The following is a 57671-nucleotide window of genomic DNA, read 5'->3' as shown; positions in this document are numbered from 1 at the left end:
GAAAAGAACATGTTGATCAATCACAAAATAATAAGAATGAACAAGCTGCACAATCATCATCAAAAGAAGAACCTAAAAAACAAGCAGCTCCACAAAACCCAACAAAACCAGTTATCAGAGAAAAAATGTCTCGTCGTAAGAAAACAGCTTCCAAAAAGTTATTAGAAGTATCTAATAATACAGCAATGCTAACAACATTTAATGAAGTTGATATGACAAATGTGATGAACTTACGTAAACGTAAAAAAGAACAATTTATTAAAGATCATGATGGTACAAAACTAGGTTTCATGTCATTCTTTACAAAAGCATCAGTAGCAGCATTGAAAAAGTACCCTGAAGTAAACGCTGAAATTGATGGTGAAGACATGATTACGAAACAATACTATGACATCGGGGTTGCCGTATCTACAGATGACGGATTACTCGTACCATTTGTAAGAGATTGTGATAAGAAAAACTTTGCCGAAATTGAAGATGAAATAGCTAATTTAGCTATCAAAGCGCGTGATAAAAAATTAGGTTTAGATGATATGGTAAATGGCTCATTTACTATTACCAATGGTGGTATCTTTGGTTCAATGATGTCTACACCAATTATTAATGGTAGCCAAGCTGCGATTCTAGGTATGCATTCTATTATTACACGTCCGATTGCTATCGACGCAGACACAATTGAAAACCGTCCGATGATGTACATTGCATTAAGTTATGATCATAGAATCATCGATGGTAAAGAAGCAGTAGGTTTCTTAAAAACTATTAAAGAATTAATTGAAAATCCAGAAGATTTACTATTAGAATCTTAATCCACAACACAAAATAGTTTATTAACCTTAATACAACGGCGTTCAGCGTCGTTGTATTTTTATGTGCTTATTTCATTTTTGATAACATTCAAATGCACGCTCTAGTATTATTTTACTGTTGAAAGTCATTGTAATGATTTGAATATAAAATAAAAAGCACCTAAATTATTTAAGTGCTTTTGTATTATATGAAAGATATTATTACAAATAATAAAGCACAAGCTAAGCAGATGTAGCCTGTAACTTTAAAATTTTGCTTAAAAAATACATAACTTAAAATGAAAATAGATAGAGTTAGACTTAAGGTGGATAGTAGAACAGATACATGAATGATATTAAAACTTATGAAAATATGAAAAACAAATAACATTGTAGCTATTATTAATAATATTATTTCAAGTGGTTTTAAATCTTTCATTTGAGGATTGACCAAAATATTGTCCTCCCTGAATTTATCTAATTAAGCATATCCATATCATCAAACATGAAAAGCTGTAAAAATATTCATTTCAATCTATTGATATTATTACATATTAATAATGAATAGTCATATGTAAATACACAGGTTCATCATGTTGGTTTAAATATTGGTGAAATATATTTCCATTGAATTTAATAGCTTCATTTTTATGAATAACAAAGGCTTCTCCATCTAATATAAGTGTTAAGGTACCTTCATAGACTGTGATATATTCCATTGTATTTGATCCATGGGGCGACCCGTCCATTTGCCCTTCAACTCCAATAACAACCATATAGCTTTCAAACTTCTTTTCAATATCAAACTTAAATAGAGGATATGCTTTATATTTATTATCTTCTGAAATTAAGGGTTGTATTTCATTCAAACTAACTTTCTGTATAATATTGCTATTTTCTTGTGTTAATTCTGTGAATGATACTTTTAAACCATTTGCTATCTTCCATAATGTTGTGATAGATGGAATGGATATCTTACGTTCTATTTGTCCCAACATTGTTTTACTTACACCTGTGACATCAGATAATTGTTCCAATGAATAACCACTTTGTTTTCTATATAATTTTAAATTTTCAGCTATAATGTCGTTAATTTCTCTCATCAATTTAAGCACCTCTATTTACAATATAACGTATAAACCATATACTTTAAAGACCAAACATTATAACGTAAATTTGGACGTTATAATGTTTTGATACGTGGGGGAGATTAAAATGTTAATAATATCTATGCTTATATATGCTGTTGTTGCAAGCTTTACACCCGGTCCTAATAATATAATGGCTTTGTTTTTTTCTCAAAATTTAAATTTTAAAAGCAGCTTACGATTTTCAATTGGTGTTGGATTTGGTTTTCTTTTGTTGTTACTAATATCCAGTATATTTAATACAACTTTGCATGCCGCTTTTCCTAAAATTGAATTTTTGATGAAAATATTTGCATTTATATATTTACTTTATTTAGCTTTAAAGATTTCTATGAGTTCTATTTATGGGACAAAGCAAACTTTTAGTCACAAGCTCAGTGGTTTAAAATCTGGTGTAATGCTACAATTCATTAATCCTAAAGGAATTATTTATGCTTTAACAGTAATTTCTACTTTTATCACACCTTTTTCTACGGATTGGCAAAAACAATTACCCTTTATTATCTTACTGGCTATTATCGGTTTTTTAGGTACTTTGAGTTGGGGTGTTTTAGGTTCTTTATTTAAATCATTTATATCAACACATGAACGTATATTTAATTTTGTCATGGCTGGTCTATTAGTTTATGTTGCTATAAATATTTTAATACACTAGTTATGAAATGATTGTTATTTAATGATTATCATATTGTTGTGAAAATTCGCGCGGACTACAACCATATGAGGTTTTAAATCTTCTGTAAAAATTCGAATAATCACTAAAACCACAATGAGTTGCTACTTGTTGTGGATTTTCTCCATTTTTTAATAACCTTTGAGCATTTTGCAAACGCAGATTTAATAAATAACGATATGGTGGATAGCCAACTAGTTTTGTAAATTGTTGCGTGATTTTATGTCGACTTACAAAAAATTTATTTTCAAGTTGCTCTAATGATATTTCCTGACTGTAATGTAATTCCATATAGTCTAATACCTGTCTAACTAAGTGACTAGATGGGTCATCACTATAATCAACGATACCTTCATTTTCTATTGCTACTCTATTAAGTATGATTAAAAACTGTGTCAGTAAAGATTTAGCAGCTAAATCTTTACCAAAAGCTTGATTATCTTGTTCATTAATTAAACCTTGTAACAAATAATATAATTCTCTTTTTTGATATTCCGATAACTGCAATAGATATTTAAATTTAGATGAATATTTATCAAAACACACGCTTAGATCACAATTTTCTACAGAAAGTTCATTTATTATTTCAGCATCAAATCGTAAGCCGATACGCTCTGCGTGACCATCCTTTTGTTCATCCAAACGATGGAATTCGTATGGTGGAATAATGAGCATTGAGCCAACCTCTAAATTAAAAGATTGTCCTTCTATGGTATAAAGCAAATTACCAGATAATGAAAAAAATATTTCATAATGATCATGATAATGTAATTCATTTCCAAAATGACCGTCACTTATTTTATGCCATGCGGCGTATTGACCATCAAAGGGTAATGAAATTGTATCAAATTGTTGGGTAAATGTTTCTCTATCTTTCATGAAAATATCCCTCCTGCTCAAAAAACATACTTTTTTCCATGATTTACAATGTTGTTATTTTTCCCTCAAATTATAATTATATTATAACACTAAAATATAAATATTTTTGAAAGGAAGAATGAATATGACATCAACTCAAATTGGCGTTCAAATGATGATGCTCAAACAAAAAGTACAAGAAGAAGGATTATATAACGTACTGAAGAAAGTCAGTGATTTAGGTTATAATGCGGTCGAAATTTCTCAAATCGACATGAACCCACAGAATATTGAAGCAATGCAACAAGCGATTAATGATTTTGGAATGAATATTGCAGCAATGTCCTGTGGTGTAGAGCATATATCTGCTAAACAAAAATATCCTGGAGATACATTAGAAGATGATTTCGATAAAATTGTAGCTGATTGTAAAGCTGTGAACTGTTCTATTTTGAGAATAGGAATGTTACCAATTAACTATATGGGATCCAAAGAAAGCACCTTACAATTTGCTGAAATTTGTGAAACTTATGCCAAAAGACTTAAAGAAGAAGGCATTGATTTATACTATCATGCCCATAATTTAGAATTTGTTCAATACAATGGACAATTTATGCTTGATTTAATGAGAGATCATACAAATCATTTAGGTTTCGAACTAGATATCCATTGGATTTGGAGAGCAGGACTTAATCCAATAGATGTCATTCCAAAATATGCAAATCGTATTCGTGCTATACATTTAAAAGACTATCGAGTAGGTGAAATAGATATGTCACAATACCCTGGCGAAGGACATGAAAAATTATATTATATGTTACATATGATTACTCAATTTGCTGAATTAGGAAAAGGCACTTTACCGCTTAAGGATATTATTGAAATTGGACGTGAAAGTGGCAGTGAATATTTCTTCGTTGAACAAGACGAGCTATACGGCGAAGATCCATATAATTGTTTAACAATTAGCCGGGACCACTTATATGATCTGGGTTATAAATCTTGGTTTTAATGTTTACTCTAAAATAAATATTCTGTGCTTATTTACATTTAATTAAGTAAGCGCTATCAAAATGATAAGGATGTAGATACGATGTTTAAAAATATTGAGATCTCTGGATTTTCTGATGAAATCGCTTCAGATTTTCAAACACAGTTAAAAACGGTAAATGAGCTAGGCATGAGCTATATTTCCTTACGTGGAATTGATGATAAAAATATTGGTGATTACTCAGTAGAAATGATTAAGAAAGATGTAATTCCTCGCTTAAAGCAATGGAATATCGGAGTATCATCTATAGGTTCACCAATTGGCAAAATTTATATAGATGATGAAGCAGCGTTTGAAAGACAATTAGTAATGCTTAAATCATTATGTGAAATAAGTCAATTGCTCAATTGTCAGTATATTAGAATATTTAGTTTTTATATTCCTAAAAAAGACAATTTTGATGATTATAAAAATGTAGTGATTTCAAAATTAAAGGAATTTGCAAAAATAGCTGAGCAATACAATATTATACTGTTACATGAAAATGAAAAAGATATTTTTGGTGATATTGCTCGTCGATGTAAACTTATTCTTGATGAAGTAAACTCTCCAAATTTCAAGGCGATATTTGATTTTGCGAACTTTGTCCAATGTGGAGAAGATACACAGGACTGTTACGACTTACTTTCAGATGACATAGCGTATATCCATATTAAAGATGCAGTATACAAAGATAATGTTAATGTGCTATGTGGTACAGGTGATGGTCAGATTGAAAGTATCTTAGTACAATTTTTTGAATCAGGTTATCAAGGATTCTTAACACTTGAACCGCATCTTGTCGTTTTTGATGCTATTAAAGACTTAGAATTAGAACATTCAACTGAAACAATTCAAAATTCTGCTGCAAAAGATGGTGCAGAAGGATATAAAATGCAATATGAAGCACTTTTGAAAATATTATCGAATATAAACAATAAGGAGAATACACAATGAAAAAAATTCGTTTAGGCATTATTGGTTTGGGCGCTCAAGGTAGTACGTATGCTGAATTTATTAAAGCTGGTAAAATTCCACAAATTGAAATTGGAGCGATTTGCGACATCAATACTGAAAAGAAAAATGAAGTAAAAAATCATTATCCTAATGTACCATTTTATAATGACTATATCGCTATGCTAGAAAGTGGGGATGTTGATGCAATTGTTACAACCGTTCCTCATTATCTGCATACTGATATAGGTAAAGAAGCCTTAAAACGGGATATTCACGCTTTACTTGAAAAGCCGGCTGATATTTATGCTGAAAAAGTGAAAGAAATAAGTGAATTAGCAGCATCCAAACCACATTTAACATTTGCGATATTCTTTAATCAACGTACAAATCCACTTTATCAAAAAGTAAAATCTCTTATTGATGACGGTGTAATTGGAAATATTCGTCGTACGAATTGGATCATCACGACTTGGTGGCGTCCTCAAGCATACTATGATCAAAGTTCATGGAGAGCTACATGGTCAGAAGAAGGCGGCGGTGTTTTAGTAAACCAAGCGCCACACCAAATAGATCTATTACAGTGGCTATGTGGGATGCCAAAATCTGTGTTTTCAAATATTAAATATGGCTATCAGCGTGATTTAGCGGTTGATGATGATGTAACAACCATTCTAGATTATGGCAATGGTGCGACAGGTGTATTCATTACATGTACCCACGATATTATTGGTACTGATCGTTTAGAAATCACAGGTGATAATGGCAAAATATTAGTTGAAGATAGTAAGACAATCACATTGACACGTCTAAAAGAATCAGAAACACAAATGAATCGAAATATGTCTTGGGAAGAAGCAGCTAAAATCTTTAAAGGCAACGGATTAGAAAATATTTATGATCAGCAAACATTTGAATTTGAAAGTGTATGGGGTGAGCAACATATAAATGTATTAGAAAATTTTGCCGCTAATATCATTGACGGGACACCTTTAATTGCGCCTGGAAATGACGGCATAAATGGCGTGAATTTAGTAAATGCAATCTATTTATCTAGTTGGACAGGTAAAGAAGTAACAGTTCCAGTAAATCCCTCAGAATTTAAAGATGCATTAAAGCAACAAATTCAAAACGAAGCACATTAAAAATGTTTAAAATCGGAGCTGGTAATATGTTGAAAATTGGAATTATAGGACTAGGTGATATTTCAGCAATACATCTCAATACGATAGAGGCAAATTCCAATGTAGCATTAGTAGCTGCATGTGATATTGATAACGCCATGCAAACTAAAGTACCCAATGCTCAATTTTTTACAAATTTTGAAAATATGTTAAAAGAAGTGGATCTAGATTGTGTACATATTTGTTTGCCTCATCATTTACATGTATCTGCGACAACTGCCTGTGTAGAAAGAGGTATACATGTTTTGCAAGAAAAACCTCTATCAATTAATGCTAAAGAAGGATTAAAATTAATACAATTAGAGCAAAAATATCCAGATACTAAAATATGTGTTTGCTTTCAAAATAGATTTAATGAAACATTTCAAACTTTAAAACAGATAGTACAAAGCAAAAAGTTTGGTGAAATCATTGGTATAAAAGGTATCGTTACTTGGTTCAGACCTGAATCATATTATACTGATAAACCATGGCGTGGAAAATTAGATACTGCTGGAGGTGGTGTATTAATCAACCAAGCCATACACACCTTGGATTTAATGCAATTACTTTGCGGCCCTGTTGATACAATTAAAGGCAATGTATCACAATTGTTAGATTATCATATTGAAGTCGAAGATACCGCTTCTGCACATATTAAATTTAAAAATGGGGCGAATGGAATGTTTTTTGCCACTAACGCTAATTTTGGCAATTCAAGTATCGAACTTCAAGTCATTTTTGAAAATGAAAAATTCACAATTAAAGATAATATACTTACACGTGTTAATAAAGAAGGATACAAAATTCATATTATTGAAGATAAAAAATTGCCAGGTACAAAATCATATTATGGACCAAGTCATGGGACACTCATAAATCAATTCTACGATTCCATTTATAATCACACTAAAAACTATATACACGTTAAAGATGCATTACCATCAATAGCAATCATAGATGCAATACAAAAATCTTCACAAACAAATGAGACAATTCATTTTACGAGTATTTAGCAAACAAATGAAATTTTGGTATTTTAATTTATTGTGGAACATAATCATAGCGATTAAAAGTAAACTCATTCAAGTTAATTAATGAACTGGGCAGAAATCCTTTTTATATCGATTTCTGTCCATTTTTATTATTCTTAGCTTTATTGTAAATAGTAATTTTATAAACTATAATGATAATAACCAAAATAAGGAGTAATCATGATGACCACAAATAAAATTATTTTAGATTTAGCGATTACATTGGATGGATATATAGAAGGGCCGAATGGAGAAGTTGATTGGTGCATCATGGACGAAGAAATGAACTTTAATCATTTTCTAGAACAAATTGATACTATTATATATGGTAGGAAAAGTTATGATTTATGGGGAGAATTTATGCCAAATTTAAAGGATGATCAATTTGGAGATAAAATGATGTGGGACCAAATTCATAGTAAGCAGAAATTTGTGTTTACTAACCAAAATTATAATGATAAAGCGCATACAAAGTTTATTAACGGTGATGATATCAGTAGCAAGGTTTTGAAAATCAAAAAACATAGCAACAAAGACATTTGGCTCTATGGCGGCTCAAATATTATCACAACTTTTATAAATCTTAACCTTATTGACGAATATAGACTTTCAATCCACCCAGTCATTTTAGGATCTGGAAAACCTCTTTTTGAACACAATCAAAATCGCGTCAACATCTCATTATGTAATACACATGTTTATAAAAGTGGTGTAGTGCAAATGATTTATCAAAAAATAGATTAAACATATAAGCAAAAATATCTTATTTTTGCATAAACAACTTTAAATGGGAAGTGGCTTTATCTTATTTGCATTAAAATTAACAAAATGTCAATTTCTATAATTTTTCAATAGAAATTGACATTTATATTATTTCACCAATAATATTAAAATCTTTGGCTAATTTAAAGCGCGTTATTTTAAGCAATAAATACAAAAAGCTCAATAATCGCTAAAATTAAAAACACTAGAAAAACAATGCCATAAATATTATTTTTCTTAATACTTTCTTTGCTTGCATTTTGCTGTTTTGCTTTATTATTTATATTGGAAAAGAAAGTAATACCTGAATAAACTGCAATCAGTACTGTGACACCGAATAAAATCCATGTACCAAACATAAATATAACCTCCTTAAATAACTAAAATAAATTTTTTCATACATATAAAATAATTATTCCTATTATATACCTATATTAATACATTTCTGCTAATCCTCCAATGTTTAAAAATTACAATTTTGTAAATACAATCACAATCAGATACTTCATCATACAAATAACATGTAAAATAAGTTATAATGTATTGAAAGAATATGAATAGAGGGGTTAATATAATGAATGGTCTTAGAAGTGTAACTACAGGGACAAATGATTTAAGTAAAACCAAAGAGTTATTCTCCAGCATACTTGGATTAAATGTGGCAGATAAAGGACAAGCTTTACGTTTTGGTGATGCTGAATTAAATTCAGGTACACGTATACATTTTGTAGAAGTACCAAACTATATTAACAATAACAACCATATTGAAAATATCGGTTTAAGAGTTCCAAGTGATGAAGGACTTGAAGAATATCAATCAATTTTAGAACAGCATCAAATTACTTTCGGTGCGCCTACTGATTTAAACGGTCATAAATATTTCAATTTCCAAGATCAAAATGGGCAGACATTTAATATTTATTCCAATGAACATAATTCTGGTACACCACTCGGTATACCAACCTTCGAAAGTAATGTAAACCCGCTGCATCAAATTCAAGGCCTAGGTCCTGTTATCTTAAAAGTTAACGATATAGTACTTACACAATCTATTTTAACTAGGGTGTTTGGCCTAGAACATTTTGCAGAATATACTCCTAACGACCATGCTAATTTTAAAATACAAGTTTTTCGTATTGGTGATGGTGGTTTAGGCGGCGAGCTGCATGTTCACGCATCAGACGAAGAAATTTTAATGCCGGAACATGGTATATTAGAACAAATTGAATTTGGAATAGAATCTAAATCACAATTCCAAAAGACTATTGAAGAACTTGAATCCATTGGAATCCCTTATCAAACATTAGATCAAGAAGGCGAAAGATCACTAAGAATCACTGAAAAAAGTGGTATTACATTCATTTTAACCTTAGAAACTTCATAATAAAAAAGAGAGGATTTTTAGCTATGCTACATGAAACTTGGAAAGATCATACACCCATTAAAAAAGTAGAAGTTACACATACAGATGCACAAAAATTCACAGTGTCTGACATGTTAACTGTAGGACAACAATATGATGTAATAAATGAAACTGAAGAATATTATCAAATCATCGACAACTCTGGACTTGTCGGTGGCTACTTTAAAACCTATTTTAAAGAGGTATAATTTACAATATGAAACATGTGAAATAGAAAACGTGTAATATTAAATATAACTTAAATTAATAAGACTAGGGCTATATAATTTCAAACATTATCCAAGCCCCAGTCTATTTTTAATGATATGAATTTTATAAATTATTTTATTTTTAAAGGAGCAAGGAACAATGACGAATTCGCAATATATTAACAAAGATGAAACTGTGTTTGATGATGCAACATTAATGATGGCATTGAATAAAAATATTTTATTAAAAGGACCAACAGGCTCTGGAAAAACAAAGCTAGCTGAGACTTTGAGCGAAACAATAGATCGTCCAATGCACCAGGTCAATTGTTCAGTAGATTTAGACGCTGAAAGTTTATTAGGTTTTAAAACGATACAGACAAATGAAAATGGCACACAAGAGATTGTATTTATTGATGGACCAGTTATCAAAGCAATGAAAGAAGGCCATATACTTTATATCGACGAAATCAACATGGCAAAACCAGAAACTTTACCCATTTTAAATGGCGTATTAGATTACCGTAGAAAATTAACAAATCCGTTCACTGGTGAAATTATCAATGCTGCCCCTGGATTTAATGTAATCGCTGCAATAAACGAAGGATATATTGGTACATTGCCAATGAACGAAGCACTTAAAAACCGGTTTGTCGTTATTCAAGTAGATTATATTGATGGCGATATTTTAAGTGATGTAATTAAAAATCAAAGCCAATTGTCAGATGATAAAACAATACAAAAAATCATTAATTTTAATGAAGATTTACGAACAATGACCAAACAAGGCCAAATTTCTGAAGAAGCAGCGAGTATACGTGCTTTAATTGATTTAAGTGATTTGGCTACCGTGATGCCTATAGAGCGTGCCATTAAACGTACAATTATCGATAAACTAGAAGACGAACGTGAACAGCAAGCCATATTAAATGCAGTAGAATTAAACTTTTAGTGAGGGATATTTATGAGCGATCGTTTTATATTATTTAATGACGAACAGCTAGATGCAAAGCAAGTAATGATGTTGCAAGATTTGGCTCGATTATTACTAAAAAATGAACAAACACAAGTTAAAATTCAAAAATTCCCATATTACGATCCAATCAATAATATGTTAATAACGAGTGCTTTTTGGTCGCATAGAAGAAATGACATTGAAACAACGGGGCTCAAGACTGATGTCATGCTTGCTGCTTACGGCTACAAATTGATGGATGAAACAGTTGTCAACGAAGTTATTCATAATAATACGTTTAAGCATCCAAAATTTTTCCAACAACTTTTTAAATTATTAGAAGATAAAAGAGTATTAAACGAAATAGTTAAACAACGGCCGTCTACTAAAGATGCCATTCACATGCGCAATGAAATTAGATTAAGTTATACTAGTACACAAATCAATGTATATAAAACCAAAAAGACGTTTACAGATTTACTCTTTTTATATTTGGAATCATCGTTTTTAAGTGAAAACTTTTACGACATACCCCAAATTGGTCCACAAATTGATGATATTCTGACAAATATGTATCAATATTTGCCTAATTTTTTCTATAATGATTCGTCCGAGGATAATATGTACTTAGCTGAACGGATTATGTTCCAAATTGATGATATCTTAAATGAAGATATGTTAAATGAATATTATCATTTACCTAAAAAAGTATATGAAGCCATTCACGAACTCAAATTTGAAGATATAAAACGAACGGATGCAAGTAATACTGATAAATCTTCAAACAATGACCATGACGAAGAAAGTGTTAGTGAAGATATAGAATCTAATCATCAAGATAGTGCTTCACAAGGTGGAGCATATTTAGAAATGGAACTACATGAAGGTGAAAATAGTGAGGTTGTTGGTGATAATGACACTGCTAGAGAAGGCGACAGCGGCGATGATATGACAGATATGCAAACTAAAAAAGGTAAAGGATCTACGAATCAAGTAGAAAGTGAAGAAGCTGGGGCAGTAGGCAATCATTCCGCTTTTGCATTAAAAGGGATAAACGCAAACGTAGACGTTAAATGGAACATACCTGAAATATTACCTGAATATCATAATGCATATCATGGTGTTGAAAAAGAAGTCCAATTTGAAAAAAAAGACTTGATACAAATTATCAAAAAAACAATAGATAGAGAATACCAAGATGAGCGTCGAAATCTAACAAAAGGACGATTACAAAAAAATCTATTAAATTGGTTTATTGATGATCAATATAAATTATTTTATAAAAAACAAGATTTAAGTCAATCGTTTGATGCAACCTTCACTTTATTAGTTGATGCTTCAGCAAGTATGCAAGATAAAATGTCTGAAACAATTAAAGGAGTCGTTTTATTTCATGAAACGTTAAAATCTTTAAACGTAAAACATGAGATACTAGCATTTAATGAAGATGCCTTTGATGCTGATGATACAAAGCAACCTAATATCATTGATGAAATTATTGCTTATGATCAATCAACTATAAAACGAGAAGGACCTAGAATCATGGCTTTACAACCACAAGATGATAATAGAGACGGTGTTGCGATAAGAATTGGCAGCGAACGCTTAATGCGTAGAGCGCATAATCAACGTTTTCTAATTGTGTTCTCTGACGGTGAGCCATCAGCTTATAATTATAGTCAAGATGGTATTCTAGATACTTATGAAGCTGTGGAAACAGCTCGTAAATTGGGTATTGAAGTTTTTAATGTATTTTTAAGTCAAGACCCAATTACAGAAGATATTGAAGAAACAATTCATAACATTTATGGCAACTATGCAATTTTCGTAGAAGGTGTAGAAAATCTACCAAGCCATCTTGCACCATTACTTAAAAAATTATTATTAAAATCTTTTTAGTACGTAATTTATTTATAAAATCACACATAAATTGAAATATTCAGAAATTTATATAGACGCATTCTTATAAATCGTGATAGAATAGTAAATATTATTTTATAGGCAAGAAGGAGAACGATTTATGAATAAAAATACATGGATTATAGGATTCACGCTGTTTGCTATGTTTTTCGGAGCCGGCAATCTTATATTTCCACCAAATTTAGGTTTAGATAGCGGTCAATTCTTTTGGCCTTCCATATTAGCATTTGCTTTAACTGGTATAGGATTGCCCTTATTAGGGGTAATCGTTGGTGCTTTAGATAAACAAGGTTATATTGGTTCTTTAAATAAAATTTCACCAAAATTTTCTGTGATATTCTTAATTGTCATATATTTAACAATTGGACCACTTTTTGCGATACCACGTACTGCATCTACGTCATTTGAAATGACAATTACGCCAATTGCCCATACAAATAGTAGCTTAGCATTGTTTGTATTTACAATCATTTACTTTTTAGTAGTTTTATATTTATGTATTAATCCAAATAAAATGGTAGATCGCATTGGGTCATTGTTAACACCATTATTATTAATTACTATTTTAGCGATGATTATCAAAGGGTTTGTTGATTATGGTGGTAATACACATAGTCAGGCAGCTGAAGCTTTTACTTCTAATTTTGCAGGTTTTTCACAAGGATTTACGAATGGTTATTTGACAATGGATGCGATTGCTGCCATTGCTTTTTCAATGATTGTGGTTAACGCGGTAAAAGCAACTGGCATCACGCACGCCAACAAAATTTTCAGACAAACACTATTAGCTGGAATTATTGCTGCAGTGGCACTTATGTTTATTTATATTTCCTTAGGATTTATTGGTAACCATATGGCTGTCCCGCAAGAGAAAGTTGCCAGTTTAATTGCTAACGATCAAAATATTGGTACATATTTACTAACGACAATGGCAAGCGCTGGATTTGGTGCTTTTGGAAAGTACTTGTTAGGTATCATCGTAGCTCTTGCTTGTTTAACAACTGCTTGTGGATTGATTGTATCTGTTTCAGAGTATTTTAATAGAATATTCCCAAGAATTTCATATAAAACTTACGTTATCATCTTCACGTTAGTGAGTTTTATTTTAGCAAATCAAGGATTAAATTCAGTGATTACGATGTCAGTTCCTGTTTTAAGTATTGTATATCCAGTAGCGATTACTTCAGTATTTTTAATATTACTAGCACGTTTTATTCCAACAAAACCAATTGCACAGCAAATTCCTGTAGCAGTAGTTTCTATTATTTCAATCCTTAGTGTGATTCACACACAAGGTTGGTTCAAGTTAAGTCTTATTGATAACTTACCACTGAAAGATTATTCATTAGAATGGTTCCCAATAGCAGTGATCACTACAATTATTGGTTATATTGTAGCACCGTTATTTAAGAAACAGAAAACTATCGTTTATGAAAAAGAATAATAAAATCAAATAACTCGTAGGGTATAAACATCCCTCATTTACGAAAAAACGTCAATTTCAATAGAAATTGACGTTTTTGTATATTAAGATTACTTGTTCTAGGTGAAAGGAGTACGTAACTGATGGACAGTAACAAGCTCATGATATAACAACCAAGACAAAATATACAATGAAAAAAGAGACCCGTAAATGAATCATTAAAAACATTCATTTGCGGGCTTAATATCTTATAAATTATTTTTGTATCCATTTTATTTTTGCTGTTTCATACCTAATAATTGATTTTTCATTTCTGTTTCTAATTGGTTTAATTCAGTTTCTGCTTGTTTACGTTTATTTCGACCCTGTTCTTGGATTTGGAGGGTCTGTTCAATCGTGTCTATGATATCTTGCTGTGTTGTTTTTAAGGTTTCAATATCGACAACACCACGTTCATTTTCAGTAGCTGTAGCAACAGCATTTTGCTTTAAAAGTTCTGAATTCTTGAGTAACAAATTATTTGTAGTATCTGTTACTGCTTTCTGTGCAGAAACTGCATTACGTTGTCTCATTAATGTCAGTGCAATAGACATTTGGTTTTTCCATAAAGGAATGCTCGTTAAAATTGAACTTTGAATTTTTTCTGCTAATGCATGATTCACATTTTGAATCATTCTAATTTGTGGCGCAGTTTGTATAGCAATTTGTCTGGATAGTTGTAAATCATAAATGCGTTTATCTAATCTATCTATAAATTGTTCCATATCTGATACAGCTTGTACATCCATTTGATTACCTGTGGATTCAGCTTGAGCATTTAATTTCGGCATATCTTCTTGTTGTATCACTTGTTGCTTTCTTTTAGCTGCTTCTATATACAGTGTTAATTCATCAAAATACGTTTTATTTAAATGATACAATTCATCTAGCATTCCAATATCTTTATTTAAATTATTTTTATGTTTATCTAGTTCAATTGAAATGCGATCAATTTGAGATCCTACAGATTGCATTTTTGAAAAAATTTCATTAACTGAAGCTTTTGTTCTTCTAAAAATACGTTTTAATTTTGATTGATTTTCTGGGTTTAACTCATCTGGGTTTACAGATTTAAGTTTGCTCATCAATCCATTTAAAGATTCCCCAACAGGACCAACATCTGTGGTTTTCACCTCATTAAGAATACGATGTGAAAATTGAGACATATCAGATTGTGCAGAAGTACCATAATTTAATAAGCTATCATTATCCATTGGTTTTATTTGTTTAGTTAATTCATCAATCTTCTGTTCATCTTCTTTAGTATATTGTTTTGTGCTGTTAATAATTTCTGATTCATTTGCTGATTGTTCATCAATATATTTATCCAATGGGTGCGAATTTAAAAAGTCTTGTTCTCTTACCATTTAATTTCACTCCACTTCTTTATATAAGTTACTTTTGTCTTTTTTGTTCAATTTTATTTAATTCCATTTCTATATCTAATTGGCTATAATCTTCTTCATTAATTCTCTTTAAATCTGCTACTAAAGTTCGTTTAACTTCATCTAAAGTGATGCGAGTTTGTGCTAACTTTTGCTTTTCTTCTTCTGATTTTTTTGGTGATTTTGCTAATCTCGTATAAGATTCAATGAGATTTAATGCATTATCAATATGAGAGTAGAAAAAACTTTCTACTTTAAAAAACATTCTGGGTTGTTGCTTTACTGCATAGTATATTGCTCGAGATATCCTATATATTTCGTTTACTTGTCTAAAATCTTTGATTGATCTTACGTTAACAAAAGTTTTTAAAATTCTTCTTATCTTGTCTTGTGCATTATTTAATTGACTATTTACAAAATGATAATCTCTTCGTGTTAAACCAATCTCATTTAAATATTTTCTAGAAGTTAAACGCTGAGTAGGGAAGTAGAATGCTATAAACGCTACTGCAGAAATAAGAAAATCAAAAATAAAATTTAACTCTAATGCAAATACACTAGAAATCCACGCAATAACAGCTATTGGAAAAGCAATAATGGTCCCATAAATTCGCGAAATATTATATCTCAAACTTCATCTTCCTTTATATTGTACTAAAATTTTCCCATGATTCATTCGTTTCTATCTCTTCAATTTCATAATCTTCAACTTGAGAAGCAGGTGAAGCCCCCTCAGTGATAGCATTAATAAATGATGTTAGTGATGATTCATCTCCTTGAGCATAAATCTCTACATAATCAGATATATTTTGAACAGTACCTACAACATTATATTTTTTTGCTATCTTCTCAGTATAATAGCGAAAACCAACGCCTTGTACTATACCAAATACTTTAATATGTTTGCATTGCATATAATCACCTCTTATTATCATTATACGAAATTTTATCATACAAAACTAATATTTTTGTCTGAATAACAAGTGTCTATCCGTCAAAAGTATGAAACAGATAACTTGATTTTATATATGATACAGTTAAAATATTACACATAGCTATTTAGCAATATCTTTTGCGTATGGATGAATAAATTTTTTAAAATACGTTACATAACATATAGACAATATATAAAATTATATACAAATAATTCAAAATAAACGTAATAAATCATGATTAATATAATGATGATCATTACAATGATTTATTTGATAAGAGCAAGTATGAAGTTGAAAGTGAAAGGGTGTAATTTACATGTGGACAGTTGCAAAAATTCGGGCTGATTACGAAGGCTGGTGGTTATTTAGTGACTGGACTGATCATATCGTGGAACAATATCATTTTGAAAACTATGAAAAGATGCTAAATTACTATCAATCTATCATTGAAAATAGTAAAAAGCACTATGACAATTTTCTGGTTGGTAAATACAATATTCATGCATTTTATAATAATTGTGAATTAGGATTTTGTGAAGATTGTGATGAAGATTTACAGATTTTTTATAGTTATATTGTTTTAAATAATAATGAAGTTTATTATAAATTACCGATTGTTTAAGAAATTGTTTTTTCACAATTGCATTGCATTTTCAGCTATTATGGCTTATAATATGAGTCAAGCAATTGTTTTATTCCATATTGCAAAGAATATTGTAAGACAGATTTACACTGTGAAATTGTATTTTTTGTAATATGCGAATAATGCATATTGAATGAATATTAGTCTTGGAGGTTTCACATTTATGAAACAAGGTACAGTAAAATGGTTTAACGCTGAAAAAGGATTTGGTTTTATCGAAGTAGAAGGAGAAAACGATGTATTCGTACACTTCTCAGCGATTAACCAAGAAGGTTACAAATCATTAGAAGAAGGTCAATCAGTTGAATTTGAAGTAGTTGAAGGCGATCGCGGTCCTCAAGCTGCAAACGTTGTAAAACTATAATATAGATTGCAATATTGACTATAAAAAGAACCTTGTTAAAGGTTCTTTTTTAATATATAAATTTTTAAAATGTAATTTAAAAAGCTCTTTTTAAAGTGAATACTCGTTAATCGAGTACTTTAAAAAGAGCTTTAATTATGATTGATTCTTTATATTATTAACAAGTTATTTTGTATCATTTATGATTAATTGTCGCAATGATTGTCTTTTTATAACTTCTCTAGCTTTACTATCTTTTAGAAAGAATACTGACGGTTTTTGCATTTGGTTGTAATTAGATGCCATGGAATAATGATAAGCACCTGTTGATAAAACAGCTAGATAATCACCGCGTTTAACGGTACTAGGTAACTTAGCATCTTTAATTATAATATCTCCAGACTCACAAAGTTTTCCAGCTATTGTTACAGTTTCATCTTTTGGTTCATTTCTATTAACTAATAATGCTTCATACTGAGCATCATATAATGCAGTACGAATATGATCACTCATCCCACCATCAACTGATACATATTTGTTAACATTGGGAATCTCTTTGATTGTACCAACTTCATATAATGTTATACCGGCTTCTCCAACTATAGATCTACCAGGTTCTATTCCAATTTCTGGAAGAGGGTAGTTAAATTCAGTTGAAAATTCTTTTATCGCATCAGTAATTTCTGAAATCCCAGTTTCGATAGGGAAACTTACATCACCTTCAACATATTTAATACTGAAACCACCGCCTAAGTTAATCAGTTCAACCTCTATAGCATTTTCTTTTAACCATTGAATTACTATTTTTGCTGTTTCAATCATCGCTTCTGTGCCTTCAATTTGCGATCCTACATGAAAGTGAACACCTTTTAAATTTAAATGTTTCGTGTTTTTTACTTTTTCAACTGCTTGATTTGCCAATCCATGTTTAATTGACAAACCAAATTTACTATCTTCCTGACCAGTTTGAATAAATTCATGTGTATGGGCTTCAACACCAGGATTTAAACGTAATACGACATTTACCGTTTCACTCGCATATTTATCGATGAGTTCTATTTCTTCTAATGCATCAATAACGATATAGCCAACTTTGCTTTCTAAAGCATACTGTAACTCATGCTTTGTCTTGTTGTTACCATGAAAATGTATATGCTGTGGGTCAAAACCTGCTTCCAATGCCGTATACAATTCTCCTTCAGATACTACATCTAGTTCAAGACCTTCTTCTTGTACTAATTTCACCATTTGTAGACAAGTAAATGCTTTAGAAGCATATGAAATGTTATAGTTTAATCCACTTTTCTGAAAAGCAGTGTGAAATCGTTGCATTTGTGATCTGATTTGATGTTCATCGTAAACAATAGTAGGGGTTCCAAAACTTTGAGCTATTGTTTTAAGACTTGTACCTCCCATTGTTAACTCGCCACGATCATTATATTCTACTACCATAATTTATCTATACTCCTTTATTAGTGAATCGTGATTCATTGCACTTAATTGTTCAGAATTCGCGCCAACACCTTTAAATGTAAACTCGTCAACACGAATATCATTATTATATAATATTACTTCATCTTGTGCATGCACGTTGTTATCAACTTCAACAAACATATGGCTCATCATCAACGCACGAATAGGGTAACGCTTGCCGTTGATAAGTGCCTCATGTTTTGCTCTTGATTTAAGAATACCATCTCCATAGCCAATATCAACTACTGCTAATTTTGTGTGATTATGCGTAGCTTCGAATGCAAAACTATAGCCACAATAATCACCCTCATTTACTTCACGAACTTGGATAACATTACCTTTAACGGTCAGTGATTGTTCAATCTCATTTACATCAATCGTTTGATAAGGTCTAGAACCGTAAAGCGCAATGCCAACGCGCGCATGTGTATGGTTATCAAACACACCGTTTTCCCTATAATAACTTGCACTGTTTTGTGCATGTATCATTTCAAAGTGATAACCTTCGTCTAATAATGCGTCAACAATCTCTAACCAAGCTTTACGCTCTTCATGATATTCTGATACACCAAATTCATCTGCATATCCAAAGTGAGTCCATAAACCTGTAATACACATTTTATCTTTACTTTCATCTTTCATATGATGGTGCAACACTTCTTTTATTTCATCTATATTCTTCAAACCTGAGCGATGCAGTAAATTTTCAAATTCTAAATGAACTTGAATACCTTGTAAATCTTCAATATGTTCATAATAGAAATTTAACGAGGGTAGGGTCATTTGAATTTGATAATCTCGCACTTTATCAAATTCATATACTGCATTCATTAAGAAAATCGTTGCATTAGGGGCTAATTGTCTTATGCGAACTGCTTCTCTTAGGGATGTCGTACTAAAAGTATTAATACCAGCTTCTAAAAATTGCTGTACTGCAAACTCCAACCCATAATGATAGGCATTATTTTTAACTACTGCCATAATTTGATTGTTTTGGATTACTTTAAGCACATTATTGTAAAATCGTTGAGTGTCAACAAACCAAACTGCGGTCATTGTGATTCCACCTCACTATAGGATTTTAAAATCGCTTCATAATAATCTGCAATTTTAATCAACATATGTTCATTAAAATTTAAAAGGGCAGTATGCAAACCTGTGACAAAACCTTTTGTCTCGTCTCGTACACCGACAAAAATAAAATAACTAGGTGCAAGTTGACTATAAAAGCTGAAATCCTCGCCAAATAAGTAAGGTGTAGGTTTATCAACTATTTTTAAGTTAGCAATGTTGAGACCATTTTCAATATGTTTACGTAATTCAGGTGAATTATATGTTGGTGGATAGCCTTCTTCAAATTTCACTTCACAATCAACGTCAAATAACAATTTTACACTTTCAGCAATTTTGTGCATTTGCAGTTTCACAGTTTCCAAATCATGGACATCATAAGTTCTAATAGTGCCTTCTAAATAGCCATTGCTTGGTACTGTGTTTATGGCTTCTCCGGCTTCAAAATGACCCATATGTACAATATTTCTCTTTAAGCCATTTAAATGGAATTGTTGTATCTGACCCACTTGACTTAAAACATGCTGCAGCGCTTCTCCAGCAGAATGTCCTTGTTCTTTATCCGCAACATGACTTGATAGACCAGTTAAATAAAAACGATACTCTGTAGCACTTGCTGTAATTTCTTCATCACGAATTACAACTCGACCTTCATCTTCAAAAGGCATCACGTGGATACCAAATATAGCTTCGATAGGGTATTTATCAAAAGCGCCTGCACGGATTAAACGGTTTGCGCCACCTCCTGTTTCTTCAGCTGGTTGAAAGATAAATACAATATTTTGAGGCAATGTGCCTTGATCAGCCATAGACTTACAACGTTTAACAAATAACATTAATGCAGTTGTATGCCCATCATGTCCACATGCGTGCATGACATGATCTGTTTCACTTCGATAAGAGACATCATTTTCTTCATAGATAGGCAAAGCATCTATGTCTGCGCGATAAGCAATCGTATGATTACCATTACCTGGTAGATAAGCAATCAAACCTGTTTCCAATGGACGATCGTATTGGACACCAAGTTCATCTAAAAATGCAGCAATATATTTAGTGGTTTCAAATTCATGGAGGCTTAATTCTGGATGTTGATGCAAATGACGTCTATGCGTTGTAACAAATTCTAACTCATTCATTAAAATCAAATCCTTTTAGTTATTTTAATATGTATTAATATAAAAAATGCTTATTTATGTATAAAAAGGAGGTTAGACGATTTTATAGTTACAAATTAATATATACATTAATAATAAATGAATACATTAGTAATAAAATGTTATATCGTCTAAAACCTCCTACAAATATTAAAAATTCAGTTTTTATGATCTATCTTCTTAATTCAGTATTAATCGTTTAATTTTCTTAGTGCTGAAACGATTTCTCTTTTTGAATCTTCAACTTCACTTGTTTGCTTAATTACTTTTGCTGGTGTTCCAGCAACCACAGAGCCGGCAGGGACATCTTGCGTAACGATTGCACCAGCTGCAACAATAGAGCCTTCGCCAACGCGAACACCTTCAAGTATTACAGCATTTGCACCAATGAGTACGTCATCTTCAATGATCACAGGTGATGCACTAGGCGGTTCAATTACGCCAGCTAATACTGCACCAGCTCCAACGTGAACGTTTTTACCTGTAGTAGCACGACCACCAAGTGTTGCGTTCATGTCAACCATCGTTCCTTCGCCGACTACAGCACCAATATTGATCGTAGCACCCATCATAATCACTGCACCATCTTCAATCGTAGCTTGTTCACGAATAAATGCACCAGGTTCTATACGTGCATTCGTATTGGTTAAATCTTTTAATGGAATTGCTGAATTACGACGATCCATCTCAACTTCTAATTCATCAATCGCTGATTGATTTTTTTCATAAAATTGTTTCCAATCATCCGCTTCACAAAAGATTACTTTAGAGTCAGGTCCGCCAAATACTTTAAAGTTATCAGGAAATATTACTTTATCGAACTTACCATTCACATAAACTTTAAGAGGTGTAGATTTCTTCGCATCACTTATATATTGAATAATTTCTTCTGCCGTTAAATGTTGTACCATAATTTTTTCGCTCCTTAAAAGTTATAAATTATCAAATGTATAAAAATCATTTGATTTATTAATTAATTTTTCTGCTGCACCAATCGCTCCATTGGCAAAAATATCTTTTGATTGAGCACGATGGGTGATTTCTATTGTTTCATCAGTACCTGCAAATAACACATCATGTTCACCAACAATCGTACCACCACGAATTGAATGGATACCAATTTCATCTTGTGTACGTTTTTCATCTAACTCATGTCTGTCGTATACTGGCGTTGTTTTTTCACGTAATGACTCAATGACATCATAAAGCTTTACTAATGTACCACTAGGTGCGTCCACTTTTTTATTATGATGTGCTTCAGTTAGTTCAATGTCAAAATCTTGAAGTAGGGGAACTGCAGCTTCCAAAATTTTAGTTAAAGCATGAACTCCATAACTCATATTTGCACTGAAAAATACTGGCATTTTACTACTTAATTCTTTTAATTTTGCAATAATTTTTTCTTTTTCTCCAGTTGTTGCGATAACTAATGGCAAATTAAATTCATCATCTAATAAAGGCAACAATAACTCTGGATTTGAAAAATCAATTGCAACATCGGCATCTTTAACGTCTGAAATACGTTGGAACGTTGGATAAGGGTATGATTTAGATGAATTAGGTACAATCACACCTTCAATTTGATGTCCTTTTGCTTCAGCTAATCTTGCTACACGTTGATTCATGGCACCATAGCCTATTAAAACAATATTCATGTATTGTCACCTGCTTTAAATTGTTCATATGCTTCTTCTAACGTTTGACGTTCTGCATCTTGCAGTTTCACTAGTGGAAGGCGTACTTCATAATTACCAAACCCTTCAACGGCTGTTAATGCTTTGATAGGAATAGGGTTAACATCAACAGCTAATGCATCTAATAGCGTTTGTATAGGTTGAAATTGTGAATTGATATCTTTTCCACTTTGTTTTGCATCGAATAATGACTGGAATGCATTAGGAATTACATTTGCAGCGACAGAAATGACACCGTTACCACCTTTTTCAAAATAATCTACCACATTATCATCATTACCGCTATACAAAGCAAAATGATTTAAATCTAAACGTTTTTTCAATTCATCCATATATTCAAAATCATTAGTAGCATCTTTTATCGCTACAATATATTCATTATCACTTAATGTTTCAACCGTTTCTGGATTAATAGTCATATTCGTACGTGAAGGTACATTATACAAAATGACAGGTAATTTTACTGCATTAGCTATGGTTGTAAAGTGTTCAATCAATCCACGTTGATTTGTTTTATTGTAGTAAGGCGTGATTAACATAATACCATCTGCGCCAATTTCTCTCGCACGTACTGAAGCTTGAATAGATTTTTGAGTATTATTCGTACCTGTGCCAGCAATCACTGGTACTTTGCCATCTACATAATTAACAACTGTCTCTAATACTTGATCTTTTTCTTCATCAGTTAATGTAGGGTTTTCGGCTGTTGTACCATTAACCACGATACATTTCGCATTATTTTCTAATAAATATTTTACATGTCTTCTAAGGGCGTTTAAATCAACTTCGTTGTGTGTGAAAGGTGTTGTCAAAGCAACACCTACACCTTCAAAAATATGTCCCATTTTATCTTACTCCTTTCAAACTCATTACTTGTTCTAAAACTTGTACTGCATTTAAAGCTGCACCTTTTAGTAAGTTATCTGAAGTACACCAAACATGGAAAGTATTATCTAACGAATCATCTCGACGAATTCTACCAACAAATATTTCATCCTTACCAGTTGCATTTATCGCTAGTGGATATTCATTTTGTTCTGGATTATCAATCAGTACGACACGTCCGTCATTGTCAAAAAGCTGCTGAATTGCTTGTACTGAACTTTCGCTTTCAAGCGTAACGCTCATATGCACACTGTGACTATCTTGAACAGGCACACGCACACAAGTTGCTGTTACTTTCAAATCTTCATCTTTTAAAATTTTTCTTGTCTCATCAATCATTTTTTGTTCTTCTTTTGTATACCCATTTTCTAAAAAACTATCGATATGTGGTAAAACATTATTATAAATAGGATGTGGATATGCTTCAGGTGCTTTACCATTCGCACCTTCAGATAAATCTTGTCTGCCTTTTACACCAGACCCTGAAACAGCTTGATATGTTGTATAAGCTACACGTTCTAATCCAAATGCTTCTTGCAATACTTTTAAAGGTACAACCGATTGAATAGTAGAGCAATTTGGATTAGCGATGATTTTTCTTTTTAATACAGGTTCATTAACTTCAGGTACAATTAAATCAATGTCATCTGCCATTCTCCATTGACTAGAATTATCAATAACAATGGCACCAGCTTGTTCAAAAATAGGGGAGAAATGGGCGCTGGTACTTCCACCGGCACTCATTAAAACATAGTCATAATGTTCACTTGCAGCTTCTTCAGTTAATTCTTTAACCGTATATGTTTTGCCTTGAAATTCAATTTTTTCTCCTGCTGAACGTGCTGAAGAAAACAATACTAATTCATCAAATGATATGTTTTTACGATCTACTGTTTCTAACATTTTTCTTCCAACTAAACCAGTTGCGCCTGCTATTGCTAATTTTGTCATATATTATACACTCCATTTTCATTTTAATAAGTTTGCTAAAATTAATTATATTTAGAAAATTCAGATATCAAAAGTTTGATACAAGGCATGAACTGCGCGTTCACCATTTTCAGAATCTATTACACATGAAATACTTATTTCGGATGTGGTGGTTTGATAAAATGCAATATCATTTTCAATCAATGTTATAAATGCTTTTGAAGCAACACCAGACATATCTCTCATACCAGAACCAATTAATGAAAGTTTAACGTATCCCTCATTTATCTTGAAGTCTAAAGCATTAAACCTTTCTTTTAAGTCATCTAAGATGTTTGTTATTTGAACAGCATCTGTATCTTTTATCGTGAAAGACATTTGTAACCCTTCCAAATTAACGATTTGAGAAATCATATCGACATTGACTGATCCTTCTTCTAAATGGTTGAATAAATCTGTCAGTAATCTATTATCCGGTAGGGGATAACTAATTGTAACATGTTGCATATGTTTATCTAATGCAACACCAGTAACTGCTTTTTTTTCTAATAATTCTGCTTGTGACATAATCCATGTTCCTTTCACATTTGATAAAGTTCTTCCTAAATACAAGGGGATGTTATAATTTTTCGCTAATTCAACGCTTCTCGTTTCAAGTACGCCTGCACCTAAAGCGCTCATTTCCATCATTTCTTCATACGAAACATACGACAGACGTTTCGCATCTTTGTAAACCCGTGGGTCAGTCGCATATACACCATCTACATCAGTGTATATCTCACAAGTCGTTTGGTTACTTGCAGCTAAAGCTACAGCAGTGGTATCTGAGCCACCACGACCTAAGGTAGTTACTTCTAATTCATCATTTACCCCTTGAAATCCTGCTACCACTAGTACATCGTTACTTTCAAAAGCTTGTTCAAATGTACTTGGGTCGATTTCAGCAATTTTACTTTTTAAATGATGACCAACCGTTTTGATTCCTGCTTGATATCCAGTCATCGCTTTTGCATTTATACCGATGTCATTTAATACCATCGATAAATAGGAAACGGTCTGTTGTTCACCAGTTGTTAATAACAGAGCCAATTCTTGATCTTTTGGTGTCGTAGTAAGTGTTGAAACATTAGCCATCAACTCATCTGTTGTTTTACCCATTGCACTTACAACAACGATAAGTTGCTCACCTTCATCAACTCTTGTTTTTAACATGCCTGCTATATTTTTAATTTTAGTAAAATCACTTACTGAAGAACCTCCAAATTTCAAAACACTTCTTTCCAATTCCATATCCTCCTCATTTGATAGGGGAGAATCACAGTGATATAAAAAAGAACAAGTCCGGAATGCGAACCTGTTCTATAATTTATATACAAGTGATGCACTCCATTATTTTAAAATAATGACAGACTCTTAGCTCTTAACCATAAAGTCCAACTTGTTATAAGCTGCTATTATAACTGTTTCGGCATCTCACCCTTTCAAAATTAGCTGCTAGCAGACAGGTTCTTCTAAAATTTACTAATGATTGATGCGCCTCATCAAAACTTATTTAATTTTTGTTTATGAATCATATTATACATATGCTTATATGTACTGTAAACCGCTTTTACAAAGTTTTTTAAATTTACTGAAAAATTAAACGTTTTTATAAACGTTTTGCTAATTAAGTGTAATTTATATACTTTTAAAAAGAACTAAAATATTAAACTTTTAAAATTTATGAGCTTTCTCTTTAAAATTCTTCATATATGGCTGGATCTTGGTCTTTACGTCTACCATCTACACGTGTTAATGCGTTGATTTTCTCAATGTCATTATTATCAAGGGAAAAGTCAAAAATATCAATATTTTGTAATTGTCTTGATACTGTTGTAGATTTCGGAATAGGTACAACACCATTTTGAACATGCCATTTTAATATAACTTGAGGAATAGTTTTATTATGTTTTGTGGCAATTTCCACAAGGTTTTCATCATTGATAACACTAGAAGCACGACCTAATGGACTCCAAGCTTGAGTAATAATTCCTTTAGAAGTATTGTACTGAACCAATGCTTCTTGATTGAAGTATGGATGTAACTCAATTTGGTTCACAACTGGCAAAACGCCAGTTTCTTGTTGTAGTGTATCGATATGTTCTGGTAAAAAGTTACATACACCAATTGATTTTATTAAGCCAGCTTTTTGTGCTGCAATCATTGCTCGCCAAGCTTCAACATACTTTCCTTGTTTGGGATTAGGCCAGTGAATTAAATATAAATCAAGATAATCTACACCTAGACGATAAATTGATTCCTGAATTGCAGTCAGTGCATCGTCGTAAGTTTGATAACGACCAGGTAATTTTGAAGTAATCATAATTTGTTCGCGTGAAACTCCACTCATCTCGATTGCTTTACCTACAGTACCTTCATTCTCATAATTATAGGCAGTATCTAACAAACGATAACCTTGTTCTAAGGCATTCACAATCGCATGTGTGCCATGCGCGCCATTTAACTTATATGTACCAAAACCAATTTGAGGAATTACTTGTCCATCTAACATATTTAACTGTTTCATTTGCATACCTCCATAACGAAATATGTATTTGATTATATTATGCTTAACCATTTATGCCTAATATTTAGACTCGTAGGGAGGAAGTTACTATAAACAAAAAAGCTAAGATATGTTAATATCTCAGCTTTTAACGTATGATTTCAATCATTGATAATATTTTGCATTTATTTTTAATAACGCGATTTACAATCTAAATTTTTGAAATATACAATACGTATCATCAATTCAATATGATACTTTATATATCGCTTTGTATTTTTAAAGGGTTATTTACTTAATACACCAGTTTCTTGTAAATAAGCTTCATAAGATATTTCTTTTGATAAACCACCAGTAGGGTTTAAGTCAATTACTCGGTTTGCAATTGTATTGATAAATTCAAAGTCATAAGATGTGAAAATCATAGAACCTTTGAAATTTTTCAAACCATCATTTACTGCAGTAATACTTTCTAAGTCTAAGTGGTTTGTTGGTTCATCTAGCAATAGAACATTCGCGCTAGATAACATCATTTTACTTAACATACAGCGTACTTTCTCTCCACCAGATAAAACACTAGCTTTTTTCTTAACTTCTTCGCCACTAAATAACATACGACCTAAGAAACCTCTTAAGAATGTTTCAGTTTGTTCATCTTCAGGTGCATATTGACGTAACCAATCAACTAAATTCATATCTACACCTTCAAAGTAGTCAGAGTTATCTTTAGGGAAGTAACTGCGGGAAGTTGTGACACCCCATTTTACTGATCCTTCGTCTGGATCCATTTCACCTGCAAGTATTTTAAGTAAAGTAGTTTTCGCAATTTCACTATCTCCAATTAAAACCGCTTTATCATTAGGGTTCATTGTGAATGAAATGTTGTCTAACACTTTATTACCATCAATCGTTTTTGATACATTTTCCACAAATAGCAAGTCATTACCAATTTCACGTTCTGGCGTGAATTTTACGTACGGATAACGGCGTGAAGAAGGTTGAATATCGTCTAATTCAATTTTTTCTAGTTGCTTTTTACGACTTGTTGCTTGTTTAGATTTAGATGCATTTGCAGAGAAACGAGCAACGAAATCTTGCAACTCTTTAATTTTTTCTTCTTTTTTCTTATTTTGCTCTTGTGCCATTTTCATTGCTAATTGACTTGATTGATACCAGAAATCATAGTTACCAACATAAACTTTTATTTTTCCATAATCTAAGTCTGCAATATGTGTACATACATTATTTAAAAAGTGTCGGTCATGTGATACCACAATTACTGTATTTTCAAAGTTAATTAAGAAATCTTCTAACCAGCTTATCGCAGGTATATCTAAACCGTTGGTCGGTTCATCAAGTAGAAGTACATCGGGCTTGCCGAATAAACTTTGAGCTAATAATACTTTTACTTTTTGATTATTTTCTAATTCAGCCATTTTTTTATCTTGTAAATCAGCAGATATACCCAATCCAGATAATAAAGAACCTGCATCTGCTTCGGCATTCCAACCGTCCATTTCAGCAAATTCGCCTTCTAATTCTGCAGCCCTGATTCCATCTTCATCACTGAAATCTGGTTTCATATAAATCTCATCTTTTTCTTTCATTACTTCATATAAACGTTCATGACCTTTAATCACAACATCTATCACACGTTCATCTTCATAAGCAAAGTGATCCTGTTTTAAGATTGCTAAACGTTCGTCTTTTCCCATAGATACATGACCTGATTGTGCATCCAACTCACCAGATAAAATCTTTAAAAATGTTGATTTTCCAGCACCGTTGGCTCCAATCAAACCATAACAATTTCCTTCTGTAAATTTAATATTTACATCCTCGAATAATTTACGATCACCAAACCGTAAACTTACATCAGTAACTTGTAACATGCATTTGCTCCTTTACGTTAATCTACCGGACAAATTATAACACACTTAAGAAGGAGTTTCGACCATTCACAATGAGGTGATGCTTGTTTCTTTATAGCATGTTATAATAGTTAAGAATAAATTTAAGTACGAAGGAGAACAGTATGGCCCAAGAAGAGAAAAATATTGTAGGTTCCATTGAATTTCTTGAAGTCGTTGGATTAGAAGGATCTACTTACAAGTTACAAGGACCAAACGGAGAAGAAGTTAAACTCAATCAATCCGAAGTTAATGAAGAAGACGAGTTAACGATAGGCGAGGAATATAGTTTCTTCATTTATCCTAATAGATCAGGTGCATTGTTTGCGACACAAAACATGCCAGACATTACTACTAGCAAATATGATTTTGTGAAAGTATTAAAAACCGACCGAGATGGTGCACATGTCGATGTAGGTCTTCCAAGAGAAGTTTTAATTCCATGGATAGATTTACCAAAAGTCAAAGATGTATGGCCGACACAAGGTGATGAATTATTAGTTACTTTGCGTATTGATAGTGAGAATAATATGTATGCTCGACTAGCAACTGAGACAATTGTTGATTCAATGTACACGCCAGTACACGATGATACATTACAAAATAAAGTTATTGAAGCAAGACCATACAGAGTTTTAAGAGTCGGAAGCTTTATGCTATCCAAAGATGGCCATAAAATATTCGTACATGAATCTGAACGTAAATCTGAACCTCGTTTAGGTGAAAAACTAGAAGTTCGTATCATCGGACATAATGAAAAAGGGGAGCTTAATGGTTCATTTTTACCATTTGCACATGAAAGACTTGACGAAGATGGTCAACATATTTTTAATTTACTCGTAGAATATGATGGTGAGCTTCCATTTTGGGATAAATCAAGTCCTGAAGCGATTAAAGAAGTATTCAATATGAGTAAGGGTGCATTTAAGCGCGCAATTGGCCATTTATATAAAAACAAAATTATAACTATTGAAACTGGTAAAATTGCATTAACTAATAAAGGTTGGAGTAGAGTCGAAGATTAGTTTCTACTGTATAAAATAGTGTTTAGATACTTATAAATTTATCCTGTACTACATAAATCGTTGTGTAGTACAGGATTTTTTTGTTTTTATATTACAAAACAAACGTGTTTTGTAATATTTATATTTTTACAAATACCGTCATATCAACATTTCAAAAATCATAGCATACATAGAATCTCTTATTGTGAATTTTGTAAATGAGGTCAATAAATACTTAACAAAAGATTTACATTATCTATATTTGTATTTAATAAAAGGTGTGTAGTATAGGAACTGTAAGAAATACATATAACTTTTGGGTTATTCACTTATTAGGAGGATGTTTCAATGAAAAAATGGCAATTATTTGGTACTACTGTAATCGGCGCTTCACTTTTATTAGGAGCTTGTGGCGGTGGAAATAGCGATTCTGGTAAAGGAAGTGGAGAAGTTAAAGGTGATGGTTCATCTACTGTAGGTCCAATCATTGAAAAATTAAATGAAAAATTCGCAAAAGATAATTCAGATGTAACTGTATCTAATGGTACAGCTGGAACTGGTGGCGGTTTTGAAAAATTCATTTCAGGCAGCACTGATTTCTCAAATGCATCTAGACCTATAAAAGACGAAGAAAAGAAAAAATTAGATGATAAAGGTATTAAATATGATGAGTTTAAAGTTGCTCAAGATGGTGTGACAATTACTGTAAATAAAGATAACGACTTTGTAGATGAACTTACTAAAGAACAATTAAATGAAATCTACTCAGGCAAAGCAAAAACATGGAAAGACGTTAATTCAAAATGGCCAGACAAAGAAATCAAAGCATTTTCTCCTGACCAATCTCACGGTACTTACGATTTCTTCTCTGAAGAAATTATGGACAAAAAAGATATTAAAGCAGAGAAAAATGCTGATACAAATACAATTGTTCAGTCAGTAGAGAAAAATAAAGATAGTGTCGGCTATTTTGGTTATAACTTCTATAAACAAAATAAAGACAAGCTAAAAGAAGTTAAAATCAAAGATGAAAATGGTCAATTAACTGAACCAACTAAGAAAACAATTCAAGATGGTTCTTACGCATTAAGTAGACCACTTTATATCTACACTAACGAGAAAAAATTAAAAGATAATGAAGGATTCCAAGACTTCATGAAATTTGTCATGAAGGATAAAGGAAAATCAGCTGAAGACGCAGGATTTGTTGCCTTACCTGAAAAAGATTACACTGAACAACAAAGCAAATTAAAAGACATCATTGGTAAAGATAGCGACAAAAAAGACAGCAAAAAAGAAGATAAATAAACATAATAGCAATTTTAAAGTTGGGATTCAGGAAGTAGATAGACAAATAGCATGATTAAGTTATCTATCTACTTCCAAGTTCAATTTATCTAGCGTTTAACAATATAGTGAAAATCGCTATGTTGCTAAACACTAGATGATGAACAATCCCGACTTTTATTTTAAATATTGGGAGTCTATAAGAAAGAAGGGTATTTACATGGCTAATCAGAATACTTCTGTTAGTGAAATGATTGCTAAAAACAATGCTAAGAAAAAAGGTATTAGCGATAAAATTGTACCGATCATTCTGGGAATCATTGCAATTTGCTCAATTTTAGCAACAGTAGGGATAATCGTTACATTATTAACAGAGACCATTACATTTTTTACACGTGTTCCAATTACTGAGTTTTTATTCTCCAAAGATTGGAATCCATTCTCATCAACACCACAATATGGCATTTGGGCATTGATCTTAGGTACGCTTAAAATAACAGTTATTGCAACAATTGTTGCTGTTCCTTTAGGATTAGGCGCTGCTTTATATTTAAGTGAATATGCTTCTACAAGAGTGAGAAAAATAATAAAACCGATTTTAGAAATATTATCTGGGATACCAACAATTGTTTTCGGCTTTTTCGCTTTAACATTTGTTACCCCTGTACTCCGTGCAATATTTCCTGAATTAGGTAGTTTCAATTCAATTAGTCCAGGTATTGTCGTAGGCGTTATGATTATTCCACTAATTTCGAGCATGAGTGAAGACGCGATGTCATCTGTGCCAAATAAAATGCGTGAAGGTGCACTTGGTTTAGGCGCAACAAAATTTGAAGTTGCCACAAAAGTGATATTACCAGCTGCTACTTCAGGTATTATGGCATCTATCGTATTAGCTGTCTCACGTGCAATCGGGGAAACGATGATTGTATCACTTGCAGCAGGTAGTACTCCAAGTTCTTCATTAGATTTAACCGGATCTATCCAAACGATGACTGGATATATTGTACAAGTTGCAACAGGAGATGCGACATTTGGCTCTGATATCTATTACAGTATCTATGCTGTTGGTTTCACACTATTCTTATTCACACTTGTGATGAATTTAATTTCACAATGGATTACGAAACGCTTTAGAGAGGAGTATTAAAATGGCAGAGACAAATACTAAAGCGCTTGTTAATCAACAAAAAGTTGAGAAAAAACTTTCCAGTAGGTTAGCAACAAATAAATTCAATAAATGGGCATTTTTCACATGTACTTTAGTAGCCTTACTTTTTTTAGCTGCTTTAATTATAGATACACTCATTAAAGGTGCAGGGCATTTAACACCGTCGTTCTTCACCAATTTCTCATCTTCTACGCCTTCAATGGCCGGTGTGAAAGGCGGTTTAATCGGTACAATTTGGTTAATGATTACTATTATTCCAATTTCAATTATATTGGGTGTAGGTACAGCAATTTATTTAGAAGAATATGCTAAAGATAATGCATTAACAAGTTTTATTAAAGTTAGTATTTCAAACTTAGCTGGTGTACCTTCAGTCGTTTTTGGTTTACTTGGTCTCACTATTTTTGTAAGAGGTATGGGTATAGAAGCGCTTGCTTTAAGTAACTCTGTACTTGCTGCGGCTTTAACTATGTCGTTACTTATCTTACCAGTCATTATCGTTGCAAGCCAAGAAGCCATCAGATCGGTGCCAAGCTCTGTTAGAGAAGCTTCATATGGCTTAGGTGGAAACAAATGGCAAACGATTCGCCGTGTTGTATTACCAGCAGCGATTCCTGGTATATTAACAGGCTTCATTCTAGCATTATCTCGTGCATTAGGTGAAACTGCACCACTCATACTCATTGGTATACCAACCGTATTATTAAGTTTACCTTCAAGTGTTTTCGACCAATTCCAAGCGTTGCCAATGTCGATTTACAATTGGGCAAAACTACCACAAGATGAATTCCAAAATGTTGCGTCAGCCGGTATCATTGTCTTGCTAGTGATTTTACTGCTAATGAACGCAATCGCAATATTCTTAAGAAACAAATACAGTAAAAAATATTAATGTTATTTCAAAATCAAATTTAATTAAGCGGTTATTTTTGGGAAAAATTATAACTTTATAGTTTATAACATAATCGCAAAAGGAGTTTTAATTATGACTAAAGATACAATTAAAGAAGAAAAATCAAAAATCGCAGAACATACAAATCAAGATTCTGCACCAATTGCATCGATTGATAGAGAAACAAATAAAAATGACAATAAAATTCCTGATAGTGAGAAAAAAATAGTCTATTCTACAAAAAATTTAGATTTATGGTATGGCGATAATCATGCTTTAAAAAACATCAATCTAGATATTTTAGAAAATAATGTCACTGCAATCATAGGACCATCAGGTTGTGGTAAATCTACTTATATTAAAACATTAAATAGAATGGTAGAACTTGTGCCATCTGTTAAAACAGCAGGTAAAATCATTTACCGTGATCAGAATATTTTTGATGAAAAATATTCTGTTGAAAAATTAAGAACAAATGTCGGAATGGTTTTCCAACAACCGAACCCATTCCCAAAATCTATATATGATAACATCACTTACGGACCTAAAATACATGGTATTAAAAATAAAAAGATTCTTGACGAAATTGTCGAAAAATCTTTACGTGGCGCTGCAATATGGGATGAGTTAAAAGACCGCTTAGATACAAATGCATATAGCTTATCAGGTGGTCAACAACAACGTGTTTGTATCGCACGTACATTAGCAATTGAACCAGATGTTATTTTAATGGATGAACCAACATCTGCGTTGGATCCAATTTCAACATTGAAAGTAGAAGAACTCGTACAAGAGTTAAAAGAAAAATATTCAATTATTATTGTTACACATAATATGCAACAAGCTGCGCGTGTTTCTGATAAAACAGCATTTTTCCTTAACGGCTATGTAAATGAATACGACGACACTGATAAAATCTTCTCTAATCCTTCAGACAAACAAACAGAAGATTATATCTCTGGTCGCTTCGGTTAATATATGGTTATTAGAGAAAAATATGAAGGCCAATTAGACGAATTAATGAAAGATTTACGTCGACTTGGCCTTCACGTATATTATAATATTGAATATGCATTAAGATCGTTAAGTGAAGAGGATAGAAATTATGCGCGCCAAACGATTGCGAACGATAAGGATATTAATGCCTTAGAAACAGAAATAAATGAAAAAGTGATTATGTTAATCACCAAACAACAGCCTATTGCTACTGATTTAAGATTAATGATGGCTGCACTAAAAATCGCTTCTGATTTCGAAAGAATAGGTGATAATGCCGCAAATATTGCTGAAATTAGATTACGCGCTAAAATCACCGATGAATATGTGCTTACAAGATTGAATACTATGGGTAAACTCGCATTATTAATGTTAAAAGATTTAGATGATGCAGTAAAAAGAGATGATGTCACTTTAATTAAGGAAATTATCGAACGTGACGAAGATATAGATGATTTATATAAAAATATCGTTAACACAACTTATTTAATAGATAACGACCCTTTTGTTGCAGGACAAGCACATCTAGCAGCTAGACATTTAGAACGTATTGGTGACCACATTAGCAATGTTGCAGAAAGCATTTTTTACTTTGTTACAGGTGAACGTTACGAATCATATGATTAAATACAAATAGCACGATGTCGAATATTAGCTACATCCAGTTGGAAATCCGGATTTGCTTATTTTATCGGCATCGTGCTTTATATTTAAGATAGATCTTTGTTTATATTATAGTTATTGATCTTCAGCCTCGATTTCATCTGTAAGTTGTTCTAACTCATCTACCAAGTTACCTATATATGCAATTGTCGCTTTTAGTGGTTGATCCGTGCTAATATCAATACCAGCTAATTGAGCTAATTCGGCAGGTGATTGGCTACCTCCTGCTTTCAATGTAGTTAACCAATCATTCACAGCAGGTTGTCCCTCTTGTTGAATACGTTGTGACATTACCGTACCAATTGTTAAACCAGCAGAATACGTATACGAATATAATCCCATATAATAATGTGGTTGTCTCATCCATGTAAGTTCTGCACCTTTTGTGAATTTAACACTTTCTCCAAAAAATTGAGAATAAACATCCAACATAATTCGATTCAATAACGGTGCAGTCAATGATTCACCATCATCAACTTTTTTATATACCTCGCGTTGATACGCTGCTTCTAGTAAGTGCGTTACCATATTGTGATAATAAGTTCTAGAAACGATAGAACCAATTACCCAGCGCTTAAATTGAGCATCACTACTGTTTTTGAATAAATAATTTGCCATTAGCATCTCATTCATTGTCGATGGTGCTTCTACAAAATACATGGAGGGTTCTGATTCTAAATAATTTTGATGACTTTGTGCTAAGGTAAAATGACCAGCATGACCTAATTCATGTGCTAAAACAAAGGTTTCAGTCATTTTTCCAGTCCAAGAAATAAATATATATGAATGTGTAGCATATGGACTTGCACAATACGCACCAGTATCTTTACCTTTATTTTGAGCAAAATCTATCCATCTATCTTGATAGGCCGTTTCAACCATATTTAAATAATCTTTACCTAAAACATTTAATGCACCATAAATATACTTTTTAGAATCCTCAATAGAGATATCGGGTTCGTAATTAGGATCTATAGATATTTTTAAATCTTCAAAATGCATGACTTCTAAGCCATGAACACGTTTAATCAATTTTGCATATTTTTGCATAATAGGTGCTAAATCACTCATAATAACATCAATTTGGCGATCAAACATATCTCGATTAATTTCTTGATCTTGTAGTAGGTAATCTATTACAGAATCATAACCGCGTAGATCTGCTTCATTTTTTTCTTGTTGTACTTGCATATTATATGTCGCAGCAGTTGTATGTTGATACTTATTTAATGCATCGCTAAATTTTTTGAAACTAATTCTTCTAAATGCTTCTTCTGGATGATCTTCATATTCATTTTCAAAAGTAGCATAATCTAAAGAGTATGTTTTGCCTTTATATTCAAATGAGTCAAAATCTATATCTAACATCTTCGTGATACCATATAATTCAAAAGGGCGTTCAAACACTGATGATAAACTTGCTAATGTTTTTTCAACTTCAGGACTAAGTTGATAAGGTTTGCGTGCCTTTAATTTTTCCAAAAAATGTGGGTATTTAGATGTTGAGATAAAACGCTTGAACGTTTCATCTGAAAGTGCCAATATTTCGGACTCAACAAATGATAATTCACTGGCAATTTTCCCATAAGTATTTGAAAATTTAGCACTTAATGTTTGTGCATGTTCATTTGTTGTATCCACACTTAATCTCAACTCTGCATAATTTGCCATTTTATCTAATTCAATCAGAATATCAGAATATATAGCCAATGCCTTTTCAATTATAGTAGGATTATCCAATTGATGAACATAGTTTTCATTAAATGTTTTAGCAGCAGCTGTTGTTTTTTCTAAAGTTTGATAAAATGCTTCATCGGAAGAAAACAGAGCTGAAATGTCCCAAGTTATTTCATCAGAAACTTCATTTCTAAGTGGTAAAGTATCCGCCATTTAATCACTCCTAGTTATGTATAATAAATTCAATTTTAATTATACATGAAATCACCTTGTAAGATACAATTGTGCGTTTATATGCTAAATTCGCATCAGAAAACAAACTTTCTACTTGAACAAAACAAATGTTAATTGACGTGATTAATGCAATATTTTAATATATTATTATACGACTCAAGATGGATATGATATATAATTTCGTTTAGTATAATAATATTATTATAATGACAAGTATGTCGATTTTTATAAGGAGCGCTATAAATGACTATTTTTGATTTACCCAATTTTTTATGGATTACAGTGGTAGCTGTTATAATAGTTACATTATTCTGTACACTTGTTTTAAATAAATGGTTTACATCAGCTATTTTAACATTTGTAATTTTAGCTATTGCTGCATTCTTAATACCTAATTTCGAAAATATTACTTACGAGCCATTATTAGGTTTTGCTGCATTTATGGCGGTACTAAGTTTAATCATGAGCTTTTTAATTTGGTATTTCACACGTGACTTTAGACGTAAACGTCGAGAAAAAAAGGCGCTTAAAGAAATGCGAAAACGTGGTATCTCACCTGAAGACGAAGCACATGAGTTTAAAAGAAGAAAATAATTATTTAAATATAACATAGAAAATTAATCCCATAATAATTGCGTCAACTAATATGGTTAAAAGTCCCAGACATATTTTGTCTCAGGGACTTTTTTTATACTGCTATAAATTATGTAAAAAGTTATTATTGACCCTAACGTTCCGTTAAAGATTATAGTTATTATATAAGGAGGTAAATTAAATGCAAATGACAGTTAAACAGATTGCAGATTTAGTAGGTATCAGTGTGCGTACGTTACATTATTATGATGAAATTCATTTATTAAATCCTACCAAACTGTCTAAATCAGGGTATCGGCTATATTCAGAAGCAGACTTAGATAAACTACAACAAATATTATTTTTTAGAGAGCTAGATTTTCCTCTTAAAAAAATTAAATCAATCATTGCTAGCCCATCCTTTGATAGACAAGAAGCCTTAAAAATGCACAAACAATTGCTTATAGATCGAAAAAATCGAACCGATCAAATGATTCAAACAATCGATCAAACGTTACGCTATATGAGGGGAGAAATAACTATGACAAATGAAGAAAAATTCAAGGGTTTTAATTTTGACAATTTACCCAAAAGCTATGATGAAGAAGCACGTAAAAAGTGGGGCGATTCTACCGTTACGAAAGCAAACCAACATATCAACGCGTGGTCAGATAAAGAAAAAGTTGTGAAAACTAAAGAAATGAATGATATCTTTTCAACTTTTGCCAATTTAAAAAGCCAATCGCCAGAATCTGCTGAAGTCCAATCAAATGTGCAAAATTGGTTTGATTATCTAAATTCAAACATAAATTTTGATTACACACTAGACATCTTTGAACGTTTAGGTCATATGTATGTTGAAGACGAACGATTCAAAGTAAATATAGATAAATTTGGAGCTGGCACCGCTCAATTCATTAAAGACTCAATTGAAGTTTATGTAAAGAACAATCAATAATCATATACGCCTTTATTAAATCAAAAAAATTACGATTTGATAAAGGCATATATTTTATATGACATTATCTGTTAATTACGTTAAATAACTACGTCAAAATCAACAATAATAAATTATAGATTTACAGCAAATATTTAACATACAATCTAACTTACTGGCTATAAAAACACATGGTCGTTTGATATTTACAGTCATGAATACAGTATTAATATAACTCATAATCTAATTTAAACAGAAACTAAAATATAAATTAATGCAAAATAGGTGCCCTATATCAAAATATACATAACTTCCTATAATATATATTATGTAAACTAAAATGCTAACTGAAATATGTATGCCGATTTTCTTCTTATTTAAAAGATATTTATCACTTACTTTATTAAAGTCCAAGTATTGCTTAATTCAGCTTTGATAAATCATCAAAAACTTTACGTTTAAAATGAATTGAAAACATACATTAACAACAATTTCAATATGTCTATGTTAGTCATCATCATTATATGTATTTAGTTTCATTCATTTGCTCTTAATTTTTCAACAGCAATGCTCAATATATAATTTTTATAATCTTACTGTAGAGATCTAAATACCGATAACATATTTATAAACAAATTTTTGTTCGCTCATTTGCAATCATATCTACATTGATACACAAAAACAAAGTTCAACGTTCAAAAATCAACTTCTCAGCGTTTCAAAATGATATAGCTTTATTAAAATAATTACAATTTTAAAAAATATAAGCGAGAATGCTATCAAACATTACTCGCAATAATCTATAACTGTATGGTTTTTAATTAAACCTATAATATTTATAGTTTACATAACATAAATAAAGTAAACTATAAATGCCGATTACTTTAAGTACTATATAAATATAAATGGTATTAAAACAGAAAATTAAGTTTCAACACCATTTATCAAAATTTTTGTATTAATTATCACAGTATAAATAATCTCTTGTCATTGGAAGTTCATTATTAACACCTTTTGTGATTAAAAATTGATGCAAATCGGAAACACCACATGTGAAGTTTGCCGCACATGCATTTAAATACAAACGCCACATTCTTATAAATCGCTCATCAAATTGTTCGCGTACTTTATCTATATTTGCTTCAAAATTTTCTGCCCAGTTACGTAAAGTTAAAGTGTAATGCCTTCTTAAGCTTTCTACATCTATAATTTTCAAGTTATTCTGTGACATATTGTCAACTAATGCTCTTATTGAAGGAATTGCACCTCCGGGGAAAATATATTTAGTGAGAAAGTCGTTACCTTCTACTTCAACAAGTCCAGTAATACAATGTAACAATGCCACACCGCCATCGTTCAATAGCTTATGTGTATTTTCCATGAATATAGGAATATGATCATGCCCAACATGTTCTAACATGCCTACACTTACAATTCGATCAAAAGTTCTTTTTTCATTAATAAGTTCTCTATAATCCATTAACTTAACATCCACCTGGCCGATCAAACCTTCAGCCTTTATGCGCTCTTTTGTTTTGATATATTGTTCCTCACTTAATGTAATACCTAATGTTTGAACATTATATTGTTTTGCAGCTTCAATAATAAGATGTCCCCATCCAGATCCAATATCCAATAAACTCTGGCCAGACTGTAAATTTAACTTTTTTAATATATGGTTAATCTTGTTAACTTGAGCGGTATATAACGAATCTGCTTTCGTTTTAAAATATGCACATGAATAATTCATCGTTTTATCTAACCATAAGCGATAAAAATCATTACCTAAGTCATAATGAAATGAAGCATTTTCTTTAGCAATTTTTTTAGTATTTTTATATTTTTTTCGAGAATGCACATGCTTTTGCTTAGGTTTATTTATAAAACTTCTTTGTTGTGAAAAAATGGATTCCATAATATATTCTAAATCCCCATCGACTTCAATATCTTTATCCATATAGCCTTCAGCTAATGCAATCATGGGATTTGTTTTTAGCAGTTTTTTATTTAGCGGTTTGTTAAAAATTAAATGGAATTTAGCAACTCCATCGTTATAATTTACCACTGAACCATCCCAAAACGTTAGACTAAACGGTTCAGTAGCTAAATTTTTTAGTATTTTTTTATAAATTGATTTTTGAATCGAAATATCCATTAATCAAACACTCCCTAACGTAAAATGAATATTTATTTTAAAACCCTATATCTTATACATTGGACCTAAATATTGATTAAATCAAACAAAACAGATTACTTTGTTATTCGTTTTTGTTAACATAACATTATTATGATTTACCAAAGTGTTGAATTCTTTCATTACGGGTAAATGTTATTAAGATTGGAGTGTAAAACATGCAACAAAAAACGGGAATTAGATGGTCCAGTTTATTAATTGGTGTTTTCTTCTTGATTATAGGTGTTTTTATCATTAGTTTTCCTGAAGAAAATTTATTTGCTATTACTTGGCTAATAGGTATTTTATTCGTTATTAACGGTTTCATTGAAATTTTTGTGAGACGCATTATGAAACAAGCTACGCAAAAGGGTTCAAATTTGCTGATTGTCTTAGGTATTATCAACATCATCATCGGCATGCTTATATTATTTAATGTAGTAACAAGTACGACATTTATTGTTTACTTATTTGCTATATGGTTTATTATTAATGCAGTTTTAAATTTGTTTACAATTACACCCGCAGAAGGTTCAAACAAACGATTTCATATGGTATCTATCTTATTAAATATTATAGAAATTATATTGGGTGTAATATTATTATTTAATCCATTGATCGCTGCTGTTATTATCGCTGTATTTATGAGCGCAGTTTTCTTTATTATTGGAATAACTTATCTCATAGACGCCTTACGTTAATTTATTCTTTTAAAAACGTATTTAAAATGTAAATGTATAGTAAGCACATTTTAAAATTATAATAAATTAATAATATAATATAAGAATTTACTATTTCAATTATAGAATAAAATAATATTGCGCTTCTTATGAGTGAGTTATATACTAAAAATGTGGAAACAACCAGAATAGACATCGCATGATTATCCACATAAAAGGAGTTGGCAGAAATCTAATTTTCAGCCGCGGCAAAAATGACTAGAATTGAAAAATTATTAGGGTTTATCAGAGCTTCAGTTCAGTCATCTATTGCCAAAATAAAATGAGGTTCGGCGAATACATTATGTCGCTGCCTTTTTTGAACATAAGAAAGCATACTGGCTTAGGGCTTATATACCAGTATGCTTTCTTTTTTATTTTTTATTTTTTATTTTTTAATTTTTTTCCTAATATTGTTAAGCGTATTGAATAACTTATATTTTGTTTTTTTGATTGGTTTATAAAAATCACCAATTAATTCTTCGATTTGTACACCGAAACCACGCTTAAATCGGTAAACACCATAGTCTTCACTATTTTCAGTGAAGTCACCAGATAAGCCATAGAAATTATAACGACCATATCCGTGATCAAAACAATAATTAATCATAAACCAATGCATCATATATGGCCCCATATATTGATTGTATTTCTCAGATGACCCACCTGAGAAGTAATTCACTTCATATGCATTAGCAAAATATACGCCTGCTGCAAGATTTAAGATTGAGCCATCTGTCTGTCTTAATTCACTCGCATGTAATAATTCTTTTTTATCATGTTCAATTTGTTTATCGATTTCAGCAATTTTTTTCAATTGCTTGTCAGATTTATTCTCATTTTGCATCATTTGATCTCTACGTGCTTCTTTTTCATTAATACTTTCTTGTGTATGCGTAACATATTCATCTAAATCAATATAAGCTAGAGGAATCAAAGCTTTATCCCCATAATTATCTATGAAATTATAGAAATATTCATCCGTTTTGGATACAAAACCAGCACGTTTTTCAGTTTCACGATAAAGTGATAAAAAGATATCAAATTCTTCTCTTTCTAAAAATCTTACTCTCACGCCGAAATTAATAGCTTTATTTATATTTCGTTTTCTTTGACTATCAAACTGTTTTTTTAATGACACAGGTGTTTTACCATCTAAATTAAGCACACCCATCCATCTAACCTGACTTGATGTATCATATTCTGTTGTAAACCCATGATGCGTATATCCATGAGATTTAAATAAATTAACAAGCGCATCATTTTCTTGATGATCAGCCATTGGATGAATATCTTTATCATAAATTTGGTATATCCAATAAGGATCCATTTTTACATATAAGCAATTTTGTTTTTGAAGATAAGTATCTAATTCACGTAAATAGAAATCAACTAAACCTAAATCTTTATAATCCATGACTGGACCACGGTTTGAATAATAAACATAGCTTCCCATAGTTGGGATTTTAGAGAAAAGACTAGCTGCGATAACTTGATTATCATCATCTTTTAAGCCTAATAAAACAACTTGAAAACCATCTTCTTCTCTAGTAGCTATATTTTCTTTTACTTGAAAGTAATGACTCTCTAATGCTGGATTTTGTACAAAATTGTCAAATTCTTTGACAGTTAACTCTGTAAATTTCATTATAGCTAGTTCCTTTCTAAATATAATACGTATTACTTTTTATCTTTTAATCCCTTTAACATTGTATAAATTTTGTACATTGGCTTATTGATTGGTTTTATAAAATCACCAACATATTCAACTACATCAGCGTTGAATCCTTTTTTAAACTTCACAACACCTGCATCTTCTGCTTCTTCCGAAAAATCACCACTAATGCCATAGAAGTTATATCTATCGATATTATTATCGATTGCATAATTAATCATTTTCCATTGTATTGCATAGCTTCCTGCAAAATGTCTAAACTCGTTAGATGTTCCTCCCGCATAATACACTACTTCGTATGGATTGACGATAAAGAATGCTGCTGAAATTGGTAATTCATTACCGTGTTGTTCTTGTAATGATTTAGCTTCATCAATCTTTTGTTGATTTGCAATAAGTTGTTTTTCTAAATTTTCTTTTTTATTATATGCTTTTTTATTTTCTGGACGTTTTTCTATATCTTTAAGCGCTTTGTTAATATCTTTACTTAACACTTCACGCTCTGACTTGAGTTCATCGATGTATGCTTCAAAATCCATATAAGCTAATGGCACTAATACACGATTCTTATAATACTTCAGTCTATTGTAATAGAAGCTGTCTTCTCTATCATCAAAATCTTTCGATTCTGAAGTATCTTCCATAAACGAACGGAAAATTGGTAATTCATCTTCGCCTAAGAATCTGACTTTCACACCATTTTTTTGAACTTTTTTTGTATTACGTTTACGCAAACTATCCATATCATTTAGGACATCTTTTGCTGTCTTATCTTTTAAATCTAAAACAGAGTGGAATCTTATTTGAATAATTGGATCAAAACCAGTTAAAAACCCTTGATGTTTATATCCAAGTTGCTTCATTTTATCGAAAATCCAATCATGACCAGCATTTTCTAATACATCTCCATCATGATTTCGATATTGATATGCAAGGTATGGATCTACTCTTAAATACAATGCATTATGTTTTTTCACATATTTAGCTAATTCATTGAAAAAATAATGGACAAGTTCTTTATTTTCGAAATCAATCACCGGTCCACGATTTGTATAAAAATATTTGAATATTTTCATAACCGGTACAGCAGTTAATAAGCAGGCTGCTATAACTTCATTTTCATTATTTTTCACGCCTACCAAATGCGTTTCTGTACCTTCTGCAATTTTCAACTCATAATTCCCTACCATTTGTGTAAAATGACTGTTGGGCATATGGTCAACAAATGCACCAAACTCTTTTGCAGTTAAATTCGTAAATTTCATTTTATATACTCCTATTTGTCTATAGTACTTTATTTCGAGTTTAAACTTTAATCTTAATTATTATACAATATTCAATTATAAAACTAAATCGATACCCTAGTTAGAATTACTAAATGCTACAATTTACTTATAATTTATGTGTTGCTTTATTATAGCATTACTTTTATTTTAACAAAGAATAACTATTTAAACACAAATCTTAATTAAATTATGAAAAAATAAAAACTACTAACAAGTTTTATACTTGTTAGCAGTTTAGGTTATCTAAAATCACCTGGTTTTTAAAGACTAGCTATTTTAAGGCATCTTTTAGTGCTTCACCGATTGCTACACTAGATTGAGGATTTTGGCCAGTGATGAATTGGTTATCTGTTTCAACATGTTCTGTGAAGTTATCTTTTGGAACAAATTTAGCGCCTTGTTGCTCTAACTCTGTTTGCGTTAAAAATGGCACTTTATTTTCTAGTCTCATCGTACGCTCTTCATTATCTGTAAAGGATGTTAAAGTAACACCTTCTACAAGATATTTACCATTTTTGTCTTTTGCACCGACAAATGCACTTGGACCATGACATACAGAACTGATAAATTTGCCTTCATCTTTAAAATCAGACAATATATTCGTTAATTTTTGATTATGCGCGAAATCAAATACTGTACCGTGACCTCCTGGTAGGTATACTGCATCATATTCTGAAACATTAATGTGATCTATATTTGGCACATCACTAATTTTTTCTACAAATTGTGCGTATTTCGTTAATTCATCATTTTGAGTTGAATTTGGATCTAAAGGAATTTCTCCACCCTCAATTGAAACGATATCTACGTCGATACCTGCTTCCGTTAAAATATGATGCGGTTCACTTGCTTCCTCTAACCATAATCCTGTTGGTGTACCGTCTTCATATTGTGCTCTACTTGTTATAATAAATAAAACTTTTTTATTCACGATTGTCACCTCTTCATTTATTTAGGTTTTTATCTACTTGAACTCAGTTAGAATTCAATTCTGTGTTTCGATATTGACTATCTATTTCAAACAATACCCACCTAAAATAAACTTTACACATCAACCGTTAATTTATACATCATCTAACGCTGTTCTAATAGATTTTAGATATGCGATTGTTGATGCATTTTGATCTTGTTCAAACCGTTTAACAATTTCACTACCGATGACTACGCCATCAGCTACTTCGCTAATATCATTAACATGAGCTTTAGTTCGGATACCAAAACCTGCCACTACAGGTACATGCGCTTTGTTTTTAATTTTTTCAATTTTTCGTTTCAGCTCTGGATGGAACTTTCCATTTTCTCCTGTTGTCGCATTCATTGTAACTGTGTAGATAAACCCTTCCGCATTTTCAGCAATTTGATTGATGCGTTCATCAGATGTTGTCATAGCAACTAATGAAATAATATTAACTTTACGGTGAGGATGTCTATTTTTTAATTGTTGGACAAGTTCATGTGGCAAATCAGGTATTATTAAGCCATATACACCAGCTTTCTCACATGCGTCAAAAAAAGCGTCTTCTCCATAATGATTAATGATATTGATATACGTCATAAGTACATATTGACTGTTTATAGCATCACGATGTGCAATCAGTTCATCAAAAATATATGTGATATTCACACCTTGTTGTATGGCTTTATTACCGGCTTCCATAATCACTGGTCCATCAGCTACTGGATCTGAAAATGGCACCCCTATTTCAATAATATCCGCGCCTGAGTCACTTAATATTTTCATGTTTTCAATAAAATTTTTGTTCCCCATGATATAGGGAATAAATAATTTATGCATTACTTTCCCCACCTTGTCTCATGTAATTTCTAATTGTTTCCATATCTTTATCACCGCGCCCTGACACAGTAACAACAATGATTTGATCTTTATCCATAGATGGTGCTAACGCTTCTACAAAACTAAGTGCGTGTGCACTTTCTATCGCAGGTATAATACCTTCTGCCTGAGTGAATTTCACTAAGGCATCCATAGCTTGTTTATCGCTAGCAGTTGCATATTTAACTCTACCTATATCATGATAATATGAATGTTCCGGTCCTACACCCGGATAATCTAACCCAGCTGAAATTGAATGTGCTAATTCTATCTGTCCATTTTCATCTTGTATTAAATACATTTTCGTACCATGTAAAATACCTTCTTGTCCTTTATTTATTGCGAGTGCATGTTTGTCACTGTCAATGCCCTCACCTGCTGCTTCAACACCATATAGCGCCACATCATCTTGAATAAATGGGTAAAATGTACCAATTGCATTTGAACCTCCACCTACGCATGCAACCATCGCATCTGGTAAACGTCCTTCCTTAACTTTGATTTGATCTTTGATTTCATTACCTATAACTTTTTGGAAATCTCTCACGATAGTTGGAAATGGATCTGGACCTAAAGCAGACCCTAATAAATAATGTGTATCGTCTACATGACTCACCCAATATTGTAGTGCCTTATTAACTGCATCAGATAACGTCCCCTGACCTTCCGTTACGGGTTCAACTTTTGCACCAAGTAATTCCATTCTAAATACATTTAATTCTTGTCTTTTGATATCTTCTTCACCCATAAACACTACGAGTTCCATATCAAACAATGCCGCTGCTGTCGCACTAGCAACACCATGCTGCCCTGCACCTGTTTCTGCAACTAATTTATTTTTGCCCATTCTTTTAGCTAAAAGTGCTTGACCCAAGGCGTTATTAATTTTGTGAGCACCGGTATGATTTAAATCTTCTCTTTTTAAATATATTTTTGCGCCACCTAGCGCTTTTGTATATGATGCTGCATATGTTAACGGTGTCTCTCTTCCCACATAATCTTTTAAATAATTATTCAGTTCATTCTGAAACTCAGGATCTATTTTAGCTTCTCCATAAGCTTGTTTAAGTTCTTGAATTGCTGGCATTAACGTTTCAGGGACATATTGCCCACCAAAATCACCAAAAAATCCAAATTCATCTGCTTCTGTCTGTATGTTTTTAACCATATTTAATTAACTCCTTTTACAAGTTCTATGATTGCTTGCATTTTATTGCTATCTTTTATACCATTTGTTTCGATACCACTTGCAATATCATAACCATTGTGATTTAAATTAAGTTTACTTATACTTTGAATATTTTTATAATTCATTCCACCAGCTATTAAAAAATCTACATTTTTTATATCTTTTAAGATTCCCCAATCATAGGATTGGCCAGTACCACCGTAAGCAATTGAAGGTGTATCAATTATAAATTGATCAACAAAATCTTTATAATATTGTATGTCTTTTGCTAATGTATTTGCATTTTTTGCAGGCAAAGCTTTAATAATTTTTATATTACTTTTTTTCTGACGTATAAAATGGATAGTTTCTAAATTTTCTGTTCCATGTAATTGAATGGTAGTAATATTTGTATTATCTATGAGATGACTGATTGTTTGATGATCTGGATTTACTACAATTACTACTTTGTCTTTATCTTTTGGTATTAAATTTGCAAATGCCTGTATCTCATCAATTTCCACATAACGTTTACTGTTGGGATAATGAATAAAACCTATTGCATCAATATTTAAATCTTTTGCTTTATATACATCTTCAAGTGTTTTAAAACCACAAAATTTCAACTTCATCCTTTCACCTTATCTAACTTAAGACTTGGTAAAAACTGACTTAAATCATCGCATTTCATTAAAGATTCACCAATAAGCAAACCATCAATACCTGCGTTTACAATGTTTAATACATCTTGTTGATTACGTATGCCACTCTCAGAAATATAATAATAACCTGCTTTTTTATTTTCTAAAATTTCATTGGTATGCAAAACATCTGTTACAAATCGTTTTAAATCTCTATTGTTTACACCAATAATTTTGGGATTCAACTTGTAAGCACGTGCCAACTCTTGTTTATCATGAACTTCTACTAAAACTTCTAAATTTTTTGAAGTCGCGTAATCATATAATTCTTTCAACTGCTTGTCGGTTAATACATTTACAATGAGTAAAATAATAGACGCCCCTGCTTTTTTGGCAACATCAATTTGAATAGGATCAACTACAAAATCTTTACACAATACAGGTAAATCTGTGACCTGTGTCAATGTTTGTAATCGTTCGTAACTTCCGCCAAAATAATGTTCGTCTGTTAAAATTGAAACTGCATTAGCACCAAATGCTTCATACGCCCTAACTTGTTGTGTTAAATCTCTTCCTGGAAGTTCAGATAATGTCGGACTTTTTGATTTTATCTCAGCAATTACTGATAATTGATCAGCTTGTGATAACTGTGATTCAAACGTTTGTTTATGCGTGATGTCTATTTGCTTAAGGTCAGATAATTTTTTTGTATAATAACCGCTTTGTAACAATTCCTTTTTATAAGCTACGATTTCATCCAATATAGTCATACGTTTTGCCTCCCATTTTGTTGTATTGTTTGAGCGCATCTCCATTTTTAATCAGCATCTTTGCTTTATGAACACCTTCTTGAATGGTGGTAGCTTTTTCAGAAACATATAAGGCAATGCCTGCGTTCAATAGCACCACATCTCTTTTCGCGCTTTGATCTTTACCATTTAATATTTGTTTTGTGATTTCTAAATTTTCCTGGGGAGTTCCTCCTATTAAATCTGCATTTGGGGCATAATCTAATCCTACATCTGTCGCATTAATAGTATAAGATTTAATATATTTATCTTTCGTTACTTCATATAGTGTGTTTTCCCCGGATAATGTAGCTTCATCCATACCATTGGCCCCATGTAAGACGATTGCTCTCTTTCTACCTAAATCAGCTAATGTTTGAGCAATTTTATTTAACTGTGAAGATTCATAGACACCCATCACTTGATAATCTAATTTGAACGGATTAATGAGTGGTCCAGTAACGTTAAAAATAGTTGGATTACTAATGGCTTTCCTTAACGGTTGAATATGTTTCATAATTGGATATGTTTCAGTCGCATTTAAAAAAACAAGCCCTTGTGCTTTTAAATGCGTTTCTGTTTCCTCAACATTTCGCGTTGGAATACACATTGCATTTAATAAATCGGTACTCCCTGAAGCTGACGTAACACTTCTATTACCATGTTTAATCACTGGAACACCTGCACTAGCCAATACAAAAGATACTGTTGTTGAAATATTAAAGCTATTAGATTTATCTCCACCAGTCCCACAAACGCACATACTATTAGGATAAGTTGGTTGTTCAGGGTACATAGATCCTATTAAACTTTTCGACATATATGTTAATTCTGCTTGACTCGGTTCTCTCTCTGAAAAGGCTTCTAACAGTTCTCTTTTAGTATCGATTTCTAATTGATCCGTGATCAATAATTCTATAAATTCATTCATTTGTGCTTGATCAAGTGGTTTATACTGTTTTATATGATTTTGTAGACTCAATATAATTGGCCTCCTCTACTATATTTAAAAAGTTACTTATGATTGCTTCCCCATATTCTGTCGCAAAAGATTCTGGGTGATATTGAATACCAAAATGTAAATAATTAATATGTTCAAATGATTGAATACTATCTTTTGTTTGAGCAGTTATTTTTAGTGTATCTGGTAACGTTTTTGGGTCACTAATCAATGAGTGGTACCTCATTATTTCAGAATATTCTGTAATATTTCGATATAGTTTAGACTCACTTACAATCTGCATTGTATCTTTTTTTCCGTGACATATTTTTTTACTCTGGATAACATCTCCACCGTGGTAACATGTCAATGCTTGTGATCCCAGACATACGCCTAATATCGGTTTATGTTTATAATGTTCAATAATATTGACTAAATGGTTAGTATCTAGCGGATGTCCAGGGCCAGGTGATATAACCAAACCATCTATTTCTAAATCAAATATATCTGCATCGTCTGGATATTTAATAATTACATCAGAAGTCTTTCCTACAATATCGACTAAGTTATACGTAAAAGAATCGTAATTATCCACTACTAATATCATGGTGTAACCTCCAATAAACTTTTGGCTTTTAATTTTGTTTCTTCTAATTCTTTTTCAGGTATTGAATCATAGACGACACCACATCCTGCTTCTACATTGATATACGTTTCATCAATCATCATTGTACGAATCGCTAAGGCAAAATCTAGGTCATGATTACAGTTGATATATCCTATACCACCACTGTATACACCTCTTTTTTGAGGTTGTGCTTCATATATTCTTTGTATCGCTCTTAATTTAGGTGCGCCGGATACGGTACCCGTTGGTAATAAACTTGCGATTACAGTCATCGGTGAATAATTTGATTTCAGCTTTCCTGTTACCTCACTCACAATATGCATCACATGTTCATAGCGTTCTATTGACATTAATTTTTCAATTTTAGAACTAGCAATTTCACTTACTCTATGAATATCATTTCTGCCTAAATCAACAAGCATGCTATGTTCGCTTATCTCTTTTTCATCGCTGATTAACTGTTTTTCATTTTCAAGATCTTCTTTGTCAGTCGCGCCCCGTTTTATTGTTCCAGCTATTGGGTTTGTTACTACATTTTGTCCTTTCACTTTGACAAAACTTTCAGGCGAACTACCTACAATAATTGGTTCATCAAAATTCAAATAATACATATAAGGACTTGGGTTTTGTCTCTTTAAATTTTGATAAAGCTGATAAGATAATTGTTGTAAATTCATTCCAAAATCATGTTTGTACTTATATATAATTGAAGGTACAACTTGAAACATATCTCCTTGTTGTATCAGCGATTTCATTTCGCTAACAGTTTTTTTAAATTGATCAGGAGCAATATTTGACTCAATTGCTTTTGCTTTTGTGTCATTTTTTATAGGTGCAGGATATATATTTACGTCTTGTAACTCATCAACATGACGTTTGACACGGCGTGCTAATTGTTCTTCACTTTCATTTGAAAACAAGTTTGTGGATATAACATATAGATGCTCTTTGTAATGATCAAATACATATACATCCTCTACCATGTAAAATTTAGCATCGTGTTGTTTATGGTCAGCTAAATCGATTTGCTTTAATACAGGAAATTCATGTCTTACCAAGTCAAAACTACACGATCCAACAAATCCCGATACAAACGGTAATTGTGCTAAATCTTCATCTTCTATTTCTGCTTTATATTGATCTATAAAAGCTTTCAACTTTTCATATGGTGCTTCGTTTTCTATTTCATTTTGCCTATCATTGTATTGAATGACCATATTTTCATTATCTAAAGTCACGGCGCCGTACACATCAAATATTACAATTGAATAGCGTCCTTTTACTTTAGATTGTTCTGTACTTTCCAATACTATTTTTCGTTTTTTCAATCTTGCCAATGCTTCTGGTGTTACTTCAGCATTTATCCTTTGATATTGTACTTTCATTTTTATTCCTCCTCATAAAAAAATCAGCATCCTTAAATATTAATTAAGGACGCTGATGCGCGGTACCACCTAAATTAGTAGACATTATCAGTTTCATCTACTCACTCATTTAATTATTCAATTTTAATCCAACAAAACCCAATTTCAGTATGTGTAGGTGTTAGTTTTCATCTACCACTAACTTTCTGCTTGCTACCATTCACAACTTACTACATTTTGTTTTTTATAAAAAAACACCACACTAACGCATGCTGTAAGGACGCGTTACCGTGGTGCCACCTTAGTTAACAATTTCATTGCTCACTTTAAATGCTATTATATTATCCTCACGTTTAAAAGCCCAATTCACAATATATGTTGTGCTAATTTTCATCTGCCATTAGCTTTCTACTTGCTACAAATCATATACGTTACTTTATCTTTCAAACGGCAACTATCGTTGCAAAATGAATTAACTAGAATAATACAAGTATCATTTAATTTTGTCAACTCTTATTTTAAATTTCTTCAATTTATTTAAAGTTAATTAGTGACTAACCTTTTTAAATATATAACCTTTGTTTTAGTTAAATCGTTTCGAATCAAAAGTGTTTTAAAATCGTGTCCTTATATGTTAATTCTGTTTATGAAATAGAAATTGAAACACGTATTGCGAATTAACTTCACCTACTATACAATGTTACTATTCTGAAAATTTTGATAGAGGTGGTCAGCAAAATGAAACAAATACTTTTTGTAGGTTTAGGCTTAATTGGTGGTAGTCTGGCCAGTAATTTAAGATATTATCACAATGACATTGAAATTACTGCATATGATGCAGATCGCTCTCAACTAGAAAAGGCTTTATCTATTGGAATTATTGATTATCAATCTAGTGATTATAAAGCCTGTGTAGAAAATGCAGATATTATTATTTATGCCACGCCTGTGCAACAAACAATCAAATATTTACATGCACTACCAAACTATCAAACGAAGCCTAATGTCATCGTTACTGATACTGGCAGTACTAAATTGACAATTTTGCAATATGAACAATATCTTTTAAATCACAATATCCACTTAATTGGTGGTCACCCAATGGCAGGTAGCCATAAGTCCGGTGTGCTCAATGCAAAGAAACATTTATTTGAAAATGCTTTTTATGTTTTAGTTCACGATGAACCTGCAAATGATAAAGCTTTTGATGAAATACGTTTATTACTTAGTACAACAAATGCTAAATTTATTGCTACCAATCCAAAAGAACATGATTTTGTAACAGGCATTGTTAGTCATGTCCCTCATATCATTGCATCGAGTCTCGTGCATTTAAATGCAAACCATGCGTCTCACTCTTCACTTGTTAAGACACTTGCTGCTGGAGGTTTTAGAGATATTACAAGAATTGCAAGTGGCAGTCCAATTATGTGGCGTGATATTACCATTGAAAATAAAAATACCATCGTTGATATATTAAAAGAATGGAAGTCACAAATGGAAGATGTCATCACGCTCGTTGAAGAAAATAAACCGGAGGCGTTATATGATTTTTATAATGACGCAAAAGTATATAGAGATGAATTGCCACTTAAATCACAAGGTGCACTGTCTATAGAGTATGATCTTTATGTAGATATTCCTGACAAACCAGGTATGATCAGCCAAGTAACACACATCTTAAGTTTACATAATATTTCTATAAGCAACTTAAGAATATTAGAAGTTCGTGAAGATATTTATGGTGCATTAAGAATTAGCTTCAAAAATCCTGAAGACCGAAAAAAAGGCGCTGAAGCATTAAGCGACTTTGATACTTATATTGAATAGACTTTATCTTATCTTTATAATTTAATAACTTCATTGTGATTGTGTTAAGTAATTGCTAAATTTAATTTTTCTTTGCACAAACGCAAATCTTGAAAAAACATTTAAGTCAGTTACTTATTTAAATGCTGTTAAATATTAATTAGTTCAATGTCAAAATAAAAACGTTTTAGTATATGACCAAATATGAGCCTAGCGCAAGTTTTATTAGAAAACATGCGCTAGGCTCATATCATTTAGTTCTTTTGTCGATTGCATTTGAATTAAAACTATCCAATATATCAAACGCTGTGCTACATATTTAATTTATCAATTTCCCTTCTTCTTCTTGTATCATCTCTATAATTTCATTATCTTCATTCATAAGTGCAACTTTTGGACTATGATTTAATGCTTCTTCTGCTGTAACTTGTACATAAGACATGATAATAATAATATCATTTACTTGAACAAGCCTAGCAGCTGCACCATTTAGGCATATTTTTCCACTATTACGTTCTCCTTCAATCACATAGGTTTCTAATCTTTCTCCATTGTTATTATTCACAATTGCAACTTTCTCATTTGGTAATATATCTACCGCATCTAAAATATTGCGATCTATCGTGATACTTCCTACATAATTAAGATTAGCTTCTGTTACACGTGCACGATGTATTTTTCCATTCATCATAGTTTTTATCATTTGTTTTATACTCCTGTTCAAAAAATTAATTTTACATTTTTAGTTGATTAACACTTTATTATTTATTACTATCATAAGCATATCTATTATAATTTTATTTTCTAAATAAACGGAGGTCAACTATAAATGAAAAAAAATAGGTATTATTGGTCCTGGCGCTGTCGGTAGTTGTATCACAGTTCAACTTTTAGCAACAGAACATAAAGTCTATTTAATTGGTAGACGTAATGCGTGCATTACCTATCAAGATCCTTCGAAAAATGTAAATATGACACTTAATGTTGTTACAGCATCGGACATTACCGAACCATTAGATATTATATTCATCGCTGTTAAAATCCCACACTTAGATGGATTATATAAACAAATTAACCATTTAACTCAAGATACTACTATTGTTATATTAGCTCAAAATGGATATGGACAACACTTTAAGCTCCCCTTCCCAAATATGTATCAAGCTGTAACTTATATTAGTGGTCAAAAGACTGATCAACACGTGATTCACTTTAGAGATGAGATACTTCACTTACAACGAGATGATAACACAGAGTCATTGAAAAAAACATTAGCTTCAAGTGGACTTTCACTTGTGTTACATAAAAACATTGAAGTGGAAATATGGTATAAACTATTAGTAAATCTAGCAATCAATACAGTTACTGCGCTTGGAATACAGCCTGCTTCTATACTCAAACAACCTCATATTTATTCGCTATGTGTATCACTATTAAAAGAAGGTTATATAATAGCTAAACACTCTGGTATTAAATTTTCTGAGGATGTTATTGATGAAATAATGACAATTTATCAAGGTTATCCAGATGATATGGGAACAAGCATGTATTATGATGTACTTGCAAATACTCCATTAGAAATCGATGGAATACAAGGTTTTCTATATCGACAAGCGCGAAAGTATAAATTAACGACACCGCACCTAGATACGATTTATGCTTTATTATTATCTAGACATCATGTTTTTTCAAATAATTCATAGTAAGCATGTGCACCCTATTATTTTATACATGCTTCTTATGCTGATATTATATTTACAGTTTGGTGGGTGTGTGTTTATTTTATCCTTACGTAGTATAGACAAGACAATTCGTTAATGATGTTATAGATATATGATTTAAATTGTGTCGTTAAACGCTCACTCAATTTGATTTAATAATTATTTTTGGAACGGGCCGCCCCATATAAGCTTATTTAAAATGATACCCGTTCCACATATTGATAATGAAGTTAATTTATAACTACTTTAAATCTTTAGTTTATCATTATTCCTTTTCACATTTTATGGCCGGCCATAAGCCCTAAACGCCCATGTTTTGTACCTGCGTCTGTATAAGAGATTGCTTTAGATACGATACCCTTACCAAATTTTTGATGTAACGCGTCAATCGTTTTGGCCAATTTTTCATTTCTTTTTCTTTCGTATTCATCTATAAATAAATTCAATTGTGTATTTCGCTCATCTATAAACTGTGTGAGTGAAATGCTCACCGTTCTATATAACATTGTTGAATCACATAGTTTGTCAGCTAAAGATTCAACTACCTTGAAAATCGTACCTTCTAAATTAGTTGGATCCTCTAATGTGTATTGCTTATGCACCCCTCCATGATCACTATAACCAAATGAAAAATGTATCGTCTTAGCTAATTTATTTCTTGCTCTAACACGACTCGCTACATCCTCAATTAACTCCTGCATCACTACTTTAGCTTCCTCATAACGATAATCACGCATCAATATTTGACTTTTACAAATCGAGGGATTAACTACACTATACTTGTCTCTTATTCTACTTTGATCAATACCATTCGCATGCAAGTGTAAATCCACACCTACTGTACCAAAATCCCTTTTTAAATATTGATATGGATAACGCGCTAGATCTCCTATAGTAAAAATACCGCGTTTATTCATTTTTGCTTCTGTTTTTTTACTAATTCCCCAAAATTTACTCAATGGTGAAACAGGCCAAAGTTTGTGTGGCACATCTTGATATCTCCATTCAGCAATAAAACTATTAGTATGTTTTGCTTCTATATCCATTGCAACTTTACTCAATAACATATTTGAACCAATTCCTATTGAACAATGTATACCAGTTTCTTCTAGAATTTCATATTGTAGCTTTTTGCAAAAAGATTGAATTGTACTACTAAATCTGTGATAACTATTTGTTACATCCATAAAGAACTCATCAATGCTATATTGATGTAAGTCTTCCGGAGCGACATAGCGTAAAGCAATTTTAGAGATTGCTACTGAAACTTCCAAATATTTTCTCATGCTTGGATTGATAATATATATATCATTTCTATGAGGAATTTCGAATAATCTCGATCCTGTTTTAATACCTATAGCTTTTAGTGGACCCGTAGCAGCTAATACAACTGATCCCTGTCTCTTAGTATCTGCAACAACTGCTAACTTTTCTTTCATTGGATCTAGCCCTTTTTGTATACAAGAAACACTTGCAAAAAAACTTTTCTGATCAATACACAATATATCTCTTTCCTCTAGCAGATTGTAATCATAAAATTCATACATATGACATTCCTCCCCTAATCACTTATATTATACAAGAACAAATGTTCTATTTCAACTTAAATAAGAACGTTTGTTCTTATCATTATTTTTATAATTTTGTGAATTTTCATGCTATAATATATAAAAATAGCTTAAGGAGGAATTTAAATGCCAATAGTAAATGTAAAATTGTTAGAAGGTCGCTCTGATGAACAACTAAAAAATTTAGTCACAGAAGTTACTAATGCAGTAGAGAAAACAACAGGCGCAAACAAAGAAGCTATACAAGTTGTAATAGAAGAAATGAAAACTTCTCATTATGGCGTTGCAGGAATTAGAAAATCAGATCAACAATAATTTACATACGAACATAAACATCAATATCTATTGCATCATATAGATATTGATGTTTTTTTACTTTTGCCAAATCTAACTATACATGAATGGTATGCTTAGAGAAACGTATCATGTGTAGGCATATAAAACTGTTTCAACTACATCACTTAAAGCAATTGGGTCATTTGCTGACACCCGAGGAAACAAATATGCAAAAGAGGCTATGGGCACGAATCATATTCCTAGGCAAACTGCACAATCAAAATCGCAACATTCAAATAAATAAGGACTAATCCATTG

Annotated in this window: 56 protein-coding genes and 1 riboswitch (1 of these 57 running past the window's edge); of the genes, 26 read left to right on the top strand and 30 right to left on the bottom strand. The window is 31.7% G+C overall.

What is annotated here, in order from left to right; translation table 11 throughout:
• Positions 1-809 carry the 3' portion of a dihydrolipoyllysine-residue succinyltransferase gene (sucB, locus tag AB1J10_RS02190; protein ID WP_046208274.1) on the top strand. 469 nt of this gene lie to the left of the window's left edge, so only the last 809 of its 1278 coding nucleotides appear in the window; its start codon lies off the left edge, out of view; the stop codon is at positions 807-809.
• 533 nt (positions 810-1342) lie between these two features.
• Here the strand turns inward: sucB and AB1J10_RS02185 are convergent.
• Positions 1343-1891: a helix-turn-helix domain-containing protein gene (locus AB1J10_RS02185; protein ID WP_070038163.1), complete on the bottom strand. Its 549-nt coding sequence runs from the start codon at positions 1889-1891 to the stop codon at positions 1343-1345.
• Positions 1892-2003: 112 nt separating this feature from the next.
• Between AB1J10_RS02185 and AB1J10_RS02180 the strand changes: the two genes are divergently transcribed.
• Positions 2004-2591: a LysE family translocator gene (locus AB1J10_RS02180; protein WP_064208961.1), complete on the top strand. Its 588-nt coding sequence runs from the start codon at positions 2004-2006 to the stop codon at positions 2589-2591.
• Positions 2592-2609: 18 nt separating this feature from the next.
• On the opposite strand, the gene AB1J10_RS02175 is transcribed toward AB1J10_RS02180, so the two are convergent.
• Positions 2610-3488, bottom strand: coding sequence for an AraC family transcriptional regulator (locus tag AB1J10_RS02175; RefSeq protein ID WP_046208278.1), 879 nt, complete (start codon positions 3486-3488; stop codon positions 2610-2612).
• A gap of 124 nt (positions 3489-3612) precedes the next feature.
• Here AB1J10_RS02175 and AB1J10_RS02170 point away from each other — a divergent pair, with 124 nt between their 5' ends.
• The 5 genes from AB1J10_RS02170 to AB1J10_RS02150 all read left to right on the top strand — a co-directional run bounded on the left by AB1J10_RS02170 (position 3613) and on the right by AB1J10_RS02150 (position 8392).
• Positions 3613-4479, top strand: a complete 867-nt coding sequence (locus tag AB1J10_RS02170) for a sugar phosphate isomerase/epimerase family protein (protein WP_064208962.1) — start codon at positions 3613-3615, stop codon at positions 4477-4479.
• A gap of 81 nt (positions 4480-4560) precedes the next feature.
• Entirely contained in the window at positions 4561-5454 is an 894-nt protein-coding gene (locus AB1J10_RS02165) for a sugar phosphate isomerase/epimerase family protein (RefSeq protein ID WP_070038160.1), read from the top strand.
• Entirely contained in the window at positions 5451-6596 is a 1146-nt protein-coding gene (locus AB1J10_RS02160; protein WP_046208281.1) for a Gfo/Idh/MocA family protein, read from the top strand. Before AB1J10_RS02165 ends, AB1J10_RS02160 begins: the two co-directional genes overlap by 4 nt.
• A gap of 26 nt (positions 6597-6622) precedes the next feature.
• Positions 6623-7630, top strand: a complete 1008-nt coding sequence (locus tag AB1J10_RS02155; RefSeq protein WP_070038292.1) for a Gfo/Idh/MocA family protein — start codon at positions 6623-6625, stop codon at positions 7628-7630.
• A 198-nt stretch (positions 7631-7828) separates the two neighbouring features.
• Positions 7829-8392: a dihydrofolate reductase family protein gene (locus tag AB1J10_RS02150; RefSeq protein WP_046208282.1), complete on the top strand. Its 564-nt coding sequence runs from the start codon at positions 7829-7831 to the stop codon at positions 8390-8392.
• A 176-nt stretch (positions 8393-8568) separates the two neighbouring features.
• Here AB1J10_RS02150 and AB1J10_RS02145 read toward each other — a convergent pair whose 3' ends face one another.
• Positions 8569-8769: a Mid2-like cell wall stress sensor domain protein gene (locus tag AB1J10_RS02145; protein WP_070038155.1), complete on the bottom strand. Its 201-nt coding sequence runs from the start codon at positions 8767-8769 to the stop codon at positions 8569-8571.
• A gap of 215 nt (positions 8770-8984) precedes the next feature.
• Between AB1J10_RS02145 and AB1J10_RS02140 the strand changes: the two genes are divergently transcribed.
• From AB1J10_RS02140 to brnQ3, 5 genes are all read left to right on the top strand, one after another.
• Positions 8985-9794: a VOC family protein gene (locus AB1J10_RS02140; RefSeq protein ID WP_070038154.1), complete on the top strand. Its 810-nt coding sequence runs from the start codon at positions 8985-8987 to the stop codon at positions 9792-9794.
• A 23-nt stretch (positions 9795-9817) separates the two neighbouring features.
• Entirely contained in the window at positions 9818-10021 is a 204-nt protein-coding gene (locus AB1J10_RS02135) for a DUF6501 family protein (RefSeq protein WP_019468793.1), read from the top strand.
• A gap of 160 nt (positions 10022-10181) precedes the next feature.
• Positions 10182-10973 carry an ATP-binding protein gene (locus AB1J10_RS02130; protein ID WP_070038153.1) on the top strand — a complete coding sequence of 264 codons (792 nt, stop codon included), beginning with the start codon at positions 10182-10184 and terminating at the stop codon, positions 10971-10973.
• Positions 10974-10985: 12 nt separating this feature from the next.
• Positions 10986-12875: a vWA domain-containing protein gene (locus AB1J10_RS02125; RefSeq protein ID WP_070038152.1), complete on the top strand. Its 1890-nt coding sequence runs from the start codon at positions 10986-10988 to the stop codon at positions 12873-12875.
• Between the two features lie 121 nt (positions 12876-12996).
• Positions 12997-14340 carry a branched-chain amino acid-like transporter carrier protein BrnQ3 gene (brnQ3, locus tag AB1J10_RS02120; protein WP_070038149.1) on the top strand — a complete coding sequence of 448 codons (1344 nt, stop codon included), beginning with the start codon at positions 12997-12999 and terminating at the stop codon, positions 14338-14340.
• A gap of 251 nt (positions 14341-14591) precedes the next feature.
• Here the strand turns inward: brnQ3 and AB1J10_RS02115 are convergent, their stop codons facing one another.
• Genes AB1J10_RS02115 through AB1J10_RS02105 form a run of 3 tightly spaced genes read right to left on the bottom strand, consistent with a single transcriptional unit; the run spans position 14592 to position 16657 of the window.
• Positions 14592-15725, bottom strand: a complete 1134-nt coding sequence (locus tag AB1J10_RS02115) for a toxic anion resistance protein (RefSeq protein WP_046208288.1) — start codon at positions 15723-15725, stop codon at positions 14592-14594.
• A 28-nt stretch (positions 15726-15753) separates the two neighbouring features.
• Positions 15754-16374 carry a 5-bromo-4-chloroindolyl phosphate hydrolysis family protein gene (locus AB1J10_RS02110; protein WP_046208289.1) on the bottom strand — a complete coding sequence of 207 codons (621 nt, stop codon included), beginning with the start codon at positions 16372-16374 and terminating at the stop codon, positions 15754-15756.
• A gap of 13 nt (positions 16375-16387) precedes the next feature.
• Complete coding sequence (locus AB1J10_RS02105; protein ID WP_046208290.1) at positions 16388-16657, bottom strand: acylphosphatase; 270 nt, start codon at positions 16655-16657, stop codon at positions 16388-16390.
• A gap of 337 nt (positions 16658-16994) precedes the next feature.
• On the opposite strand from AB1J10_RS02105, the gene msaA reads away from it, so the two are divergent.
• Both msaA and cspA read left to right on the top strand, forming a co-directional pair.
• Positions 16995-17300, top strand: coding sequence for a regulatory protein MsaA (gene msaA / locus AB1J10_RS02100; protein ID WP_019468786.1), 306 nt, complete (start codon positions 16995-16997; stop codon positions 17298-17300).
• Positions 17301-17484: 184 nt separating this feature from the next.
• Complete coding sequence (cspA, locus tag AB1J10_RS02095) at positions 17485-17685, top strand: cold shock protein CspA (protein ID WP_001831260.1); 201 nt, start codon at positions 17485-17487, stop codon at positions 17683-17685.
• Between the two features lie 165 nt (positions 17686-17850).
• On the opposite strand, the gene lysA is transcribed toward cspA, so the two are convergent.
• From lysA to AB1J10_RS02045, 10 genes are all read right to left on the bottom strand, one after another.
• Complete coding sequence (gene lysA, locus AB1J10_RS02090) at positions 17851-19116, bottom strand: diaminopimelate decarboxylase (RefSeq protein ID WP_070038146.1); 1266 nt, start codon at positions 19114-19116, stop codon at positions 17851-17853.
• Between the two features lie 3 nt (positions 19117-19119).
• A complete protein-coding gene (locus AB1J10_RS02085; RefSeq protein WP_369002988.1) occupies positions 19120-20193 on the bottom strand; it encodes an alanine racemase in 1074 nt (357 codons plus the stop codon).
• A complete protein-coding gene (locus tag AB1J10_RS02080) occupies positions 20190-21347 on the bottom strand; it encodes an amidohydrolase (RefSeq protein WP_070038140.1) in 1158 nt (385 codons plus the stop codon). The genes AB1J10_RS02085 and AB1J10_RS02080 overlap by 4 nt, the downstream gene beginning before the upstream one ends.
• A 209-nt stretch (positions 21348-21556) precedes the next feature.
• A complete protein-coding gene (gene dapD, locus AB1J10_RS02075; protein ID WP_046208294.1) occupies positions 21557-22276 on the bottom strand; it encodes a 2,3,4,5-tetrahydropyridine-2,6-dicarboxylate N-acetyltransferase in 720 nt (239 codons plus the stop codon).
• A gap of 21 nt (positions 22277-22297) precedes the next feature.
• Entirely contained in the window at positions 22298-23020 is a 723-nt protein-coding gene (gene dapB, locus AB1J10_RS02070; protein ID WP_046208295.1) for a 4-hydroxy-tetrahydrodipicolinate reductase, read from the bottom strand.
• Positions 23017-23904: a 4-hydroxy-tetrahydrodipicolinate synthase gene (gene dapA / locus AB1J10_RS02065; protein ID WP_046208296.1), complete on the bottom strand. Its 888-nt coding sequence runs from the start codon at positions 23902-23904 to the stop codon at positions 23017-23019. The genes dapB and dapA overlap by 4 nt, the downstream gene beginning before the upstream one ends.
• A 1-nt stretch (position 23905) precedes the next feature.
• Entirely contained in the window at positions 23906-24895 is a 990-nt protein-coding gene (locus tag AB1J10_RS02060; protein WP_046208297.1) for an aspartate-semialdehyde dehydrogenase, read from the bottom strand.
• 60 nt (positions 24896-24955) lie between these two features.
• On the bottom strand, positions 24956-26164 hold the full coding sequence (locus AB1J10_RS02055; RefSeq protein ID WP_174894772.1) for an aspartate kinase: 1209 nt from the start codon (positions 26162-26164) through the stop codon (positions 24956-24958).
• An 81-nt stretch (positions 26165-26245) separates the two neighbouring features.
• A riboswitch (Lysine riboswitch) is annotated at positions 26246-26424 on the bottom strand.
• 185 nt (positions 26425-26609) lie between these two features.
• Positions 26610-27440, bottom strand: coding sequence for an aldo/keto reductase (locus AB1J10_RS02050; RefSeq protein WP_064208975.1), 831 nt, complete (start codon positions 27438-27440; stop codon positions 26610-26612).
• A gap of 266 nt (positions 27441-27706) precedes the next feature.
• Complete coding sequence (locus tag AB1J10_RS02045) at positions 27707-29311, bottom strand: ABC-F family ATP-binding cassette domain-containing protein (protein WP_046208300.1); 1605 nt, start codon at positions 29309-29311, stop codon at positions 27707-27709.
• Positions 29312-29454: 143 nt separating this feature from the next.
• Between AB1J10_RS02045 and cvfB the strand changes: the two genes are divergently transcribed.
• The 6 genes from cvfB (at position 29455) to phoU (ending at position 35306) form a co-directional block, all read left to right on the top strand.
• Positions 29455-30354 (top strand): RNA-binding virulence regulatory protein CvfB, encoded by a 900-nt coding sequence (gene cvfB / locus AB1J10_RS02040; protein ID WP_046208301.1) that lies wholly within the window; start codon positions 29455-29457, stop codon positions 30352-30354.
• A gap of 327 nt (positions 30355-30681) precedes the next feature.
• Positions 30682-31641, top strand: a complete 960-nt coding sequence (locus tag AB1J10_RS02035) for a PstS family phosphate ABC transporter substrate-binding protein (RefSeq protein WP_046208302.1) — start codon at positions 30682-30684, stop codon at positions 31639-31641.
• Between the two features lie 199 nt (positions 31642-31840).
• Positions 31841-32770: a phosphate ABC transporter permease subunit PstC gene (gene pstC, locus AB1J10_RS02030; RefSeq protein ID WP_046208303.1), complete on the top strand. Its 930-nt coding sequence runs from the start codon at positions 31841-31843 to the stop codon at positions 32768-32770.
• 1 nt (position 32771) lies between these two features.
• Complete coding sequence (pstA, locus tag AB1J10_RS02025; protein ID WP_019468772.1) at positions 32772-33683, top strand: phosphate ABC transporter permease PstA; 912 nt, start codon at positions 32772-32774, stop codon at positions 33681-33683.
• Between the two features lie 93 nt (positions 33684-33776).
• Positions 33777-34658 carry a phosphate ABC transporter ATP-binding protein PstB gene (gene pstB / locus AB1J10_RS02020; RefSeq protein ID WP_046208304.1) on the top strand — a complete coding sequence of 294 codons (882 nt, stop codon included), beginning with the start codon at positions 33777-33779 and terminating at the stop codon, positions 34656-34658.
• Positions 34659-34661: 3 nt separating this feature from the next.
• The gene (gene phoU, locus AB1J10_RS02015) at positions 34662-35306 is read left to right on the top strand and encodes a phosphate signaling complex protein PhoU (protein ID WP_046208305.1); all 645 of its coding nucleotides are present in this window, start codon (positions 34662-34664) and stop codon (positions 35304-35306) included.
• A gap of 111 nt (positions 35307-35417) precedes the next feature.
• Here phoU and pepF read toward each other — a convergent pair whose 3' ends face one another.
• A complete protein-coding gene (gene pepF, locus AB1J10_RS02010; protein WP_070038137.1) occupies positions 35418-37232 on the bottom strand; it encodes an oligoendopeptidase F in 1815 nt (604 codons plus the stop codon).
• Between the two features lie 264 nt (positions 37233-37496).
• Between pepF and AB1J10_RS02005 the strand changes: the two genes are divergently transcribed.
• Positions 37497-37847 (top strand): hypothetical protein, encoded by a 351-nt coding sequence (locus AB1J10_RS02005; protein WP_070038133.1) that lies wholly within the window; start codon positions 37497-37499, stop codon positions 37845-37847.
• 181 nt (positions 37848-38028) lie between these two features.
• Positions 38029-38784, top strand: a complete 756-nt coding sequence (locus AB1J10_RS02000) for a MerR family transcriptional regulator (RefSeq protein ID WP_070038130.1) — start codon at positions 38029-38031, stop codon at positions 38782-38784.
• 937 nt (positions 38785-39721) lie between these two features.
• On the opposite strand, the gene AB1J10_RS01995 is transcribed toward AB1J10_RS02000, so the two are convergent.
• Positions 39722-40918 carry an SAM-dependent methyltransferase gene (locus tag AB1J10_RS01995; RefSeq protein ID WP_070038128.1) on the bottom strand — a complete coding sequence of 399 codons (1197 nt, stop codon included), beginning with the start codon at positions 40916-40918 and terminating at the stop codon, positions 39722-39724.
• A 197-nt stretch (positions 40919-41115) separates the two neighbouring features.
• Here AB1J10_RS01995 and AB1J10_RS01990 point away from each other — a divergent pair, with 197 nt between their 5' ends.
• Entirely contained in the window at positions 41116-41637 is a 522-nt protein-coding gene (locus AB1J10_RS01990) for a DUF308 domain-containing protein (RefSeq protein ID WP_070038127.1), read from the top strand.
• A gap of 406 nt (positions 41638-42043) precedes the next feature.
• Here AB1J10_RS01990 and AB1J10_RS01985 read toward each other — a convergent pair whose 3' ends face one another.
• The 10 genes from AB1J10_RS01985 to AB1J10_RS01940 all read right to left on the bottom strand — a co-directional run bounded on the left by AB1J10_RS01985 (position 42044) and on the right by AB1J10_RS01940 (position 52000).
• Positions 42044-43303, bottom strand: a complete 1260-nt coding sequence (locus AB1J10_RS01985) for an aminoacyltransferase (RefSeq protein ID WP_070038125.1) — start codon at positions 43301-43303, stop codon at positions 42044-42046.
• 32 nt (positions 43304-43335) lie between these two features.
• Positions 43336-44595, bottom strand: coding sequence for an aminoacyltransferase (locus tag AB1J10_RS01980; RefSeq protein WP_046208312.1), 1260 nt, complete (start codon positions 44593-44595; stop codon positions 43336-43338).
• 292 nt (positions 44596-44887) lie between these two features.
• Positions 44888-45547 (bottom strand): type 1 glutamine amidotransferase domain-containing protein, encoded by a 660-nt coding sequence (locus AB1J10_RS01975; protein ID WP_070038123.1) that lies wholly within the window; start codon positions 45545-45547, stop codon positions 44888-44890.
• Between the two features lie 132 nt (positions 45548-45679).
• On the bottom strand, positions 45680-46411 hold the full coding sequence (trpA, locus tag AB1J10_RS01970; protein WP_070038120.1) for a tryptophan synthase subunit alpha: 732 nt from the start codon (positions 46409-46411) through the stop codon (positions 45680-45682).
• Positions 46404-47618: a tryptophan synthase subunit beta gene (gene trpB / locus AB1J10_RS01965; RefSeq protein ID WP_046208315.1), complete on the bottom strand. Its 1215-nt coding sequence runs from the start codon at positions 47616-47618 to the stop codon at positions 46404-46406. The genes trpA and trpB overlap by 8 nt, the downstream gene beginning before the upstream one ends.
• Before the next feature lie 2 nt (positions 47619-47620).
• Positions 47621-48250, bottom strand: a complete 630-nt coding sequence (locus AB1J10_RS01960) for a phosphoribosylanthranilate isomerase (protein ID WP_070038117.1) — start codon at positions 48248-48250, stop codon at positions 47621-47623.
• Entirely contained in the window at positions 48247-49029 is a 783-nt protein-coding gene (gene trpC / locus AB1J10_RS01955) for an indole-3-glycerol phosphate synthase TrpC (RefSeq protein WP_064208984.1), read from the bottom strand. The genes AB1J10_RS01960 and trpC overlap by 4 nt, the downstream gene beginning before the upstream one ends.
• Positions 49013-50029, bottom strand: coding sequence for an anthranilate phosphoribosyltransferase (gene trpD / locus AB1J10_RS01950; RefSeq protein ID WP_107360294.1), 1017 nt, complete (start codon positions 50027-50029; stop codon positions 49013-49015). Before trpD ends, trpC begins: the two co-directional genes overlap by 17 nt.
• Positions 49998-50594: an anthranilate synthase component II gene (locus AB1J10_RS01945; protein WP_070038111.1), complete on the bottom strand. Its 597-nt coding sequence runs from the start codon at positions 50592-50594 to the stop codon at positions 49998-50000. The genes trpD and AB1J10_RS01945 overlap by 32 nt, the downstream gene beginning before the upstream one ends.
• A complete protein-coding gene (locus tag AB1J10_RS01940; RefSeq protein ID WP_046208320.1) occupies positions 50591-52000 on the bottom strand; it encodes an anthranilate synthase component I in 1410 nt (469 codons plus the stop codon). Before AB1J10_RS01940 ends, AB1J10_RS01945 begins: the two co-directional genes overlap by 4 nt.
• A gap of 717 nt (positions 52001-52717) precedes the next feature.
• Between AB1J10_RS01940 and AB1J10_RS01935 the strand changes: the two genes are divergently transcribed.
• Positions 52718-53809: a prephenate dehydrogenase gene (locus AB1J10_RS01935; protein ID WP_070038108.1), complete on the top strand. Its 1092-nt coding sequence runs from the start codon at positions 52718-52720 to the stop codon at positions 53807-53809.
• Between the two features lie 298 nt (positions 53810-54107).
• Here AB1J10_RS01935 and panD read toward each other — a convergent pair whose 3' ends face one another.
• Positions 54108-54491 (bottom strand): aspartate 1-decarboxylase, encoded by a 384-nt coding sequence (gene panD, locus AB1J10_RS01930; protein WP_046208322.1) that lies wholly within the window; start codon positions 54489-54491, stop codon positions 54108-54110.
• 136 nt (positions 54492-54627) lie between these two features.
• On the opposite strand from panD, the gene AB1J10_RS01925 reads away from it, so the two are divergent.
• Positions 54628-55491 carry an oxidoreductase gene (locus AB1J10_RS01925; RefSeq protein ID WP_369003009.1) on the top strand — a complete coding sequence of 288 codons (864 nt, stop codon included), beginning with the start codon at positions 54628-54630 and terminating at the stop codon, positions 55489-55491.
• A 293-nt stretch (positions 55492-55784) separates the two neighbouring features.
• Here the strand turns inward: AB1J10_RS01925 and AB1J10_RS01920 are convergent, their stop codons facing one another.
• A complete protein-coding gene (locus AB1J10_RS01920) occupies positions 55785-57056 on the bottom strand; it encodes a Y-family DNA polymerase (protein WP_070038103.1) in 1272 nt (423 codons plus the stop codon).
• A 147-nt stretch (positions 57057-57203) separates the two neighbouring features.
• Between AB1J10_RS01920 and AB1J10_RS01915 the strand changes: the two genes are divergently transcribed.
• Entirely contained in the window at positions 57204-57392 is a 189-nt protein-coding gene (locus AB1J10_RS01915; protein WP_046208325.1) for a 2-hydroxymuconate tautomerase, read from the top strand.
• Positions 57393-57671 lie beyond the last annotated feature (279 nt).

Source organism: Staphylococcus cohnii species complex 1663, assembly GCF_041008415.1.
GTDB lineage: Bacteria > Bacillota > Bacilli > Staphylococcales > Staphylococcaceae > Staphylococcus > Staphylococcus ureilyticus.
Note: the sequence above shows the minus strand (reverse complement) of the source record. Positions and strands in the feature narration are given on the sequence as shown.

Excerpts from the sequence above, each read along its gene's own strand:
- AB1J10_RS02005 (WP_070038133.1), top strand. The coding sequence starts at position 37,497 with ATGACTATTTTTGATTTACCCAATTTTTTATGGATTACAGTGGTAGCT.
- lysA (WP_070038146.1), bottom strand. The coding sequence starts at position 19,116 with ATGGTAGTAGAATATAATGATCGTGGCGAGTTAACAATGGGAGGTACA.
- pepF (WP_070038137.1), bottom strand. The coding sequence starts at position 37,232 with ATGGCGGATACTTTACCACTTAGAAATGAAGTTTCTGATGAAATAACT.
- AB1J10_RS01935 (WP_070038108.1), top strand. The coding sequence starts at position 52,718 with ATGAAACAAATACTTTTTGTAGGTTTAGGCTTAATTGGTGGTAGTCTG.
- AB1J10_RS01995 (WP_070038128.1), bottom strand. The coding sequence starts at position 40,918 with ATGGATATTTCGATTCAAAAATCAATTTATAAAAAAATACTAAAAAAT.
- AB1J10_RS02170 (WP_064208962.1), top strand. The coding sequence starts at position 3,613 with ATGACATCAACTCAAATTGGCGTTCAAATGATGATGCTCAAACAAAAA.
- AB1J10_RS01960 (WP_070038117.1), bottom strand. The coding sequence starts at position 48,250 with ATGAAGTTGAAATTTTGTGGTTTTAAAACACTTGAAGATGTATATAAA.
- AB1J10_RS01915 (WP_046208325.1), top strand. The coding sequence starts at position 57,204 with ATGCCAATAGTAAATGTAAAATTGTTAGAAGGTCGCTCTGATGAACAA.
- AB1J10_RS01940 (WP_046208320.1), bottom strand. The coding sequence starts at position 52,000 with ATGAAAGTACAATATCAAAGGATAAATGCTGAAGTAACACCAGAAGCA.
- AB1J10_RS02180 (WP_064208961.1), top strand. The coding sequence starts at position 2,004 with ATGTTAATAATATCTATGCTTATATATGCTGTTGTTGCAAGCTTTACA.
- trpA (WP_070038120.1), bottom strand. The coding sequence starts at position 46,411 with ATGCATAAATTATTTATTCCCTATATCATGGGGAACAAAAATTTTATT.
- AB1J10_RS02105 (WP_046208290.1), bottom strand. The coding sequence starts at position 16,657 with ATGCAATGCAAACATATTAAAGTATTTGGTATAGTACAAGGCGTTGGT.
- AB1J10_RS02055 (WP_174894772.1), bottom strand. The coding sequence starts at position 26,164 with ATGGAATTGGAAAGAAGTGTTTTGAAATTTGGAGGTTCTTCAGTAAGT.
- pstC (WP_046208303.1), top strand. The coding sequence starts at position 31,841 with ATGGCTAATCAGAATACTTCTGTTAGTGAAATGATTGCTAAAAACAAT.
- dapD (WP_046208294.1), bottom strand. The coding sequence starts at position 22,276 with ATGGTACAACATTTAACGGCAGAAGAAATTATTCAATATATAAGTGAT.
- AB1J10_RS02185 (WP_070038163.1), bottom strand. The coding sequence starts at position 1,891 with ATGAGAGAAATTAACGACATTATAGCTGAAAATTTAAAATTATATAGA.
- dapA (WP_046208296.1), bottom strand. The coding sequence starts at position 23,904 with ATGGGACATATTTTTGAAGGTGTAGGTGTTGCTTTGACAACACCTTTC.
- AB1J10_RS02140 (WP_070038154.1), top strand. The coding sequence starts at position 8,985 with ATGAATGGTCTTAGAAGTGTAACTACAGGGACAAATGATTTAAGTAAA.
- AB1J10_RS02080 (WP_070038140.1), bottom strand. The coding sequence starts at position 21,347 with ATGAATGAGTTAGAATTTGTTACAACGCATAGACGTCATTTGCATCAA.
- brnQ3 (WP_070038149.1), top strand. The coding sequence starts at position 12,997 with ATGAATAAAAATACATGGATTATAGGATTCACGCTGTTTGCTATGTTT.
- AB1J10_RS02000 (WP_070038130.1), top strand. The coding sequence starts at position 38,029 with ATGCAAATGACAGTTAAACAGATTGCAGATTTAGTAGGTATCAGTGTG.
- AB1J10_RS02125 (WP_070038152.1), top strand. The coding sequence starts at position 10,986 with ATGAGCGATCGTTTTATATTATTTAATGACGAACAGCTAGATGCAAAG.
- AB1J10_RS02160 (WP_046208281.1), top strand. The coding sequence starts at position 5,451 with ATGAAAAAAATTCGTTTAGGCATTATTGGTTTGGGCGCTCAAGGTAGT.
- AB1J10_RS01920 (WP_070038103.1), bottom strand. The coding sequence starts at position 57,056 with ATGTATGAATTTTATGATTACAATCTGCTAGAGGAAAGAGATATATTG.
- AB1J10_RS02145 (WP_070038155.1), bottom strand. The coding sequence starts at position 8,769 with ATGTTTGGTACATGGATTTTATTCGGTGTCACAGTACTGATTGCAGTT.
- AB1J10_RS02035 (WP_046208302.1), top strand. The coding sequence starts at position 30,682 with ATGAAAAAATGGCAATTATTTGGTACTACTGTAATCGGCGCTTCACTT.
- AB1J10_RS02165 (WP_070038160.1), top strand. The coding sequence starts at position 4,561 with ATGTTTAAAAATATTGAGATCTCTGGATTTTCTGATGAAATCGCTTCA.
- AB1J10_RS02175 (WP_046208278.1), bottom strand. The coding sequence starts at position 3,488 with ATGAAAGATAGAGAAACATTTACCCAACAATTTGATACAATTTCATTA.
- dapB (WP_046208295.1), bottom strand. The coding sequence starts at position 23,020 with ATGAATATTGTTTTAATAGGCTATGGTGCCATGAATCAACGTGTAGCA.
- AB1J10_RS01990 (WP_070038127.1), top strand. The coding sequence starts at position 41,116 with ATGCAACAAAAAACGGGAATTAGATGGTCCAGTTTATTAATTGGTGTT.
- pstB (WP_046208304.1), top strand. The coding sequence starts at position 33,777 with ATGACTAAAGATACAATTAAAGAAGAAAAATCAAAAATCGCAGAACAT.
- trpB (WP_046208315.1), bottom strand. The coding sequence starts at position 47,618 with ATGGTTAAAAACATACAGACAGAAGCAGATGAATTTGGATTTTTTGGT.
- panD (WP_046208322.1), bottom strand. The coding sequence starts at position 54,491 with ATGATAAAAACTATGATGAATGGAAAAATACATCGTGCACGTGTAACA.
- phoU (WP_046208305.1), top strand. The coding sequence starts at position 34,662 with ATGGTTATTAGAGAAAAATATGAAGGCCAATTAGACGAATTAATGAAA.
- msaA (WP_019468786.1), top strand. The coding sequence starts at position 16,995 with ATGTGGACAGTTGCAAAAATTCGGGCTGATTACGAAGGCTGGTGGTTA.
- AB1J10_RS02045 (WP_046208300.1), bottom strand. The coding sequence starts at position 29,311 with ATGTTACAAGTTACTGATGTAAGTTTACGGTTTGGTGATCGTAAATTA.
- AB1J10_RS02155 (WP_070038292.1), top strand. The coding sequence starts at position 6,623 with ATGTTGAAAATTGGAATTATAGGACTAGGTGATATTTCAGCAATACAT.
- cspA (WP_001831260.1), top strand. The coding sequence starts at position 17,485 with ATGAAACAAGGTACAGTAAAATGGTTTAACGCTGAAAAAGGATTTGGT.
- AB1J10_RS02050 (WP_064208975.1), bottom strand. The coding sequence starts at position 27,440 with ATGAAACAGTTAAATATGTTAGATGGACAAGTAATTCCTCAAATTGGT.
- AB1J10_RS02060 (WP_046208297.1), bottom strand. The coding sequence starts at position 24,895 with ATGACAAAATTAGCAATAGCAGGCGCAACTGGTTTAGTTGGAAGAAAA.
- AB1J10_RS02085 (WP_369002988.1), bottom strand. The coding sequence starts at position 20,193 with ATGACCGCAGTTTGGTTTGTTGACACTCAACGATTTTACAATAATGTG.
- AB1J10_RS01945 (WP_070038111.1), bottom strand. The coding sequence starts at position 50,594 with ATGATATTAGTAGTGGATAATTACGATTCTTTTACGTATAACTTAGTC.
- cvfB (WP_046208301.1), top strand. The coding sequence starts at position 29,455 with ATGGCCCAAGAAGAGAAAAATATTGTAGGTTCCATTGAATTTCTTGAA.
- AB1J10_RS02150 (WP_046208282.1), top strand. The coding sequence starts at position 7,829 with ATGATGACCACAAATAAAATTATTTTAGATTTAGCGATTACATTGGAT.
- AB1J10_RS02135 (WP_019468793.1), top strand. The coding sequence starts at position 9,818 with ATGCTACATGAAACTTGGAAAGATCATACACCCATTAAAAAAGTAGAA.
- AB1J10_RS02130 (WP_070038153.1), top strand. The coding sequence starts at position 10,182 with ATGACGAATTCGCAATATATTAACAAAGATGAAACTGTGTTTGATGAT.
- AB1J10_RS02115 (WP_046208288.1), bottom strand. The coding sequence starts at position 15,725 with ATGGTAAGAGAACAAGACTTTTTAAATTCGCACCCATTGGATAAATAT.
- AB1J10_RS01980 (WP_046208312.1), bottom strand. The coding sequence starts at position 44,595 with ATGAAATTTACGAATTTAACTGCAAAAGAGTTTGGTGCATTTGTTGAC.
- trpC (WP_064208984.1), bottom strand. The coding sequence starts at position 49,029 with ATGACTATATTGGATGAAATCGTAGCTTATAAAAAGGAATTGTTACAA.
- pstA (WP_019468772.1), top strand. The coding sequence starts at position 32,772 with ATGGCAGAGACAAATACTAAAGCGCTTGTTAATCAACAAAAAGTTGAG.
- AB1J10_RS01985 (WP_070038125.1), bottom strand. The coding sequence starts at position 43,303 with ATGAAATTTACAGAGTTAACTGTCAAAGAATTTGACAATTTTGTACAA.